The organism is Mobilicoccus caccae (assembly GCF_030161635.1).
GTDB lineage: Bacteria > Actinomycetota > Actinomycetes > Actinomycetales > Dermatophilaceae > Mobilicoccus > Mobilicoccus caccae.
Genome location: NZ_BSUO01000001.1, coordinates 4,160,181 through 4,215,437 on the forward strand (window position 1 = coordinate 4,160,181; position 55,257 = coordinate 4,215,437).

Annotated in this window: 58 protein-coding genes and 3 pseudogenes (2 of these 61 running past the window's edge); 35 read left to right on the forward strand and 26 right to left on the reverse strand. The window is 69.1% G+C overall.

Annotation, left to right across the window (positions count from 1 at the left end):
* The 9 genes from QQK49_RS20460 to rbsD all read left to right on the forward strand — a co-directional run.
* A protein-coding gene (locus QQK49_RS20460) for an MMPL family transporter (RefSeq protein ID WP_284305600.1) crosses the window boundary here: on the forward strand, positions 1-1,525 show its final stretch. Its footprint begins 1,988 nt before the window's first position; only the last 1,525 of its 3,513 coding nucleotides appear in the window; its start codon lies off the left edge, out of view; it ends in the stop codon at positions 1,523-1,525.
* Between the two features lie 142 nt (positions 1,526-1,667).
* Positions 1,668-2,462 carry an MBL fold metallo-hydrolase gene (locus QQK49_RS20465; RefSeq protein WP_284305601.1) on the forward strand — a complete coding sequence of 265 codons (795 nt, stop codon included), beginning with the start codon at positions 1,668-1,670 and terminating at the stop codon, positions 2,460-2,462.
* Between the two features lie 41 nt (positions 2,463-2,503).
* Complete coding sequence (locus QQK49_RS20470) at positions 2,504-3,988, forward strand: FAD-dependent oxidoreductase (RefSeq protein ID WP_284305602.1); 1,485 nt, start codon at positions 2,504-2,506, stop codon at positions 3,986-3,988.
* Between the two features lie 101 nt (positions 3,989-4,089).
* The gene (locus tag QQK49_RS20475) at positions 4,090-5,139 is read left to right on the forward strand and encodes a LacI family DNA-binding transcriptional regulator (protein ID WP_284305603.1); all 1,050 of its coding nucleotides are present in this window, start codon (positions 4,090-4,092) and stop codon (positions 5,137-5,139) included.
* A complete protein-coding gene (locus QQK49_RS20480; protein ID WP_284305604.1) occupies positions 5,132-6,634 on the forward strand; it encodes a sugar ABC transporter ATP-binding protein in 1,503 nt (500 codons plus the stop codon). Before QQK49_RS20475 ends, QQK49_RS20480 begins: the two co-directional genes overlap by 8 nt.
* Positions 6,635-6,665: 31 nt before the next feature.
* A complete protein-coding gene (locus tag QQK49_RS20485) occupies positions 6,666-7,610 on the forward strand; it encodes an ABC transporter permease (protein WP_284305962.1) in 945 nt (314 codons plus the stop codon).
* 176 nt (positions 7,611-7,786) lie between these two features.
* Positions 7,787-8,608: a substrate-binding domain-containing protein gene (locus tag QQK49_RS20490; RefSeq protein WP_284305605.1), complete on the forward strand. Its 822-nt coding sequence runs from the start codon at positions 7,787-7,789 to the stop codon at positions 8,606-8,608.
* Complete coding sequence (locus QQK49_RS20495) at positions 8,605-9,531, forward strand: ribokinase (RefSeq protein WP_284305606.1); 927 nt, start codon at positions 8,605-8,607, stop codon at positions 9,529-9,531. Before QQK49_RS20490 ends, QQK49_RS20495 begins: the two co-directional genes overlap by 4 nt.
* Positions 9,528-9,920: a D-ribose pyranase gene (rbsD, locus tag QQK49_RS20500; protein ID WP_284305607.1), complete on the forward strand. Its 393-nt coding sequence runs from the start codon at positions 9,528-9,530 to the stop codon at positions 9,918-9,920. Before QQK49_RS20495 ends, rbsD begins: the two co-directional genes overlap by 4 nt.
* A 46-nt stretch (positions 9,921-9,966) precedes the next feature.
* On the opposite strand, the gene QQK49_RS20505 is transcribed toward rbsD, so the two are convergent.
* Positions 9,967-10,407 (reverse strand): DoxX family protein, encoded by a 441-nt coding sequence (locus QQK49_RS20505; protein WP_284305608.1) that lies wholly within the window; start codon positions 10,405-10,407, stop codon positions 9,967-9,969.
* Positions 10,408-10,516: 109 nt separating this feature from the next.
* On the opposite strand from QQK49_RS20505, the gene ligD reads away from it, so the two are divergent.
* Positions 10,517-11,485: a non-homologous end-joining DNA ligase gene (gene ligD / locus QQK49_RS20510; RefSeq protein WP_284305609.1), complete on the forward strand. Its 969-nt coding sequence runs from the start codon at positions 10,517-10,519 to the stop codon at positions 11,483-11,485.
* Positions 11,486-11,751: 266 nt separating this feature from the next.
* Here ligD and QQK49_RS20515 read toward each other — a convergent pair whose 3' ends face one another.
* A complete protein-coding gene (locus tag QQK49_RS20515; protein WP_284305963.1) occupies positions 11,752-12,060 on the reverse strand; it encodes a DUF3072 domain-containing protein in 309 nt (102 codons plus the stop codon).
* Between the two features lie 104 nt (positions 12,061-12,164).
* On the reverse strand, positions 12,165-12,923 hold the full coding sequence (locus QQK49_RS20520) for a hypothetical protein (protein WP_284305610.1): 759 nt from the start codon (positions 12,921-12,923) through the stop codon (positions 12,165-12,167).
* Between the two features lie 262 nt (positions 12,924-13,185).
* On the opposite strand from QQK49_RS20520, the pseudogene QQK49_RS20525 reads away from it, so the two are divergent.
* From QQK49_RS20525 to QQK49_RS20535, 3 genes and pseudogenes are all read left to right on the forward strand, one after another.
* Positions 13,186-14,110 (forward strand): annotated as a pseudogene (locus QQK49_RS20525) (ABC transporter ATP-binding protein).
* Positions 14,110-15,012 (forward strand): ABC transporter permease, encoded by a 903-nt coding sequence (locus tag QQK49_RS20530; protein WP_284305611.1) that lies wholly within the window; start codon positions 14,110-14,112, stop codon positions 15,010-15,012. Before QQK49_RS20525 ends, QQK49_RS20530 begins: the two are co-directional and overlap by 1 nt.
* Complete coding sequence (locus tag QQK49_RS20535) at positions 15,012-15,764, forward strand: ABC transporter permease (RefSeq protein WP_284305612.1); 753 nt, start codon at positions 15,012-15,014, stop codon at positions 15,762-15,764. Before QQK49_RS20530 ends, QQK49_RS20535 begins: the two co-directional genes overlap by 1 nt.
* Before the next feature lie 11 nt (positions 15,765-15,775).
* Here the strand turns inward: QQK49_RS20535 and QQK49_RS20540 are convergent, their stop codons facing one another.
* The 3 genes from QQK49_RS20540 to QQK49_RS20550 form a co-directional block, all read right to left on the reverse strand.
* Positions 15,776-16,270 (reverse strand): SRPBCC family protein, encoded by a 495-nt coding sequence (locus QQK49_RS20540; RefSeq protein WP_284305613.1) that lies wholly within the window; start codon positions 16,268-16,270, stop codon positions 15,776-15,778.
* A 72-nt stretch (positions 16,271-16,342) separates the two neighbouring features.
* Complete coding sequence (locus QQK49_RS20545) at positions 16,343-16,666, reverse strand: type II toxin-antitoxin system PemK/MazF family toxin (RefSeq protein ID WP_284305614.1); 324 nt, start codon at positions 16,664-16,666, stop codon at positions 16,343-16,345.
* Entirely contained in the window at positions 16,663-16,956 is a 294-nt protein-coding gene (locus QQK49_RS20550) for an antitoxin MazE5 (protein ID WP_284305615.1), read from the reverse strand. The genes QQK49_RS20545 and QQK49_RS20550 overlap by 4 nt, the downstream gene beginning before the upstream one ends.
* 98 nt (positions 16,957-17,054) lie before the next feature.
* Here QQK49_RS20550 and QQK49_RS20555 point away from each other — a divergent pair, with 98 nt between their 5' ends.
* Both QQK49_RS20555 and QQK49_RS20560 read left to right on the forward strand, forming a co-directional pair.
* Complete coding sequence (locus QQK49_RS20555) at positions 17,055-17,618, forward strand: NUDIX hydrolase (RefSeq protein WP_284305616.1); 564 nt, start codon at positions 17,055-17,057, stop codon at positions 17,616-17,618.
* 4 nt (positions 17,619-17,622) lie between these two features.
* On the forward strand, positions 17,623-18,147 hold the full coding sequence (locus tag QQK49_RS20560) for a GNAT family N-acetyltransferase (RefSeq protein ID WP_284305617.1): 525 nt from the start codon (positions 17,623-17,625) through the stop codon (positions 18,145-18,147).
* Between the two features lie 144 nt (positions 18,148-18,291).
* Here QQK49_RS20560 and QQK49_RS20565 read toward each other — a convergent pair whose 3' ends face one another.
* A complete protein-coding gene (locus QQK49_RS20565; protein WP_284305618.1) occupies positions 18,292-19,062 on the reverse strand; it encodes a hypothetical protein in 771 nt (256 codons plus the stop codon).
* Positions 19,063-19,108: 46 nt separating this feature from the next.
* Positions 19,109-19,981 (reverse strand): ABC transporter ATP-binding protein, encoded by an 873-nt coding sequence (locus QQK49_RS20570; RefSeq protein ID WP_284305619.1) that lies wholly within the window; start codon positions 19,979-19,981, stop codon positions 19,109-19,111.
* 143 nt (positions 19,982-20,124) lie between these two features.
* Here QQK49_RS20570 and QQK49_RS20575 point away from each other — a divergent pair, with 143 nt between their 5' ends.
* Genes QQK49_RS20575 through QQK49_RS20585 form a run of 3 tightly spaced genes read left to right on the forward strand, consistent with a single transcriptional unit; the run spans position 20,125 to position 21,985 of the window.
* Positions 20,125-20,580, forward strand: coding sequence for a hypothetical protein (locus QQK49_RS20575; protein WP_284305620.1), 456 nt, complete (start codon positions 20,125-20,127; stop codon positions 20,578-20,580).
* Positions 20,562-21,341: a sensor histidine kinase gene (locus tag QQK49_RS20580; RefSeq protein ID WP_284305621.1), complete on the forward strand. Its 780-nt coding sequence runs from the start codon at positions 20,562-20,564 to the stop codon at positions 21,339-21,341. Before QQK49_RS20575 ends, QQK49_RS20580 begins: the two co-directional genes overlap by 19 nt.
* The gene (locus tag QQK49_RS20585) at positions 21,338-21,985 is read left to right on the forward strand and encodes a response regulator transcription factor (protein WP_284305622.1); all 648 of its coding nucleotides are present in this window, start codon (positions 21,338-21,340) and stop codon (positions 21,983-21,985) included. Before QQK49_RS20580 ends, QQK49_RS20585 begins: the two co-directional genes overlap by 4 nt.
* A gap of 114 nt (positions 21,986-22,099) precedes the next feature.
* Here the strand turns inward: QQK49_RS20585 and QQK49_RS20590 are convergent, their stop codons facing one another.
* Positions 22,100-22,627, reverse strand: a complete 528-nt coding sequence (locus QQK49_RS20590; protein ID WP_284305623.1) for a hypothetical protein — start codon at positions 22,625-22,627, stop codon at positions 22,100-22,102.
* Between the two features lie 153 nt (positions 22,628-22,780).
* The gene (locus QQK49_RS20595) at positions 22,781-23,158 is read right to left on the reverse strand and encodes a macro domain-containing protein (RefSeq protein ID WP_284305624.1); all 378 of its coding nucleotides are present in this window, start codon (positions 23,156-23,158) and stop codon (positions 22,781-22,783) included.
* Positions 23,159-23,320: 162 nt separating this feature from the next.
* On the opposite strand from QQK49_RS20595, the gene QQK49_RS20600 reads away from it, so the two are divergent.
* Positions 23,321-24,574 (forward strand): AlbA family DNA-binding domain-containing protein, encoded by a 1,254-nt coding sequence (locus QQK49_RS20600; RefSeq protein ID WP_284305625.1) that lies wholly within the window; start codon positions 23,321-23,323, stop codon positions 24,572-24,574.
* Positions 24,575-24,695: 121 nt separating this feature from the next.
* Here the strand turns inward: QQK49_RS20600 and QQK49_RS20605 are convergent, their stop codons facing one another.
* Positions 24,696-25,016: a PIN domain-containing protein gene (locus QQK49_RS20605; RefSeq protein WP_284305626.1), complete on the reverse strand. Its 321-nt coding sequence runs from the start codon at positions 25,014-25,016 to the stop codon at positions 24,696-24,698.
* A 320-nt stretch (positions 25,017-25,336) separates the two neighbouring features.
* Here QQK49_RS20605 and QQK49_RS20610 point away from each other — a divergent pair.
* Positions 25,337-26,574, forward strand: a protein-coding gene (locus tag QQK49_RS20610) for an IS3 family transposase (RefSeq protein ID WP_284303549.1) whose coding sequence is annotated in 2 segments (ribosomal slippage) — positions 25,337-25,652 and positions 25,652-26,574 — 1,239 coding nt in all. Because the reading frame shifts where the segments join, the coding sequence is not laid out codon by codon here.
* Here the strand turns inward: QQK49_RS20610 and mobF are convergent.
* Positions 26,552-28,978, reverse strand: a complete 2,427-nt coding sequence (gene mobF, locus QQK49_RS20615; protein WP_284305964.1) for a MobF family relaxase — start codon at positions 28,976-28,978, stop codon at positions 26,552-26,554. The two genes, QQK49_RS20610 and mobF, sit on opposite strands and share 23 nt — an antisense overlap.
* 401 nt (positions 28,979-29,379) lie before the next feature.
* Here mobF and QQK49_RS20620 point away from each other — a divergent pair, with 401 nt between their 5' ends.
* From QQK49_RS20620 to QQK49_RS20635, 4 genes are all read left to right on the forward strand, one after another.
* Positions 29,380-30,120 (forward strand): GntR family transcriptional regulator, encoded by a 741-nt coding sequence (locus QQK49_RS20620; protein ID WP_284305627.1) that lies wholly within the window; start codon positions 29,380-29,382, stop codon positions 30,118-30,120.
* Positions 30,117-30,962, forward strand: coding sequence for a sulfite exporter TauE/SafE family protein (locus tag QQK49_RS20625; RefSeq protein WP_284305628.1), 846 nt, complete (start codon positions 30,117-30,119; stop codon positions 30,960-30,962). The genes QQK49_RS20620 and QQK49_RS20625 overlap by 4 nt, the downstream gene beginning before the upstream one ends.
* Entirely contained in the window at positions 30,959-31,273 is a 315-nt protein-coding gene (locus QQK49_RS20630; RefSeq protein WP_284305629.1) for a hypothetical protein, read from the forward strand. The genes QQK49_RS20625 and QQK49_RS20630 overlap by 4 nt, the downstream gene beginning before the upstream one ends.
* A 137-nt stretch (positions 31,274-31,410) precedes the next feature.
* Positions 31,411-31,719 carry a SemiSWEET family sugar transporter gene (locus tag QQK49_RS20635; protein WP_284305630.1) on the forward strand — a complete coding sequence of 103 codons (309 nt, stop codon included), beginning with the start codon at positions 31,411-31,413 and terminating at the stop codon, positions 31,717-31,719.
* Between the two features lie 72 nt (positions 31,720-31,791).
* Here the strand turns inward: QQK49_RS20635 and QQK49_RS20640 are convergent, their stop codons facing one another.
* A complete protein-coding gene (locus QQK49_RS20640; RefSeq protein WP_284305631.1) occupies positions 31,792-32,853 on the reverse strand; it encodes a YeiH family protein in 1,062 nt (353 codons plus the stop codon).
* An 87-nt stretch (positions 32,854-32,940) separates the two neighbouring features.
* Here QQK49_RS20640 and QQK49_RS20645 point away from each other — a divergent pair, with 87 nt between their 5' ends.
* Positions 32,941-33,858, forward strand: a complete 918-nt coding sequence (locus QQK49_RS20645) for a LysR family transcriptional regulator (RefSeq protein WP_284305632.1) — start codon at positions 32,941-32,943, stop codon at positions 33,856-33,858.
* 71 nt (positions 33,859-33,929) lie between these two features.
* On the opposite strand, the gene QQK49_RS20650 is transcribed toward QQK49_RS20645, so the two are convergent.
* The gene (locus tag QQK49_RS20650) at positions 33,930-35,165 is read right to left on the reverse strand and encodes an MFS transporter (RefSeq protein ID WP_284305633.1); all 1,236 of its coding nucleotides are present in this window, start codon (positions 35,163-35,165) and stop codon (positions 33,930-33,932) included.
* A gap of 43 nt (positions 35,166-35,208) precedes the next feature.
* On the opposite strand from QQK49_RS20650, the gene QQK49_RS20655 reads away from it, so the two are divergent.
* A protein-coding gene (locus tag QQK49_RS20655; protein ID WP_284305634.1) for an IS3 family transposase occupies positions 35,209-36,446 on the forward strand; the annotation gives its coding sequence in 2 pieces (ribosomal slippage) (positions 35,209-35,524 and positions 35,524-36,446; 1,239 coding nt in all).
* Between the two features lie 197 nt (positions 36,447-36,643).
* Here the strand turns inward: QQK49_RS20655 and QQK49_RS23475 are convergent.
* Together QQK49_RS23475 and QQK49_RS20670 are read right to left on the reverse strand one after the other, a co-directional pair.
* Positions 36,644-39,855, reverse strand: a pseudogene (locus tag QQK49_RS23475) (type I restriction endonuclease subunit R).
* On the reverse strand, positions 39,856-41,004 hold the full coding sequence (locus QQK49_RS20670; RefSeq protein WP_284305636.1) for a restriction endonuclease subunit S: 1,149 nt from the start codon (positions 41,002-41,004) through the stop codon (positions 39,856-39,858).
* A 201-nt stretch (positions 41,005-41,205) separates the two neighbouring features.
* Here QQK49_RS20670 and QQK49_RS20675 point away from each other — a divergent pair, with 201 nt between their 5' ends.
* Together QQK49_RS20675 and QQK49_RS20680 are read left to right on the forward strand one after the other, a co-directional pair.
* Positions 41,206-41,349 (forward strand): hypothetical protein, encoded by a 144-nt coding sequence (locus QQK49_RS20675; protein ID WP_284305637.1) that lies wholly within the window; start codon positions 41,206-41,208, stop codon positions 41,347-41,349.
* Positions 41,350-41,381: 32 nt separating this feature from the next.
* A complete protein-coding gene (locus QQK49_RS20680; RefSeq protein WP_284305638.1) occupies positions 41,382-41,957 on the forward strand; it encodes a DUF8453 domain-containing protein in 576 nt (191 codons plus the stop codon).
* Positions 41,958-42,067: 110 nt separating this feature from the next.
* Here the strand turns inward: QQK49_RS20680 and QQK49_RS20685 are convergent, their stop codons facing one another.
* The 7 genes and pseudogenes from QQK49_RS20685 to QQK49_RS20710 form a co-directional block, all read right to left on the reverse strand.
* Positions 42,068-42,250, reverse strand: a complete 183-nt coding sequence (locus QQK49_RS20685) for a hypothetical protein (RefSeq protein ID WP_284305639.1) — start codon at positions 42,248-42,250, stop codon at positions 42,068-42,070.
* Positions 42,251-42,413: 163 nt separating this feature from the next.
* Positions 42,414-43,409, reverse strand: coding sequence for a methyltransferase domain-containing protein (locus QQK49_RS23030; protein WP_348536240.1), 996 nt, complete (start codon positions 43,407-43,409; stop codon positions 42,414-42,416).
* The gene (locus QQK49_RS23035; protein ID WP_348536241.1) at positions 43,382-43,588 is read right to left on the reverse strand and encodes a hypothetical protein; all 207 of its coding nucleotides are present in this window, start codon (positions 43,586-43,588) and stop codon (positions 43,382-43,384) included. Before QQK49_RS23035 ends, QQK49_RS23030 begins: the two co-directional genes overlap by 28 nt.
* Positions 43,589-43,829: 241 nt before the next feature.
* Positions 43,830-44,969, reverse strand: a complete 1,140-nt coding sequence (nagA, locus tag QQK49_RS20695) for an N-acetylglucosamine-6-phosphate deacetylase (protein ID WP_284305640.1) — start codon at positions 44,967-44,969, stop codon at positions 43,830-43,832.
* Positions 44,970-44,997: 28 nt separating this feature from the next.
* Positions 44,998-45,783: a glucosamine-6-phosphate deaminase gene (gene nagB, locus QQK49_RS20700; RefSeq protein WP_284305641.1), complete on the reverse strand. Its 786-nt coding sequence runs from the start codon at positions 45,781-45,783 to the stop codon at positions 44,998-45,000.
* Positions 45,784-45,814: 31 nt separating this feature from the next.
* The gene (locus QQK49_RS20705; protein ID WP_284305642.1) at positions 45,815-46,657 is read right to left on the reverse strand and encodes a PTS sugar transporter subunit IIAB; all 843 of its coding nucleotides are present in this window, start codon (positions 46,655-46,657) and stop codon (positions 45,815-45,817) included.
* 239 nt (positions 46,658-46,896) lie between these two features.
* Positions 46,897-47,814: pseudogene (locus tag QQK49_RS20710) on the reverse strand (PTS transporter subunit EIIC); the annotation flags it as partial.
* Between the two features lie 265 nt (positions 47,815-48,079).
* Here QQK49_RS20710 and QQK49_RS20715 point away from each other — a divergent pair.
* The 6 genes from QQK49_RS20715 to QQK49_RS20740 all read left to right on the forward strand — a co-directional run bounded on the left by QQK49_RS20715 (position 48,080) and on the right by QQK49_RS20740 (position 52,437).
* Positions 48,080-48,805, forward strand: a complete 726-nt coding sequence (locus tag QQK49_RS20715; protein WP_284305643.1) for a GntR family transcriptional regulator — start codon at positions 48,080-48,082, stop codon at positions 48,803-48,805.
* Between the two features lie 67 nt (positions 48,806-48,872).
* Positions 48,873-49,223 carry a GntR family transcriptional regulator gene (locus QQK49_RS20720; protein WP_284305644.1) on the forward strand — a complete coding sequence of 117 codons (351 nt, stop codon included), beginning with the start codon at positions 48,873-48,875 and terminating at the stop codon, positions 49,221-49,223.
* Positions 49,220-49,798: a hypothetical protein gene (locus QQK49_RS20725; RefSeq protein ID WP_284305645.1), complete on the forward strand. Its 579-nt coding sequence runs from the start codon at positions 49,220-49,222 to the stop codon at positions 49,796-49,798. The genes QQK49_RS20720 and QQK49_RS20725 overlap by 4 nt, the downstream gene beginning before the upstream one ends.
* On the forward strand, positions 49,795-50,574 hold the full coding sequence (locus tag QQK49_RS20730) for a YhfC family glutamic-type intramembrane protease (protein WP_284305646.1): 780 nt from the start codon (positions 49,795-49,797) through the stop codon (positions 50,572-50,574). The genes QQK49_RS20725 and QQK49_RS20730 overlap by 4 nt, the downstream gene beginning before the upstream one ends.
* A gap of 147 nt (positions 50,575-50,721) precedes the next feature.
* On the forward strand, positions 50,722-51,813 hold the full coding sequence (locus QQK49_RS20735; protein WP_284305647.1) for a DUF4097 family beta strand repeat-containing protein: 1,092 nt from the start codon (positions 50,722-50,724) through the stop codon (positions 51,811-51,813).
* A 135-nt stretch (positions 51,814-51,948) separates the two neighbouring features.
* Entirely contained in the window at positions 51,949-52,437 is a 489-nt protein-coding gene (locus QQK49_RS20740) for an NUDIX hydrolase (protein ID WP_284305648.1), read from the forward strand.
* A 116-nt stretch (positions 52,438-52,553) separates the two neighbouring features.
* Here the strand turns inward: QQK49_RS20740 and QQK49_RS20745 are convergent, their stop codons facing one another.
* Genes QQK49_RS20745 through map form a run of 3 tightly spaced genes read right to left on the reverse strand, consistent with a single transcriptional unit; the run spans position 52,554 to position 54,149 of the window.
* Positions 52,554-52,955, reverse strand: a complete 402-nt coding sequence (locus QQK49_RS20745; RefSeq protein WP_284305649.1) for a hypothetical protein — start codon at positions 52,953-52,955, stop codon at positions 52,554-52,556.
* Positions 52,956-52,988: 33 nt separating this feature from the next.
* Positions 52,989-53,363 (reverse strand): hypothetical protein, encoded by a 375-nt coding sequence (locus QQK49_RS20750; RefSeq protein ID WP_284305650.1) that lies wholly within the window; start codon positions 53,361-53,363, stop codon positions 52,989-52,991.
* Between the two features lie 6 nt (positions 53,364-53,369).
* A complete protein-coding gene (gene map / locus QQK49_RS20755) occupies positions 53,370-54,149 on the reverse strand; it encodes a type I methionyl aminopeptidase (RefSeq protein WP_284305651.1) in 780 nt (259 codons plus the stop codon).
* Between the two features lie 291 nt (positions 54,150-54,440).
* Between map and QQK49_RS20760 the strand changes: the two genes are divergently transcribed.
* Positions 54,441-55,257 carry the 5' portion of an MATE family efflux transporter gene (locus QQK49_RS20760; protein WP_284305652.1) on the forward strand. Its footprint extends 461 nt past the window's final position, so 817 of the gene's 1,278 nt are visible here — the first part of the coding sequence; the start codon lies at positions 54,441-54,443; the stop codon falls past the right edge of the window.

A 55,257-nucleotide genomic window follows, 5' to 3' on the forward strand; every position in this document is an offset into this window, starting at 1 on the left:
CCGGGAGTCGATCGGTCGCGCCACCGGCACCGCGGGGAGCGCCGTGCTCTTCGCGGGGATGACGGTCGTCGTCGCGCTGGCCGCGCTCGTGCTGACGGGGATCCCGTTCCTCGGCGTCATGGGTCTGGCCGCCGCCGGCACCGTGACGGCGGCCGTGCTCGTGGCGCTCACCCTCACCCCGGCGCTGCTGGCGCTCATCGGTCCCAAGGTGCTCTCCCGGCGCAGTCGTCAGGCGTTGGCGCGGCAGCAGGAATTGGAGGAGTCCGAGGCGGAGGCCTCCGACGCCGCCGAGGAGCACACCGCGGCGGGAGCCGAACGCGTGGCCGCCGACCACGGTCACGGGTGGGGTGGGCTCGTCACGCGCCGTCCGGTGTTCGCCATCCTCGCCGCGGTCGCGCTGCTCGCGACGATGGCGATCCCCGCCATGAGTCTGCGGCTGGGGCTGCCCGACGCGTCGCAGGACGCGCACGACTCGACCTCCTACCGCGCCTACACCAAGGTCGCCGAGGGGTTCGGCGACGGCCAGAACGCGGCGATCCTCGCGGTGGCCAAGGTCGACGAGGACGAGGCGCGTCGGTTGTCGGACGACCAGGTCACCGACCTGCAGCTCACGGTCGCCGAGCATCTCAAGAACCACGAGAACGTCGAGTACGTCGTGCCGGCGGCGGTCAGTGACGACCACCGCACGCTCGTCTACCAGATCGTGCCGGGCAGCGGACCGAACGACGACGCGACCCAGACGCTCATCCACGGGCTGCGGGCCGACCGCGCGCAGATCGTGGAGGGGACCGCGGTCGACTCGGTCGGGTTCGCCGGCCAGACCGTCGCCAACATCGACATGTCGGAGCTGCTGAGCAACGCCCTGCCCACGTATCTGGCGGTGGTCGTCGGGATCTCGATCCTGTTGCTGCTGCTCGTGTTCCGGTCGCTGCTGGTGCCGCTGCTGGCCACCGGCGGGTTCCTGCTGTCGGTCGCGGCGTCGTTCGGCGCGGTCGTCGCGGTGTACCAGTGGGGGTGGCTGGGCGATCTGTTCGGGGTGTCGCGTCCCGGCGTGATCCTCAGCTTCCTGCCGACGCTCGTCATCGGCATCCTGTTCGGCCTCGCGATGGACTACCAGATGTTCCTCGTGTCGGGCATGCGGGAGGCGTGGGCCCACGGTCACACGGCGCGCACGGCCGTCCGGACCGGGTTCTCACACGGCGCGCGGGTCGTGACGGCGGCTGCGCTGATCATGACGGCGGTGTTCGCGAGCTTCATCTACTCGCCGCTGGTGATGATCAAGCCGATCGGGTTCGCCCTGGCCGCCGGTGTGCTGCTGGACGCGTTCGTCGTGCGCATGACGATCATGCCCGCGGTGATGCATCTGCTCGGCGAGCGCGCCTGGTACCTGCCCCGATGGCTCAACCGGATCCTGCCCGACCTCGACGTCGAGGGCAGCAAACTCCTGAGGATGCGCGAGGAGGAGGCCAGGCGGGCGGCCACGGAGGTCAGCGTCTCCGGCGACCCGGTGGCGGTGGGGCGCTGATCGAGCCTCCCTCGATCAGAGCGATCGCTCATGGCCCGTCGACGCACTGCTTCGGCGGGCCGTGGTGTGCTCGGTCTCACAACCGAGGTTCGGGCGCGGGGGAGGGGGTAAGGGTCAGGCCTACCGGACACCGGAGGTTCCCATGTCCACCCCCACGCTGGAGTTCCTCGGCACCGCCACGACGATCCTGCGGCTCGGGCCCTTCACGCTGTTGACCGACCCCAACTTCCTGCACCGCGGGCAGCGGGCCTATCTCGGCAAGGGGCTGGTCTCCAAGCGGCTGACCGACCCGTCCCGGCAGGTCGAGGACCTGCCCGACCTCGACGCGGTGCTGCTCTCCCATCTTCACGGCGACCACTTCGACCGCGTCGCCCGCCGCGGACTGGACCGGTCGTTGCCCGTGCTCACCACCCCGCATGCGGCCAAGCGCCTGCAGGGCTGGGGTTTCGAGGGCGCCGACGGGCTCGACACGTGGCGCTCGCGCACCCTGGAACGTGATGGTCTCGGCCTGAGGGTCACCGCGATGCCCGGCCGGCACGGCCCGGGGATCGCCGACCGGCTCCTGCCTCCGGTCATGGGCAGCGTCCTCGAACTCGACACCGGCACAGGTCGACCGCTGCGCATCTACATCAGCGGCGACACCCTGTACCGGCCGTGGCTGCGGGAGGTCAGGGAGCGCTGCGGGCCGATCGACGCGGCAGTCGTCCACCTCGGCGGCACCCGGGTCCTCGGCCTCCTGGTGACGATGGACGACCGGCAGGGCGCCGACCTCGTGGAGTTGCTCGAACCGGCCGTCACCGTCCCCATCCACTACGACGACTATCCCGTGTTCCGTTCTCCGCTGGCCGACTTCGTCGCCACCTGGAAGCGCCGCGGCCTGCCCGGCGAGCTGCGTCTCGTGCAGCGCGGGCAGACCATCTCCCTCGATCCCCGCTGACCTCGACCACCCCGATCATCCGCATCACCGAAGGAGTCCCGATGCTCTCGCTCTGGCACGACGGCCGTACCCCGATCAGCTCCGACACCCTGGACCAGGACACCTACGACGTGGTCGTCGTGGGTGCCGGCCTCACCGGTCTGGTCACCGGTCTGCTGCTGGCGCGGGCCGGCAAGGACGTCGCGATCCTCGAGGCCGAGCAGGTCGGTGCCCTGGCCACGGGCAACACCACCGCCAAGCTGTCGCTGCTGCAGGGCACCAAGCTGTCGACGCTGCGCAAGAAGCAGTCCGAGAAGGTCCTGCGCTCCTACGTGGAGGGCAACCGTGAGGGTCAGGCGTGGCTGCGGCGCTTCTGTGCCGAGAACGACGTGGCCGTCGAGGCTCGCGACGCCGTCACGTACGCCCCCAAGCGGGGCCAGGCCGAGAAGCAGGCGCGCGCCGAGTTCGATGCCGCCCGCGAGATGGGGCTGCCGGTGCGCTGGGAGTCCGACCTGCCGCTGCCCGTGCCGCACGTCGGTGGTGTCGTGCTGCCCGATCAGGCGCAGTTCGACCCGATGGACGTGCTGGCGGCGCTCGCCACACAGTTCCGTTCGGCGGGAGGAACGCTCGTCACCGGGGCCCGCGTCGTGGTGGCGGGCAAGGTGGGCAAGCCCTCGCTACGCCTGGAGGACGGGCGACGGGTGCGCGCCCAGGATGTCATCCTCGCCACGGGCGCGCCGATCCTCGACCGCGGTCTGTACTTCGCCAAGCTCGAGCCGATGCGCTCCTATGCGATCGCGTTCGATCACCCTGACGCGCCCGAGGTCATGGCCCTCTCGTCGGGGTCCTCGACCCGCTCGCTGCGGGACGCGCCGGGTGGGGCGAACGGGCGTCGACTCCTGGTGGGCGGCGAGGGTCACCCCGTGGGCCGGACCTCTTCGGAGCGAGGGCACCTCGACACCTTGCGGGAGTGGACGCAGCGCTACTACCCCGGCGCGGTCGAGACCCACGTGTGGGCGGCGCAGGACTACCGCTCGCACGACGGCATCCCCTACGTCGGGTCGCTCCCGCTGGGCGGCGGCAATTTCCACGTCGCGACGGGCTACGACAAGTGGGGGATGACGAACGCGGTCATGGCTGCCCGCGTCATCTCGAGCTCGATCCTGGGCGACGAACCGGAATGGGCGAAGCCGATGGGTCGCCGGATCTCGGGACCGAAGGCGGTGGCCGGGCTCGCCGGCATCAACGCCAAGGTCGGTGTGGCCGCGACGCTCGGCGTGGTGGGGGCGGCGGTGTCCCGGGACGACGAGAGGATCCCGGGCGAGGGTGAGGGCTACGTCACCCGCGACGGCGTCGCGCCGATCGCCCGGTCCACCGTGGACGGCACGACGTGCGAGATCAGCGCCCTGTGCTCCCACCTCGGCGGGGTCGTCAAGTGGAACGACGCCGAACGCTCCTGGGACTGCCCGCTGCACGGCTCGCGGTTCACCCACGACGGCCGGGTCATCGAGGGACCGGCCACCAAACCGCTGGGTCGCCGCGACTGAGGGGTCGCGAGAGCAGGCCTTGACTCACCTCGTGCAAAGGCGCATCATCCGTGTAATCGATTGCATGGAATCGATTGCACGAACGCACGAGAAGGTGTGTGATGGCCGTGACCCTGCGAGACGTGGCGCGCCTGGCCGGTGTGTCCTCCGCGACGGCCTCCCGGGCGCTCGACCCCTCGGCCTCGGCCGCCACCGAGACCCGTGATCGGGTCATGGCCGCCGCCGCCGAGCTCGGCTACATCGGCAACACGGTCGCCCGCTCCCTCCGCACGAGTCGCACCGACACGATCGGCCTGCTCGTCCCCGACGTCCGAAACCCCTTCTTCACCGATCTCGCCTACGCCATCGACAAGGCCGCCACCGAGGTGGGCCTCACGGTCATGATGGGCAGCGCCGACGAGGACGGGGACGCCCAGGACCGCTATCTCGTGGCCCTGGAGAGGCACCGCGTCGACGGTCTGCTGGTGGTCCCCCAGGGAGGACCTCGACCGATGCTCCAGCGGATCGTCCGCGCGTTCCCGACCGTGGCCATCGATCGCGACGCCGACCTCGGCGTTCCCGTGGTCAGCTCCGACTCCGGCGGTGGGATGCGGGCCCTGATCGATCACGTGATCTCCCTCGGGCACCGACGCGTCGCCGTCGTTGCCGGACCGCAGTCCACCTCCACCGGACGCGAGCGGCTGAGCGCGGCGCGCGAGCAGTTGCGTGAGCACGGTCTGTGCCTGGCCCCCGGGGACGTCGTCGAGGGGGACTTCCAGCTCGGCAGCGGCCTGCGCGCGGCGCGGACCCTCCTCGCCGCCACGCCGCCACCCGACGTCATCATCGCCGCCGACGCCCTCATGGCCCTCGGCGTCCTGACCGTGCTGCGGGAACGAGGGCTGCGTCTCGGCACGGACGTCGGCGTCGCCGCGTTCGACGACAACCCCTGGTTCGCGGTGCTGGACACCCCGGTCACCGTGGTCGCCCAGGACACCGCGCGGCTCGGTCGACAGGCCGTCGAGGCGCTCCTGGCCCGCATCGCCGGGCGCGAGGTCGAGCCGTCGCCCGTGCCGACGACCCTCGTCGTCCGATCGTCACTCGGCGAGGCCGCCCGCCATGGCGACCCCCACTTCACTCCGGCTGCCCGTACCAAGGAGGACATTCATGGATGACGCCCTGCTCCGCCTCGAGGGGGTGAGCAAGTCCTTCGCCGGAGTGCATGCCGTTCGCGACGTCGACCTCGCCGTGCGGCGTGGTGAGGTCCACGTGCTGCTCGGAGAGAACGGCGCCGGTAAGTCGACGCTGATCAAGATGGTCGCCGGGGTCCACGAACCCGACTCGGGTCGGATCGTCATCGAGGGCCGCGAGGTCAGGATCCCCGACACGCGCACGTCGGAGTCACTCGGCGTCGCGACAATCCACCAGGAGCTCAATCTGGTTCCAGGTCTGTCGGTCGCGGAGAATCTCACCCTCGGTCGAACCCCCAGCCGCTTCGGACTCGTCGATCGAGGTGCCGCGCGCCGGTACGCGCGGGATGCGATCGCCCGCATCGGCCTCGACATCGACGTCGACCGCCCCGTCAGCACCCTGGGGGTCGCGCGGCAGCAGATGGTCGAGATCGCCAAGGCCCTGGCCATGGACGCCCGCCTGCTCATCCTCGACGAGCCGACCGCCGCCCTCACCCGCTCGGAGACCGACGTTCTCTTCGACGTGGTGCGCGAACTGCGCCGCCAGGGTGTGGCGATGATCTTCATCAGCCACCACCTGGACGAGATCGAGGAGATCGGCGACCGCATCACGGTGCTGCGTGACGGCACCGCCGTCGACACCGTGGCGGCCGGCGCCGGTGAGGCAGAACTGGTGCGGCTCATGGTCGGTCGCGAGATCGACGACCTGTATCCCCGCCGCCGCGCCGAGGTCGGCTCCCCACTGCTGGAGGTCGAGGCCCTCACCCAGCCAGGAGCGTTCGAGGACATCTCGATCACCGTGCGTGCCGGGGAGGTCGTCGGTGTCGCGGGACTAATGGGCGCCGGGCGAACGGAGGTGCTGCGAGCCGTCGCGGGTGCCGATTCCTATTCGAGCGGATCGGTGACCATGCAGGGGCACCGGTTACCCAAGCGTGACGTGGCCGCCGCCGTGTCCGCAGGAGTCGGCCTGGTGCCCGAGGATCGCAAGTCATCCGGACTGGTGCTCGGCGGCTCGGTCGAGGAGAACCTCGGATACGCCACTCTGCGCCCGACCGGCAAGGCCGGGCTCGCCGACCTGCGCGGTCAGCGCCGCCGGAGCGCCGAGGTTGCCGACCGACTACGCATCCGCATGGCCTCCCTCGATCAGCAGGTGCGCGGGCTGTCCGGCGGAAACCAGCAGAAGGTCGTGTTCGGACGCTGGTTCATGGCCGGTTCCACGGTGCTGCTCCTCGACGAGCCGACCCGCGGCGTCGACGTCGGCGCCAAGGTTGAGATCTACGAGCTCGTCAACACCGTCACCGAGAACGGGGGCGGGGTCCTGCTCGTGTCGAGCGACCTGCCCGAAGTCATCAGCATGAGCGACCGCGTGCTCGTCATGGCGCACGGTCGCGTCGTCGGAGAACTGTCGGCCGAAGAGGCCACCCAAGACGCGGTCATGTCCCTGGCCGTCAAGGAGGTCGAGTCGTCCCGTGCCCGCTGAATCCGCAACCCCGTCCAAGGGCGCCACCACGGTGGCGCCGGAAGGCAAACGCTCGATCGCCACGTGGCTCGCCGACAACGGTGCGCTCGTCGGGCTCGCGCTGGTGTGCCTCGTCATGTTCATCGCGACGCCGGCGTTCCTCACCGTCCCCAACTTGCTGAACGTCGGCGTGCAGGCGGCCGTGGTCGCCGTGCTGGCGTTCGGGATGACCTTCGTCATCATCACCGCGGGCATCGACCTGTCGGTCGGGTCGGTGGCCGCGCTGTCCGCCATCTGCGCGGGCTGGGTCGTGGCGACGGCCGGTCTGCCCGGCCCGGTGGCCCTGCTCGCCGCCCCGCTGGCGGGACTGGTGGCCGGACTCGTTTCCGGGGTGGCCGTCGCCTACGGCAAGCTGCCCGCGTTCATCGCGACCCTGGCCATGCTGTCCATCGCCCGCGGCCTCGCACTCGTCGTTTCCGGCGGTCGTCCCATCGACATGCCGGACGCCGTCGCCGCCCTGGGTGGAGACCTGTTCGGTGTGCCCGTGCCGATCCTCGTGCTGCTGGTCGCCTGGGCGGTCACGGCCTTCGTACTCAACCGCACGGTGTTCGGCCGATCGCTCTACGCGATCGGCGGCAACGAGGAGGCCGCCCGCCTGGCCGGGCTCCCGGTCAAGCGGACCCTCACCGCGGTCTACGCGCTGTCGGGTCTGTTCGCCGGGATCGCCGGCACCGTCCTGGCGGGACGCCTCGCCTCGGCACAACCGCAGGCCGCCGCCGGGTACGAACTCGACGCCATCGCCGCGGTGGTCATCGGCGGCGCGAGTCTCGCAGGTGGATACGGCAAGGCGACGGGCACGCTGATCGGCGCGCTCATCCTCGCCGTCATCCGCAATGGGCTCAACCTGCTCAACGTCACGGCCTTCTGGCAGCAGGTCGTCATCGGTCTCGTCATCGCTGCCGCCGTCGGGGTCGACGTCCTTCGCTCCCGCCGTTGACCGTCACACCAACTCGTCCATCAGGAGGAACCCATGAACAGGCCCGTTCGCACCATGGCCACCGTCGTCTCGATCTCGGCGCTCTCCTCGGTCTCGCCGCCTGCAACCGCGGCCCCGCCGAGTCGCCCCGGCCCGGGTCTACCGGCGCCGCTGCCGGCGGTGGTAAGACGATCACCTTGGCCGTCTCGACGCTCAATAACCCGTTCTTCGTCGACCTGCGTGACGGTGCGCAGGCCGCGGCCGACGCCGCCGGAGTCACGCTGAACGTCGTCGACGCGCAGAACGACGCCGCCACCCAGGCCAACCAGATCGCCGACGCCGTCACCAAGCAGAGTTCGGCCATCATCATCAACCCGGTGGACTCCGCCGCCGCGGGCTCGGCGGTCAAGCCGGCCGTCAACGGCAAGATCCCAGTGGTGGCCGTCGACCGCGCCGTCGAGGGCGCCGATGTCGCCTCGCTCGTCAGCAGCGACAATGTCGAGGGCGGAACCCTCGCGGCCACGGAGCTGGGCAAGGCGATGGGCGGCTCCGGAGACGTCATCGTGCTGCAGGGCGTGCCCGGCACATCGGCCAGCCGCGACCGCGGTCAGGGCTTCACCCAGGGCATCGGCGGTGCAGGCCTGAAGGTGCTGGCGCAGCAGCCGGCCAACTTCGACCGGACTCAGGGCCTCAACGTCACCACCAACCTCCTGCAGGCCAACGCTGGTGCCACTGGCATCTTCGCCGAGAACGACGAGATGGCCCTCGGTGCGGTGCAGGCCCTCGGCGCCAAGGCCGGACAGCAGGTCAAGGTGTTCGGGTTCGACGGGACCGAGGACGCCCTCAAGGCGGTTCAGGAGGGGAAGATGGTCGGCACGATCGCACAGCAGCCGGCCGAGCTCGGGAAGGTCGCGGCGGAGACGGCGCTCAAAGTCGCCGATGGGCAGACCGTCGAGAACGACATCCCCGTCCCTGTCAAGGCGGTCACGAAGGACAACGTGGCCGACTTCCTCAAGTGAGCCGCGTCGTCGTCGTCGGCTCCATCAACGTCGACCTCTTCGCGCGAGTAGAGCGTCACCCCCGGCCCGGCGAGACGGTGCTGGGGAGTGACGGCTCGACCCGCCCAGGCGGCAAGGGCGCGAACCAGGCAGTCGCCGCAGCGCTCGCCGGTGCGTCGACGGCCATGGTCGGGTGCGTCGGGGACGACGCCCACGCCGAGGTCGGGCTGTCCTTGCTGCGTCGCGCCGGTGTCGATCTGACTCGGGTTCGCGCGGTGCCGGGTGTTCCCTCGGGCGTCGCCCTCATCACCGTCTCGGCGGTGGGGGAGAACTCGATCATCGTCATCCCCGGGGCCAACCACGAGGTCACCCGCGACGACATCGCCGGGCTCGAACTCGGTCCCGGCGACGTGGTCGTCGTGCAGGGGGAGATCCCCGTCGAGGTCGTCGACGAGACGGCATGCCTGGTCGAGCGGGCGGGTGCGCGGTTGATGGTGAATCTCGCTCCTGTGGTGCCGCTCGCGGCCACGACCCTGCGGATCGCCGACCCGCTCGTCGTCAACGAGCACGAGGCGATCGCCGCTGCGGGGATCCTCGGCGTGGAGGTCGGCGAGGACACGGACGCCGATCACATGGATGTCGCGTCGGCCACCGATTTGGCGTCAGGGCTGGTCTCGTCGGGCGTCGGGTCGGTGGTCGTGACCCTCGGCGCCGACGGCGCGGTCGTCGCATCCGGTGAGGGCGAACCGCTCACCTGCGCAGGCGAGTCGGTGAGCGTCGTCGACACGACCGGCGCCGGTGACTGCTTCGTCGGAACGGTTGCCGCGGGTCTCGCACGGGGAGACGGGCTGGCCGAGGCGGCGCGGGCCGGCAACGCTGCGGCGGCACGCGCGGTGCAGGGCCACGGCGCGCAGGAGTCATACGACTGGGAGGAACGCCGGTGAAACGGACCGGAATCGCTCACGCCGAGCTGTCGCGGCAGATCGCGCTGCTCGGCCACACCGATCGGATCGTCGTCGCCGACATGGGACTACCCCTGCCACGGTCCCTGCCGGTGGTGGACCTGGCTCTCGTGCCTGGGACGGTCGGCTTCACGCCCGTCCTCGACGCGCTGCTGGACGAGATCGTCGTGCAGGGGCACGTGATGGCGATCGAGTCGCTCGGCGGAACAGCGGGCGCGTGGCTGGATGCCCGTGACACCCGGCTGGGTGAGCGGCAGCTGCTCTCCCACGAGGAGTTCAAGGCTGAACTCCCCCACGCGACGTTCGCCGTCCGTACTGGCGAGGCCACCCCGTACGCCAACGTGATTCTGGAGTGCGGTGTGCCGTTCTGAGCAACGCCGGGCCACCACCGTCTGCCCGAGATCGCCCGTCCTGGCGTCATGAGCGTCGATCGGCGTCGTCTGACTGCCGCCAGGCCCGCCAGGCGCCGGTGCACCACAACGCCCAGATCACCAACAGCGGTTGAAAGATCAGGCGGACGGCGCGGGCGGTGTCGGTGTCCAGACCGAACGCGTCGCGCTGCTCGACCCACTGGGCGATGTTGCCGGGAAAGACCGCGACGAAGAACGCGGCGACGACCCATCCGGTGGCGGGACGCCACCGTCGCGGGCCGAGGAGAGCGATCGCCAGGGCCAGCTCGATCACCCCGGAGACGACCACGACCAGATCGGGCGACGCCGGAAACCACGAGGGGACCTGCCCGCGGAACTCCGTGCGGGCGAACGACAGGTGCGCCGTCCCGGCGAACGCGAGGAACGCGGCCAGGACGAACCGCGCGACGTGGGCGGCGACCGAGGTGGTGACGGGGCGCAGGCTCATCCCGACACTCTGACGGACGGTGCACGGCCGGGTGCGACCGGCCCCGTTCTCGGCTGCCCGGGCCGCGGGTGGAGGGCGGCAGCGCCCCGGCGGCACTACGGTGACGAGCATGGCGAAGACCGAGGCGGTCGAGATCGAGGTCGGCGAGCGGGACGTGCGGTTGAGCAGCCCCGACCGCGTCTACTTTCCGGAGGCGGGGCTGACCAAGCGCGATGTCGTCGACTACTACCTGGCCGTCGGTGACGGGATCGTCCGGGCGTTGCGGGAGCGGCCGTGCATGCTGCACCGGTTTCCCAAGGGCATCGAGGGCGACAAGGTGCACCAGAAGCGCATCCCGGCGGGCGCGCCGCCGTGGATCGAGACCGTCCGCGTGCACTTTCCCCGCTACGACCGCACGGCCGACGAGCTGTGCGTCACCGAACTCGCGCACGTCGCGTGGGCGGTGCAGATGTCGACGATCGAGTTCCACCCGTGGAACAGCCGCCGAGGTCATGTCGAGCAGCCCGACGAGTGGCGCATCGACCTCGACCCCGGCGAGGAGTGCGACTGGGCGCGGGTGCGGCGGGTGGCCCACGTCGCCCACGAGGTGCTCGACGATCTCGGCGCCACCGGCTGGCCCAAGACCTCCGGCGGGCACGGCCTGCACATCTACGTGCGCATCGCCCCCGAGCACGGATTCACCGACGTCCGACGTGCCGCGCTGGCCTTCGCCCGCGAGGTCGAGCGGCGCGCGCAGGACGACGTGACGACCACGTGGTGGCGCAAGGACCGCGATCCGGCCGCCGTGTTCGTCGACTACAACCAGAACGCCCGCGACCACACCATCGCCGCCGCCTACTCGATCCGTGGCAACGCCCGCGCGACGGTGTCGGCGCCCCTGACCTGGGACGAGATCGACGACGCCGAACCGGATGACTTCACCGTGCACACCATGCCGACGCGGTTCGCCAAGCTCGGCGACCTCCATGAAGGCATCGACGACGCCATCTTCGACATCGCCCCGCTGCTCGAGTGGGCCGAGGGCGATGAAGCGGCCGGGCTCGAGCAGGTGGACGAGGACCCGCCCGCATCGGACTGAGGGGGCGGGTGGTCGATCGGGCGGAGTGTGGGCGACTGAAGAACAACACCGACGACATCGGCCCGGTGCGCTGAGAACGGATGAGCCGCTGACCTGCGCGGAAGGCATCGGCGGTGCGCGTCGATGTCGGTCGATGTCGTCCGTGTTGTTCTTCGATCCGCGTGATCGCGCTGAGGATGTGGCAGCCACGGGACCGAGACGAGCTGAGACCGCCCCCATCGCCGAGACCGCCGCCTATAACCGGCGGTCTCGGCGGGAAGGGGTGCTCAGGCCGGGTCGCGGCCCGTCTTGTTCTGAAGCCGGTCGATGTGCTCGGAGGCCTCGGCCTTGGTGAGGTCGGCGGGGAGCTGTTCACCGGCCTCACGGGCCAGCGTGTCGAGGTAGCTGCGCTGCGCCCCGGTCATCGGTTCGTCGCCGGTGACCCACGTCTCCGGGTCCTTCTCGGTGGTGGAGCTCTGCCCGGGGGAGTCGGCGCCGATCGTCTCGCCCTGCGCGGCACCGGCACCGGACGCCTCCTGCGGGGGGCGGCCACCCTGCGCGCTCGCGTTGGTCACGTCGGGGTCGGGCGGGAGCATCTCCTCGGCCAGGGGCTCATCGGGCATGGGGGCGTTCGAGTCGGTCATGCCGCCCATCCTTGCCGGAGGCACCATGTCTCCGCATCCCGGCGGGCCCGGACGCCTCACGGGAACCGGAAGTGACCGGGATCGGCGGCATCCACCTGCATCCGCAACTGCGTGCCGGGTTCGGGCCGATCGCCCTTGCGGGTGGCTGCGCCGGAACGGCGGACACCGTCCGGCCCGTCGTAGGTGACGTACACGTACCACCACTTCGAGGACCAGCCGCTCTGCCCACTCACCGCCTCACCGACAGTGGCCGTGGCGGGGATCCACGTCGTGCCGTCGGGTGTCGTGTCCTGGCGCGCCACCCACGTGTAGGCGGCGCCCAGGCCCGCCAGGGCTGCGAAGGCGAGCTTGCCCATCGACAGGTCGTGAGCTTCGAAGGGCAGGAGACCGGCCAGCGTCGCCCCGCCGTAGCCCACCAGCGCGACACCGAGCCCGAACCCGGCCAAAGCCGAGAGGAACCGGCGTCCGCGCCCCGGCTGGGGATACACCGCCGCCGAGCGAGCGTCGTTGCCCGGACGGACGGCGATCTCGAGCGAGCCCGAGAGCGGCACCGCCCGGCGTAGCGGCAACTCTGCGCTCCCCTCCTGCGGGCCGGCCGGGGTGATGTAGGAGTAGGCCACCCTCGCGGCGAGGGGTTCGTCCGCCGCGCGCAACTTGGACCGGCGAGCGGACACGTCGACGATCCGAGACGTGGTTCTGGACCACCGGGGGTGGGCGGGGTTCGGGCCGAGCCGCATCATCCGGTACACACCGCGGGCCCCGAAGACCACACCCGTGACGATCAGCAGAATCTCGATCACCGTGTCGAAGTCCACGACACCTCCTCGGTCGACTCGTCCGTGCCGACTCGGGCCCATTCGTCGGCGCGTCCGCATTGTCGCAAATGGCGTCCAGCGAGGTGAGCGGTTCCGTCGAGCGGTGCGGCACATGCCGGCTCGGTGTCGTGATCGATGCGCTGTCGGCCGCACCTGCAGGGCGACCACGACGTCGGCTGCCGGTGCCGCCCGGTCCCTCTGGCGCCGTTCACGTCCGTCGGTCGACGGCGGCTGTCGGTGACCTCCGCTACCGTTCACGACCGTGAGCACTCCACTGGTCGAGGCGCATGGCCTGCGCAAGACGTACGGCGACTTCGAGGCGGTCAAAGGGATCGACGTCGAGGTGCGGCCCGGTGAGGTGTTCGGGTTCCTCGGGCCCAACGGCGCGGGCAAGTCGACGACGATGCGCATGATCGCCACCGTGTCGCCGCCGAGCGGGGCTCCCTGCGGGTGCTCGGCCTCGACCCCACGACCGAGGGGCCGCGCATCCGCGCACGGCTGGGGGTATGCCCGCAGGAGGACACGCTCGACGTCGAGCTGTCGGTGCGCGAGAACCTCACCGTCTACGGCCGGTTCTTCGGCATGAGCCGCGCCGACGTGCGCACCCGTGCCGACGAGTTGCTCGATTTCGTCAAGCTCACCGACAAGGGGGTGCCAAGGTCGACGACCTCTCCGGCGGCATGAAGCGGCGCCTCACCATCGCGCGGTCGCTGGTCAACCGGCCCGACCTGCTCATCCTCGACGAGCCCACCACCGGTCTGGACCCGCAGGCGCGGCACACGTTGTGGGACCAGTTGTATCGACTCAAACACTCGGGCGTCACACAGATCCTCACGACGCACTACATGGACGAGGCCGAACAACTCTGCGACCGGCTCGTCGTCATGCACGACGGGCAGATCTCCGCGCTGGGGAGTCCGGCCGAGCTCATCCGGCAGTACTCGACGCGGGAGGTCGCCGAGTTGCGGTTCGGGGTCGTCGACCACGCCGAGTACGAACCGCAGGTGCGGGGGTGCGCCGAGCGCGTCGAGGTCCTGCCCGACCGACTCCTGCTGTACGCCGACTCCGGCGACGCCGCGGTCTCGGCCGTACACGAGCGGGGGCTCACGCCGGCACAGGTGCTCGTCCGCCGATCGACCCTGGAGGACGTCTTCCTCCGCCTCACCGGCCGGACGTTGGTCGACTGATGGCCACGTCCGCCGGGCCTCCACACCGGCCTCCCCACCGACATTCCCACCGACAGAGCGGCGGCGCGGGTGCCGACGCGACGACCGCCATCACCGGCGAGGCGATCCCGGCCACGCCGTCCCGGCTCGTCGCGGCACTGCGCCAGGCCGACTACCACTGGACGCGGTTGCGGCGCACGTGGAAGGGGTCGATCGTCACGGCGATCGTCAACCCCCTGCTGTACGTGCTCGCGATGGGACTCGTGCTGGGTGACTACATCGACCGGGCCGGCACCGGGCCGCAGGGGGCGCCGTCCTACCTGCACTTCATCGCCGCGGGCCTGCTCGCGGGGCAGGCGATGACGATCGCCATCGGCGATTCCACCTACCCGGTCTACGGCGCGATCAAGTGGGACAAGACCTTCTATTCGATGACGGTCACGCCGCTGCGGGTGGGCGACATCGTCACCGCCCACCTGGCGGCGGTCGTCGTGCGCGTGGGGCTCTCGTGCGCCGTGTTCATGCTGGTGCTGAGCTTATTCGGGGTGTTCGCCACCCTCGGTGGGGCGCTGCTCGCGTTCGGGGTGCAGTTGCTCGTGGGCCTCGCGTTCGCCGCGCCGATCACGGCGTATTCGGTGCAGGCCAAGAGTGATTCGGGATTCGCGATCATCTTTCGGGTCGTCCTCGTGCCGCTCTACCTGTTCTCCGGCGCGTTCTTCCCGACCTCCAATCTCGGGCCGGCGCTGGAGCGGCTCGTCATGATCAGCCCCCTGTGGCACGGCGTCGAGCTCACGCGGGCGCTCATGCTCGGCACGCCGTTGCCGGTGGCCGTGGTACTCGTGCACCTGGCCGTGCTCGCGGGCATGGCGGCCCTGGGCTGGTGGCTCGCGGCGCGACTGCTCGGGCGGAGGTTGCTCTTGTGATGGCCTGGCACCTCGTCGTCCGGCACGCGCGCGTCTACCGGCGCAGTTGGCACGTGTTCCTCACGGGCTTCCTCGAGCCGGTGTTCTACCTGTTCTCCATCGGCATCGGGGTCGGGGCGATGATCCCCGGCTTCGAGGTCGACGGCGTCGTGGTGCCGTACGCGATGTTCGTGGCGCCCGCCATGCTCGCCACGTCGGCCATGAACGGCGCCGTCATGGACTCGACCTTCAACATCTTCTTCCGGCTCAAGTACGCCAAGCTCTACGACGCGATCCTCGCCACTCCCATGACGACGCGAGACATCGCGATCGGTGAGGTGGCCTGGTCGCTGCTGCGCGGGGGGATCTACGCGACCGGGTTCCTCGGCCTCATGGCGCTCATGGGTCTGGCGCCGTCGTGGACGGCGATCCTCGCGCTGCCGGCGTGTCTGCTCATCGGGTTGGCGTTCGCGGGCATCGGCATGTGGCTGACCACGTACATGCGCTCGTGGCAGGACTTCGAGTTCATCACCCTGGCGCTCATGCCGATGACGCTGTTCAGCGGCACGTTCTTTCCGATCCACCAGTTTCCGCCGGTGGTGCGCTGGATCGTCGAGGTCACCCCGCTCTACCGCGGCGTCGTGCTGTGCCGCGAGCTGACCACGGGCATGATCACGACGGCCTCGGGGGTGTCGGTCCTCTACCTGATCGCGCTGGGTCTGACCGGGATGCTGCTGGCCCGCCGCCGCCTCGATCGGCTGCTGCTGACCTGAGGGGCGGGCGCTCAGTCGCGGGGGTAGCCACGCCGGACGGTGCGGTCGAGGATCCCCAGCGTGCCGCGCAGGTGCGTCTCGGACAGGACGGGAAAGATGCCGGCCTCACGCCACTGCGGGTGGATGTCGGACCAGTCGTAGTACGAGGTGACGCGCGTGGCCTCGGTGCCGTCCTCGCGCGTGGCCGGTTCGAGGCGGTAGCCGTACACGTGGCCGAGCGGAGGCTCGATCTGCCCGAGGATCGTCCAGGAGATGTGCCGGTCGCGCTCGAAGTCGCCGATCGTCACGGTGACGTCGTAGCGACCCAACTCCGGAAAGTCGTTGAGCGCCTCGCGGTCCATGTGGACGACGAACTGGTCGCCGGCGGCCGAGACGGGTTGCCCGGTGGCGTCCTGGAGCATTCCGGAGGAGTCGATGGCCACGTGGCCCTGCGGATCACACAGGACGTCGAAGACGGCCGACGCAGGGGCGGTGATCACCCGGTCGACGGCGATGCGTTCGGTCATGCCGCCACCCTATGAGGGCGCTCGCGCAGGTGCCTGCCGTGGTGGTGCGGCTGCGGCCGCCCCTCCGGCGGGTCAGAGGCAGTCCAGCGCGACACCCAGGGCGCTGCACACCTCCTGCAGGCGCGCCGAGCTCAGTCGGCCGACGCGCTCCACGCACCACGCGACCGGGACGCTCTCGAGGGAGTCCAGCGATGCCACGCAGGGGCGGGGCACGGGATCGGTCCCGGGTTCGAGTTCGACCTCGCTGGGGAGGCCTCGTCTGCGCGTCGTGCACGGGGCGACGACGGCCAGACGCCTGGCGACGATGGCCTGGTCCCGCGACAGCACGACCACCGGTCGCCGTCCTGCGCCCGGCACCTCACACCACCAGACCTCGCCACGTGCGGGGATGCTCATCGGCTGTCGGGTCGGCGAAGGTCGCGGGCGTCGTGAGTCGGCCGCCCACGCGTCGTGTCCCGACTCCGCGCCGTCGAGGCGGCCTCGTGCCATTCGGCCAGGTCACCCCACTCGTCGGGCAGGTCGACCGGCTGATCTCGATAGGCCGCGGTGTAGGCGGCGTCGATCTCGGCCCGACGGTGTGTGCGCAGCAGTTCGGTGAGGGCGGCCTCGACGAGGGAGGCATCGGTGCCGCCCCCGTGCGCCTCCCTCGCGGCGGCGAGGAGGGTCTCATCCACGGTGGTGCTCACGCGAACCTTCGCCATGCCACGAACGTAGCATGATCATGATCATGGCATGACTCTGATGGTCGGGAATGTCCTGACGTGCTTGTCCTTAGAGTTCAGGCATGACGACGGCAGAGGACGCATCGGCGGGCGCGGGCGATGAGTGGTGGGACGTGCTCGACGACGCGGGCGCGCCGGTCGGCGAGAGGTTTCGCCGTGGGGATCCGGGCTGGCCGGAGGGGCGGTACCACCTCGTGGTCGGCGTGTGCCCCGTCCGCGCGGACGGTCGCGTGTTGGTGACGCGCCGCGCGGTCTCCAAGGACTGGCCGCTCGACTGGGAGTTTCCGGCGGGCAGTGCACTGGCGGGCGAGGACTCGCCCACGGCCGCAGCACGTGAACTCCAGGAGGAGACCGGACTGTCCGTCGCTCACGACGACCTCGTCCTCCTGCGACGACTGGTCGAGCCGACGGCCTTCTTCGACGTCTTCACCGCCCGCGTCGCGGACCCCGAGGTGCTCGACCTCGAGCCCTCCGAGGTCTGTGACGCGCGCTGGGTGGATCTGGACGAGGTCATGCGGATGCGTGACGCGGGCGACTTCGCCGACCCGTGGCTGCCCAGACTCGAGGTCGTCCTGCCCATGCTGGACGGGGTGGTGGTGCGAACGGCACCGCCGGTGACAGGGTGAGGTCGTGCTGATCCGCCGTGAACGAGCCGAGGACGTCGAGCCGATCCGCCGCGTGCATCGGGAGGCGTTCGATCCGCCCGCTGCGGGGGAGGAGCCGGTCGAGGTCGCCCTGCTGGATGCGTTGCGTGCCGATGGTGACCTCGTCGACCCCTGTTGTCTCGTCGCCGAACTCGACAGAGAGGTCGTGGGGCACGTGGCCGTGAGTCACGCGTCGGTCGAGGGCGCGCCGGAGGCCCGGGTCGTCGGTCTGGGGCCGATCGGGGTGCTGCCCGCTCATCAGGGTGAGGGCGTCGGGGCCGCGCTCATGCACGCGACGCTCGCGGCCGCGGACGCGCTGGGCGTCGAGGGTGTCGTGCTGCTCGGCCACGAGACCTGGTACCCGCGTTTCGGATTCACCCCGGCAGCGCCGGAGGGTCTCGGGCCGTCCGTCCCGACGTGGCCCTCGGTCAACTTCATGCTCCGCCGCCTGCACGCCTGGTCGGGACCACGCGGCACCTTCCACTACGCCCCCGCGTTCGCCCGGCTCTGATCGGGGCCCGCGGAGGTCACGCAGTTTCGACGTACTCGCGCGAGGTTTCACGACCCTGCAGTCCTGTGACCTGGCCTTGAGTGTCACGAGGTTCCCGCGAGTACGTCGAAACTGCGTCACGGTCCCAGCACCGACGCACGTGCCTCACACGTCCTGACGCGCGTTGCGGATGAACCCCACGACCATCGGCAGGACGATCCACAGCATGACGACCGAGGCGAGTTCCGGCGCCTGGGCGGCGGGGCGGTCGGCGAAGCCGCCGAGGAAGGCGGCGTGGGCGTCGACGTACGGCGCGATCGGGGCGGTGGTGCTCCATGCCCTGAGCAACTGCGGAATGAGCTGGGGGACGAGGAAGAACACGGTGAGTGCCAGGGGCGCGTTGAGCAGCGCGGCGCCGAGCGCGGCACCGACCAGGGTCATCCCGCCGATCGCCCAGAGCAGACCGGCGGCCACGTCGAGGATGCCGCGCGGGCTCGGCAGTGTGTCGCCGACCAGCGCCACGACGATCAGCGCGATGACGAGTGTGACGACCGCGGCGGCGAGCGTGAGCAGGGCGATGGCGATCAGTTTGGCCGTGAGGACCCGGGAGCGTGCGGGGTCGAGTGCGTAGGTCCACAGCGCGGTCCGGTGGCGCCATTCCCCCGCGATCGCGAGCATGCCCACGACCGGCAGGAGGAACACCAGCGGCGCGGAGCCCTCCGACGTCAGGCCGCGCAGGTCGAGGTCCTCGGGGGCGAAGACGCCCAGCAGGGGTATGGCGAGAAGGAGCAGGCCGAACATGACGGCCAACAGGGTCGTGGACGAGCGCGTGTCGACCAGCTTGCGCAGCTCGATCCGGGTGCGGGTCACCATCGTGATCCCGCTGTGCTTCGAGGCGGCGGGGGCGGTCGGTGTGGGGTGGGCGGTGGTCGTCATCGGTCTCTCCGTTCGGGCGATGTCTCGGATGGGCAGAGGAGGAGGGTCAGGCGGCGCGGGTGAGCTCGAGGAACCTGGATTCGAGGTCTCCGCCGGAGGGTTCGAGGCGGGTGAGGACGAGCCGGTGCGCCACGGCCAGTTCGCCGATCGTCTGGGCGGGTGCGTCGACGAGCAGCCCGTCCCGCGCGCCGGAGTGCGTGACCCCGGCCTGATCGAGCGCGGCCACCAGCGCGGCGGTGTCCGTCGCCTCGACCGTCTGGCGCTCGGCCTCGCCGCGCAGGGAGTCGGCGTCGCCCTCCATGACGAGTCGTCCCCGGTGCAGGACGACGATGCGATCGGCGATGGCCTGCACCTCGGTCAGCAGGTGGGAGGACAGGAGGACGGTGCCGCCGGCCTCGGCGAAGTCCTCGAGCAGACCGCGCATCCAGTGGATGCCCTGGGGGTCGAGACCGTTGGCCGGCTCGTCGAGGATGAGCACCTGCGGGTCGCCGATCAACGCCGCCGCGATGCCGAGGCGCTGCCGCATGCCCAGTGAGTACTGCCCGACGCGCTTGCGCCCGGCGCCGGTCAGCCCGACGCGGGCGAGCATCGGCTCCACCGTGGAGGCCGGCACGCCCACGGTCATGGCCGCGAGCCGCAGCACCTCGTCGCCGGTCCGTCCCGGGTGCTGCGCGGCGGCGTCGAGCATGACGCCGACGACCCGGCCGGGACGAGGGATGTCGGTGAAGCGGACGCCGTCGATGGTCGACGACCCGGCGTCGGGGCGGGCGAGGCCGCAGACCATGCGCAGGGCGGTGGACTTGCCGGCGCCGTTGGGGCCGAGGAATCCCGTCACGCGGCCCGAGGGGGCGGTGAACGTGAGGTCGTCGACGGCGCGGTGGTGTCCGAAGGTCTTGGTGAGTCCGGTGAGTTCGATCATGAATCCACCGTCGCCGCCTCGCCCTGGTCGGCACATCTGCCATCGAGGTCGAGCTCCAGGTCCGAACGGATGATGTCGGTGACGCGCGGCATTGCCCGTTCGGACGATGACGCGGAGATGGCGCCCCTCGTATCGTCGGAGGCGTGATGCGACGACCGACGGGGGAACAGGCACGGTTCGCGTGGCGCACGGTCGCCTACGTGCTCGTCGTCGCGCTCAGTGTCGTCGGGCCCATCATCGACCTGTCGGTCGCGTTGCGGGTGCTGGCGGTCGTGGTGGGCGTGCTCGCCGCGCTCACCGTGTATTACCGGGTTCGCTACCCGTGGGCGTTCCCCGCCGTCGCGGTGCTCTCGGTTCCGCTGGTCGGGCCGGCCCTGGTGTATCTCGCGGTGATCTCCGTGACGGTGCGGCGCCGCGACCGCGCGGCCTGGGCATTCGTGGCCGTGGCTGTCCTGGCCATCCTCATCCCCTCGTTCGCCAACGGGGGACGGTCGAGATCACCCGCGCCGACGGGACCCTGGCGAACGTCGACGGGTTCCTCGCCAACTGGGCCGCCCACCTCGTCGGCGTACTCGTGTGTGTGCTGCTGGCCTCGGTGATCGGCACGCGCCGCGCGCTGGTGGCGAGCCTGGAGGACCGGGCGCGACGTGCGGAATCGGAGCGCGCCTCGCGTGCCCGGGAGGCGGTGCTGCTCGAGCGGGCGCGGATCGCGCGGGAGATGCACGACGTCCTCGGCCACAAGATCTCGCTGGTCACGATGCAGGCGGGCGCGCTGGAGGTGAACGCCGACGCCGGTCGCGAGGTCGTGGAACGCGAGGCGGGTCGCATCCGGCTCACCGCCCGGGAGGCGTTGGAGGATCTGCGCGCGGTGATCGGCGCGCTCGAGGAGGAGGACGCGTCGCGTGAGCCGGGTCCGGGGATCGGCGAGGTGCCCGCTCTGGTGGCGCGCTACCGCGAGGCGGGGGCGTCGATCGAGGTCGAGGACACCGTGACGACGCGGGAGGACGCGCGCAGCATCGACGCGGTGGCCGGGCGGGCGATCCACCGCGTGCTCACCGAGGCGCTGACGAACGCGCATCGCCATGCGCCCGGCAGCCCGGTCGGCGTCCGGCTCACCGGCACTCCGGGGCGGGGCGTGGATCTGGTCGTCGAGAACGCCGCGGGTTCGCCCGCGGAGCGTGCGTCCGGCGGGACGGGGCTGCCGGGCCTGGCGGAACGGGTGAGGATCGCCGGTGGCACGTTCGAGGCCGGGGTCCGTGATGGGATGTTCCGGGTGCGGGCGCGATTCCCGTGGCCGCAGGAGCGCGACAGGTCGGCCGCCGGTGCGGTGGAGACGTCGCTGGAGGAGTCGATCGGATGATCCGGGTACTGCTCGTCGACGACGACGCGCTGGTCAGGGCGGGGTTGTCGATGATCCTCGGCGCGGCCGAGGACATCGAGATCGTCGGGGAGGCCGGTGACGGCGAGGCGGGGGTCGCGGCCGTGCGCACGTCGCGACCGGACGTCGTGCTCATGGACATCCGCATGCCCGGCGTCGACGGACTCGCCGCGACCGAGCGGATCGCCGCCCTTCCCGACCCGCCGCAGGTGCTCGTCCTCACGACGTTCGCCGCCGACGAGTACGTGTTCGGTGCGTTGCAAGCGGGGGCGATCGGCTTTCTGCTCAAGGACACTCCGCCCCGCGAACTGGCCGACGCCGTCCGTACGGTCGCGGCGGGCAAGGCGATGCTCACCCCGGAACACACCCGCGCCCTCATCGACCGGTACGCCGGGGGAGGCGCGCGCCGCGAGGAGGCCCGTGCCCGGCTGGAGGTCCTTAGCGACCGTGAGCGGGAGGTCGCGGCCGCCGTCGCCCGAGGCCTGTCCAACGCCGAGATCGCCGGTGACCTCTACCTGTCGGAGGCGACGGTCAAGGCCCACCTGGCTCACGTGTTCACCAAGCTCGACCTCAACCGGGTACAGGTCGCGATCCTGGCCCACGACGCGGGGCTGACGGGAGGGTGAGCACAACACCTCGGTGTGCGCCGACCTCCGTAAGGTGAGCGTCGTTCAGGAGATCGTGAAGGGGTTCAACGGTCTGCACCGGTGGCGCAGCTTCACCCGGGCGTACCTCTGGCGTCAGACGTGCTCGGGCTGACGCAGCCACCCGCGATGTTCAAGGGCCTCCCACGCGGTGGCGACGTGGTCGGTGGAGAAGAGCGTCGCCTTGCGCTTCGTCCTTTTACGGATGGTGCGGCTGGCCTCATCAGGGGTCCGCGCACCGTCGCGGGTGACCGCCCAGTGCACCGACGCCAGTAGCTCGAGGTCATACGTGCCCTCGAAACCACTGATGAGCCCAAGCACCTGCGTGGTGCGGGCGGCGGTGTCCGGTACTTCACTCATGACGGTCGGTAGTCGCTCCTGGGCGTGCTCGGAAACTTCCAACGACTCGGCGTCGAGCGGTGATGCCGAGCCGTCGCCAAAGCCTGTGATGAAGTGGCCTTCCATGTCTCGGAGCGTCTTGCGGAGGCTGTCGGTGTACGGACCGTAGTGGGCCTTGACGAAGAAGAGCCGCAGAGGTTCGCCGGCCTCTTGGAGCAAGTAGGCGAGCTTCTGGGTCCCGATGAGCCCCGGCCACTCCCAGGCGACAGCGTGGTAGCCGGCCATCAGTTGAAGGAGCGCCGCACGTACAGGCGTGAGGGTAGGTGCGGCGGTACGGTTCACATTTCGTGCGCCGGGGGCGCGCCCGCAGGCCCGTATACCCGCACGTCGACGTCATCGCCGAGAGCTGCGAACGCGGCGTGGATTCGGGGTGCGACGTCAGTCCAGTCCAGCCCCCGTTGCCACAGCCGAGAGGGGGATGGCGATTGAGCGGATGCCGCGCTCCCGGACGACGCGGACGAGGTCGGTCAGCCCCGCCTCGATGTCGCTCATGCGGGAGGGCGCCCGCCAGTGCTGCTTGGTCGGGAAGTTGATGACGAAGCGTGGCCCAGTGAGGCTGCCGGTCTCCCACACGTGCATCCGACCCGTCACCAGTCGGCCGGCCTTGGCCTCGCGCGCGTAGTCAGTGAACATCCGGGGGTAAGCGCGTTTGAACTGCAACGCAATGCCTTTTCCCATGACGCCCACCGTGTTGACGGTGTTGACCAGCGCGTCGGCGTCGTCGGCGAGCAAGTTGCCGTGTCGTTCGCGGACCATCGACTCTCCCGTTGCCGTCATCCCCTAGAAGTACCAGCCGGGTCTGACAGCGTCGCGGCGTTCACCTTCCCACTGGCGCGCATCCACTGGAAGGCACCGCGTCAAGCTCGCACGGCGGCGTCTTCCTGGCCACGTTCCTGCTTGTGCTGCATCATGATTGGCGTGGACATCCTCACGCCTCTCCACCGCGCTCTCGGCCGAGAAGCTGCGCCGCTAGACCTCAGCATCCTGCGGGAGGCGATCGACTCGAGCATTGCCGAAGCGGCCGACCTGGACTGGAAGAAGGAGTTACCCCACGCCAAGAGCGATGACGCCGGGGACGAGTTCGCCAAGGACGTGGCGGCGATGGCCAACTCGGGTGGTGGGTGGATCGTCTACGGGGTGGGTGAGGACGGGCACTCACGTGCCTCAGACATCTGTCCAGTCCGCTGGGATTCGAGCGAATCGAAGCGACTGCGCGCACTCGCGTATGGGCGGGTGTACCCGCCTGCGGTGGGCGTGGACTTCGAGGTGGTGGAAGTCGAAGGTGGGGCCGTGGTCGCCATGCGTGTCCCCGACTCTGCTGAGGCCCCGCACTTCGCTCGCTACCGGCAGAACGCTCTGCGGGCGCCACAGCGGAACGGTCCCGAGACGGTTTTCATGAGTGAGCGCGAGATCGAGCGGGCCTACGCAGCGAGGTTCGCCCGCCGGCGAGCGTGGCATGACGACATGCAAGACCTTTTTGGGGCGACCGCCCGGGCCTCAGCCCGATCACGGTTGATCTGTGGGGTTTTAGTCGCTCGCCCAGCAGAGCCGTCGCCACGCGGGGTGCGAATCGACAAGAGTCTCGCCCAGACAATCTTCTCGGCCATCAGCGGACGAAAGATCTGCGCCCCCCAGCTGACAACGATCCACCACGGCAACGAACCTGTCAGACCCGGGTTGCGTAGCTGGGTGCTTCGGTTGGCGTCACCGCAAGGGGCGCGTGCAGTGGTCCACGCCGATGGGTCGGCGAGCCTCAGTGTCGACCTGGGTGGCTGGAGCGAGGAGAGTGAAACGAGCCACGTGTGGCCGGTTGGGCAGCCGTTCCACACCATCGCACGTGCCGTCGAGTGGTTCGTCGACGATGGGGTCGCACTGGCGTCGGCTACCGTCGAGACACTCGGCGTCAACTCACCCGTACGTGTGATGGCCTCCATCGTCGGCCCTGGTGAGGAAGCCCTGGTCATCCGAGACGAGCACGCGTTGTTCCGGGACGAGTGGCGGTTGGCTGACGAGTCCCAGAGCCGCCCGGTCACCGAGTTCGAGGCGGTCGCGGCCTCCATGACAGCGCAGGCCGACCAGGCGGAGCGGTACGACGTGGCGAGGGAGTTGGCGCTGGATCTACTGAACCAGGCCGGCATCGAGGGCCTGAAGTCCATCCGGGCGCCGAGGTAGCGTGCCGCGTCGAAGCGCGTCTGCCCCGCGTCACAAAAAGACCCGGCCCACGAGGGACCGGGTGAGTTATGGCTTGATCGTACTCCGTGACGACTCGCCGTGGCAACGTCCCCGGTCAACCTCACCACCGCTCGGGCTTCGTGATCCCCCCGACGATCGTGGGAAGCTGATGCCTGAAGTCTGTCGGTCGGAGGGTACGCCACCAGTGGCAGCCCGCCCCGTCGGTTGGCTGCCCGCGCAGGTCTCCCGCGGTGTTCCCGCCCGCGGGGTTCACCATGCCGACGGGTACACGTTCCCGGACGCGATTGATCGGCAGCTTGAGGTCGGAGTCGTTGGAGACCACGACCACTGCGTCGACGGCCCCGTCCAGCACATCTGTGAGGAGATGGGTGGCGACGTTGACATCGGATCCCTTCTCCTCCTGGTGGAGGGTCGAGACCATGAAGACCGCGTCCTGCGTCGCGTGCCCAAGCGGCGCCTGAATCATGACGGGCCATTGGGGCGTGACGAGTCGCGGCGCCCCCGCTTCGTGTCCGCACGCACGGCCAGAGGCCGTGCTCGCACACCCGTCACATACCGACCGAACTCGATGTGATCCACGCTGCCCGCCATCAGCAGGGCCTGCAGGTAGGCGTACTGCTCGGCATGACCGGTGGGGTTGAACCCCTGATCGATCTGAGCGGTGCAATAGACGGGGCTTGACCCCTGATCTTGGACACGCTGAATCCAGCATCGTGCTGGGGAAGCGAGATGATCCCGTCTATGGCCAGGAAGAACTACACCGACGAGTTCCGTCGGCAGGCCGTTGATCTGTACGAGTCCACACCCGGTGCCACGTTGAGAGGCATCGCCGACGACCTTGGGATCTCCCGAGGCACCTTGTCGGACTGGGTCAAGACGTTCGGCACGGGTTCGACGACCACCGCGATCACCAGCAGCAAGCCGCCGACCGGAAGGCCGGAGACACAGGCCGAGAAGGTTGCCCGGCTCGAAGCCCGGGTCGCCGAGCTCGAGGCGGACAAGACCAAGATCGAGACCGAGAAGTCGATACTTCGTCAGGCGGCAAAGTATTTCGCTGGGGAGACGAACTGGTGAGCCGCTTCCAGTTCGTTGCCGACCACCGAGACACCTTCAAGGTGAAGCGGCTGTGTGAGGTCATCGAGATCAACAGGTCCTCGTTCTACGCCTGGGAGAACGCTGCGCCGGCGCGAGCCGAACGCGCTGCCGCAGACGATGAGCTCGCGGACCGGATCCGTGCGGTCCAGGACCCTGCCCAGGGCGGTGACAAGGCCTACGGTGCGCCGCGGGTGACCGCAGAGCTCAACGACGGCGTCGATGTCGAGGATCGGGTCAACCACAAGCGCGTCGCACGCGTGATGGCTGAGAACGGCCTGGCCGGGATCCGGCTCCGGCGGAAGGTCCGCACCACGATCCCCGAACCCTCAGACCAGAAGGTGCCCGACCTGCTGAAGCGGCACTTCACCGCCGCGAGCGTGAACACCAAGTACGTCGGAGACATCACTTACCTGCCGCTTGCCGACGGGTCGAACCTTTACCTGGCGACCGTGATCGACTGCTGCTCCCGAAAGCTCGCCGGCTGGGCGGTCGCGAACCACATGCGCACCAGCCTCGTCGAGGATGCGCTCAAGGCCGCCCTCGCCGACCGAGGCAGCCTGCGCGGGGCGATCTTCCACGCCGACCACGGCTCGGTCTACACCTCCAAGGACTACGCCAAGCTCTGCGGGCAGCTCGGCGTGATCCGGTCCCTCGGTGCCGTCGGCACGAGCGCCGACAACGCCCTCGCGGAGTCGTTCAACGCCACCCTCAAACGAGAGACCCTGGCCGGCGCCGCGACCTACTCCGACGAAGCATCATGCCGCCGCGAGGTCTTCCGATGGGCGGTCCGCTACAACACCCGCCGGCGCCACTCCTACCTCGGCCAGGTGTCCCCGAACACCTACGAGAACAACCTCGCGACTACCATCCCGGAAGCCGCGTAATCCAACACACCCCGTGTCCAAAGATCGGGGGCAAGGCCCCACCGACGCCTGCTGTCGTGCCATCGTGTAGACGCAGACCGTCAGCCTCGACGTGTCCGGCTTCGATCAAGTCGGCGCGGGCGCGTTCGTTGAGCTGGGCGACCATTTCGCCGGTTCCTGCGAGCATCAGCGTGCGCAGACCCTCGCCGCGGTCGGCGCGCCATGCCTCGTAGATCGCATCGAGCATGGTCTCGGCGTCGCCGTCGATCAGCCTTCCGCGTCCCTGGTACTCGTCGAGCGAATCAGTGTTTCCGTGCCGTAAGCCGAGGCTGGCGGTCTTCTCCCACTCGTTGGCGAAGCGGCGCACATCAGTGAGCTCGGGAACCTGATCGCGGCGGCGGACGAGCATCCCGAACACCCCGCCCGTCTCGACAGCGCTCAGCTGCCCCCAATCGCCGATGAGCACAACCTTGGCTCCGACCTCGGCGGCGTGCTCGGCGATCCGATCGAGCGCGAGGGTTCCTGCGAGGGAGGACTCGTCCACGAGCACGAGCTGCCCGGCTTCGAGGTTCCAACGCCCGTGGTGGTGTTCGTAGAGGAACTTCGCGGTGTTCTCTGCCCGGACACCGAGCGAGTCGCCGAGCACTTCGGCGGCAGCCGCCGACGGCGCGAGACCGATTACCGAGTCACGCCCATGCGCGGCTGTCCATGCGCGATGGAGCGCGCGGAGCGCGGTGGTCTTGCCAGACCCAGCAGGGCCAACGAGTAGATCGAGGGTCAGCCCGGAGCGGGCGATGCCGGTGATGGCGACGGCCTGGTCAGGTTCGAGCCGGACGCCCCTGATCTTGCGAGAGGTGTGCCGCGCGACAAGCCGCGCCGTCAGTGCTGGCCCGCCAGTGCGCTGACTGTGCGCGAGCAGGCGCTGCTCGGCGTCGAGGATGTCTTGGCTGGAGTACGCGATCTGATTGACCGGCTGGAACCTGTTGCTCTCGCCGTCGACGTAGTGGGCGGGCACGACGCGTTCGTAATCCGGGGTGAGCCGGAGCGATTCGGCTTCGGCGTGCGCGACGATCTGATCGAGCACCCGGACACGGTCGTCCGTGGTTGCGAACCGGACGCCCATGAGCTGCCGCATCGTCTCGGCGTGCAGGTTCCATCGCCCCCAGGTTGCACGCCTGTTCGCTACCTCCATCAGAACCACTGAGGCGAGATCCTCGATCTGCTCCAGCCCGAGATCGTCTGCACTCAGTCGGGCTTCGGTCGAAGCCCGGTCGAGCAGATGCTGCGCCCAAGTGGGGGCGTCCTGCCCGAGCACGACTTCGGCACGCGCACGCCAGTCGGCGGTGAGGTCGGCCAGTGAGTGAAGTTGTTTCTCGGGCCTGGTCTCCAAGGTCGCCTGCTGGCGGAGCTTCGCAATCGTCGCTGCTGAGGGTTGCCACCCGTGCTCGGTGACGTACTGCTCGATCAGCCGGTTCTTGACTTGCTCGATGCCCTCCGCGCCGTCGCTGCCTCCGGTGGTGCGTCGGGAGAACTCCGCGATCAATGCCGCCGGTACGCCCTCGATCTCCCAGCCGGTGTTGCGGTCTTTGCCCCGGTCGACGGGCACCCACGTCACGCCGAGTAGCCGCGCGGTGTGGTCGGTGACAAAGGCGTTGTACGACTCCGAGAGAGCGACAGCCGCCTTGTGCAGTCGGCGAGAGTCGAGCGTGCGCCAGCGGCCGTCCTCGCCCTGCACCTTGTTCGACACCACGACGTGCGTATGTAGCTGCGGGTCGGCGGCTCGGGAGTCGTAGTGGTCGAACGCGGTGGCGATCACGCCCACGATCGGCATCTGCGCGATACCGCCCGCGCCGACGCGGGTTGCGGCGACACGATCTTCCAGCAACGCGATCGTGTCTTGCATCGCAGCGTGATGCGCCTGCGCAATCAGCGCTTGCGTACCCGCGTCTGCCACGCCCCAGATCGCGCTGACCGACTTGGGCAGTGAGAACGTCAAGTCGAACCCTGCAACGGCGGTGCGCGGTTTCTTCGTAACCTCTTCTTCACGGATGCGCTGCACGGCCTCTTCCCGTGCCTCGCCTCGCAAGCCGGGGTCTAGTCGTGCAATGCGGGCCGCAATCCGCTCGCGTGGGGGCTGCAACGAGGGGAACCTCTTGCCGAGCTTCTCGCCGGTGACCGGATGGATACCGTCACCAAGTAGTCGGGACAGGTGTTCCTCGGTCACCGTGTCGCCCTCGGTTAACGCTGGTGTTCCCCCGTCGTCGAGGCTCATCAGCCCGGTGCCGATCCACGTCCCGGGCGGGTTCCCGGTCTCGGTGTAGTACCGGGTTAGCGGGCTGCTCATCTCGCGGTCGCCGTCACCGACGACGACCGATTTCAACAGGTATTCGTACCCCTTGCCGGACGACATGACCCGGATGGTCATCACCACGATGGCCCCTCCCCGAGACCGTCACGGGAGGGGCGGTCTCGGGGGTCAGGTGCGCGCGCAGCGCGCGGCTCGCACTCTTAGTGCCAGACGTGTGGGGGAAATAAGGCAGCTTCCCGGCCAGCGCTGAAAATGAGCCGACGGCATCAGCTGCGGCCGGCTCGACGATGCAGCGGCAGCCGTCCGTCCTCGTCAGTGCGCAGGCTCGCGCTGGAGCGGTCGATGGTAAATGGAGAACGGGGTGCCGGCCTCGACGTAGTAACGCGTCAGGGGTGTTGAGAGGGAGCGGTCACCGTCGGCGGCAACGACGCTGCGAAGTAGGTACTTTGGCGAGCAGCGAAGGATGCGCACAATAACAACAGCGGGATGTTATAACAACATGATGTATGCTATCAGGTATGGCTTCAGATGCCCCGTTGTATGCGCAGGTGGAGGAAGCGCTTGTCGCACGCTTCGGGGTGGACCTGCATCCTGGCGACCGACTGCCGACCGAAGACGACCTGATCGAGGAGTTCGGGGTTAGCCGGATCACAGTGCGGCGAGCGATTCAGAACCTTGTTACACGTCACCTTGTGGTCACGAAACGTGGCCGAGGAAGCTTCGTTGCCACGCCGAGTTTCAGCCAGCCGCTCACCGCGCTGACCGGGTTCGTTGAGGACATGAATGCACTCGGATTGCGCTCTCACGCACGAGTGCTGTTGATCGAGGAGGTCACCGCACCTGCTGAGGTACGTGCAGCACTGGAGGTGCCACTCGGGGCAAAGGTCACTCACATCGAACGCGTACGTCTTGCCGCCGGCCACCCAGTGTCATTCGATGAGACCTATTTGCCAACAGAGCTGGGGCGACTGGTTGCTCAGGATGATCTGGAGAACGAACCGATCTTCACCCTGCTGGAATCGCGCCACAATACGCCCTTGATCGAAGCGGCGTATGCACTCCAAGCCAGCACGGCTGAAGCTGCGGTCGCGGACGCGTTAGAAATTGCGGAGGGAAGTGCCATCTTCCGGATCGAGCGGACGTCATTCACGACCGGGCAGAAGCCGGTGGACTACGAAGTCCTGCATTACCGCGGCGACGCGATCACCTTCACCACCCGCCTGCCCCGGCCTGGAGCTGGCTCGGGAGGAGACCAATGACGGTCGTGCTCTTCACGGTGCTGTTCTTCGGTGCCCTCGCAGCGGGAGCACTTGGTAGCGCGCTCGGGATGGCCGGGGGCATCTTCGTTGTCCCGCTGCTGACCTTGGTGGCTCATGTTCCTTTCCCTACCGCGGTCGCGGTGAGCCTGGTCTCGGTCATCGCCTGCTCGTGCGCCAGCGCGCCGCGCTTCCTGTCTGCGGGGTTGACGAACCTGCGTCTAGCAGTCGTTTTGGAAGTGGCCACCACCTTTGGCGCCCTGATCGGAGTGCTCATGATTGGAGGGGTTCCGGACTCGATCCTTTACGGGATCTTCGCCGCGGTTCTATTTGTCTCCGCGATTCAGATGATCGTAGGTCGCCGTGGGCGCGTCCCACAACCTGCACTTCACGGTTCTCGATACCAAAGCCTGGGTGGGGCATTCACTGACCACGATGGCAGCACCGTGGGCTATCAGGTATCTCGACTACCGTTGGGGGCGACGTTCATGTTTGGTGCTGGAGCGCTCTCGGCGTTGCTGGGGATCGGTAGCGGGGTGCTGAAGATCCCTGCGATGGATGCAGCCTTGAAGTTACCAATCAAGGTTTCCTCCGCTACCGCGAATCTGATGATCGGGGTGACTGCATGCGGGGCTGCCGCCGCATATCTCTTCTCGGGCACCCTGGACCTCACACTGTCTGCTCCCATCGTTCTCGGCTCCCTTGCTGGATCAATCCTGGGGGCGAAGATCCTCGTGAGAGCCGCTGGCCCCTCACTGCGTCTCGTGTTCATCATCGTGCTCCTGGCGTTGGCGGTGCCCATGATCGCCAACGCATTCGGCCTGAACTGGGGAGTCTCCTCATGACGCAAAACTTGCCGACAACCATGAACGATGACCAACCACTGGCCAGGCGCATCGCTACATTGATGCGTGTCGGGACGGTCGTAGCCGCCTTCCTGCTCACCGGCGGTGCCGTGCTTCTCTCCACCCAGATGGTCGGTGCCGCGACGGTCCTCCTCGCCGGTGGATGCGGTCTCTTGATCCTCCTGCCAGTGATCAGGCTGGCGATGATGGCTATCCACTTCGCACGGCTGACCGACAAACGCTTCGTTCTTATCACCATCGCCGTCGTCACGTTCGTATTCATGGGAGGTGTAGTCGGAGTTGTCCTATAACTCTCGTCGAGGCAGTCTCGAAACACCCATATAATCGACGCCGCGCGTCCGCTTGGTACACTGAGCGCATCCTCGTGTCGCCCCCGTGCTGTTCGGACGAGGACCAGAGCCCGGGTCACCAGTAGGGGGCCCACATTGTGCTCAGCGACGTTGTTGGCTTTGCGGCGGCGGCATGGGGAGTCGTGATGGCCATCGCCCCCGCCTTACAGATTCACCGGATGCTGCGGACCCGATCGGCCGACGATGTATCGCTCGGGTACTTCGCCCTGCTCATCCCCGGCTTCCTGCTCTGGGTCCTGTACGGACTGTCCCGACACGATTGGCCGCTGGTGATTCCGAACACCGTCGCCACGGCCGTGGCGCTCGTGACCATCGCCGTCGCCGCGTCACTCAAGCGCAATAGCGCGCGAAGTGCTGAGGCCCGACGAAGCGGCAGGACACGCTAGACGAGGTGGCCAGGTATGTGCGAGCGCCGGCGATCCTGACCGCGGCAACGACGTCCTCACCACGGACGAACTTCAGCCGGCGAGGGTGACTCCGACGTAGGCAATGGTGGCGACGAGGATGGTGGAGAGCGCGGCCAGGGCGAAGGGCTTGAAGCCGACCTTGACGAGGTTGCGAATCTTGACGCCGCAACCGAGTCCGAACATCGCAGCAGCCAGCAGCCCGGTCTGCAGCAGCCCGCCGGTCGTGAGCACGACGCCCGGCAGAGGGGCGAAGGAACGCAGAAGCACCATGGCGATGAACCCGATGATGAACAGCGGGATGATGGGCGGCAGTTTCGAACTCGACCTTTGTTGACCGGGTTCGCCTGCCGTGCGGCTGAGACGGCGCTGCCGGATGCTGAGGGTGGCTACGACCGGGGCGAGCAGCAGCACTCGGGCGAGTTTGACGATGACCGCGGCCGTGAGCGCTTCGCCGCCGATGATGCCGCCGGCCGCTACGACCTGCGCGATCTCATGGATGGAACCCCCGGCCCACATCCCGGCTGTCTCGGAGGCCAGGCCAAGGAGGTTCGTGATCAGTGGGACGAGGGGAATCATCAGCGTTCCGAAGATCACCACGAGGGCGACCGCAGTGATGGTGTCTTCCTCGGCCTCGTCGTTGGGGTCGGTGACCCCTGCCGCGGCCGCCACAGCTGCCGCGCCGCAGATGGAGAAACCGCAGGCGATGAGCAGTGAGAGCCCGGATGGAACTCGTAGCAGCCTCCCCAGGACAACGGTGCCGAGCAGTCCGCCGGCGACAATGCACACGACGACGACCAGCATCGGGGCTCCGAGGTCGAGGATGTCGGTCAGCACTAGCTGGAGTCCGAGGAAGACGATGCCAGCGCGCAGGAGCTTCTTCGCGGAGAAGTCGATACCGTCCGAGGTTGCCGCTGGCAGCCGGACGACGTTGGCCAGGAGTACGCCGAGCGCGATCGCGATAATGAGCGGGCTGACTCCCGGCAGCAGCAGGCTGACCCCGTAGGATGCTCCGGCCGCGACGAGGCAGAGGACAAGACCGGGCAGGAGCGCGCCGACCCGGGTAAGCAGAGTGTGTTCCGGTTGGGCGGTCGCCACGTACTGGTCATGAGTCATGCGTCCATCATTTCCTCGTACCGCTCGTGTGAGTAGAGGCAGATGTGGTCCGGGCGACAAGTTAGGCTTGTGGCACGGAGGTAAGGGATGCACACCGAGCCGGACCTGGAGGCACTGCGAGCCTTGGCGCTCGTCGCGAAGGAAAGCAGCATGTCGGCGGCAAGCGCACAGTTGGGCGTGAGTCAGCAGGCGGTATCTCTGCGCATCCGGAAACTGGAAACAGATCTGCGCGTGCGACTGCTGGTGCGTTCCGCACGGGGTTCCCGATTGACCCCGGCGGGCGAGCTGATTGTCGGCTGGGGAACAACGCTGCTGACGGCGGCCGACGAGTTCTCGGATGCTGTCGATTCGCTCCGCACGGATCGCGGGAAGATGATGCGCATCGCCGCGAGCCTCACGATCGCAGAACACCTCCTGCCGGAATGGATCGCCCGGTGGCGCATCTCTCTCGGCGATGAGGGCCCGGTCGTTCAGCTCACAGCCGCCAACAGCAGCACAGTCGTCAAGGCCATACGGGAGGGAACAGCAGACCTCGGGTTCATCGAGACCCCCACCGTTCCCGCCGGCCTTAGGTCGGTCACCGTCGCTCACGACACCATCGAAGTCCTTGTGCAGCACGGTCACCGATGGGCGAAGACGGGCCGAGTGTCCGTTCGTGAACTAGCGGGCACCGGCTTGGTGCTCCGCGAGACCGGAAGTGGCACCCGACAGGCGCTCGAGGACGCCCTCGCCGATGCGGGCTTTCCCCTCGCAGCCGAGCCCGCGGCTGTGCTGACGACCACGCTCGGCGTTCGCAGCGCAATCATGGCCGGCGTCGCCCCCGGCGCTCTGAGCTCCCTGGCTGTGTCCGAGGACACCCGCGCCGGCCGACTCGTGCGAGTGCGGATCAACAACCTAAAGATCACCCGCCCGCTCACCGCCATCTGGCCCGGGACGACTCCGCCGCGTCACGTACGGGACTTCCTGGACGTCACCTCCCGCAACCGGGCGCAGGGCGAGACCTGAATCAGTAGATCTGAGCCTCAGATCAGGCCTACAAGACCGAACTATTATTGCGTCCCGGCGGCGTGCTCTCGTCACGGTGTGAACGTGTCGTCAGTGCCGGGTCTTCCCGCTGACATGACGTGGACGGCTACTGCGAGCAATCCTGCAGCGAACGCGACCGTGGCTCCGAGGGCGGCGGCGCGGAAGCCCGCGATTCCGCCGAGCCCTGTGGCGAGAGCTCCGAGGAGAGCGACACCGACGACGCTGCCGGTTTGTCTGGCGGCATTGATGATGCTCCCCGCGATCCCGCTGAACTGCTCGGGTGCAGCGGAGACGGCTGCCGTGGTTGCGGCGGGCATGGCGATGGCCATCCCGAGTCCGGCGAGGAACGTCAGGATCGCGACGACCGGGTAGGGCGTGTTCATGTCGAAGATCATGAGGCTCGCGAATCCGGCGGTGCCGACCGCCAGCCCGGTGAGCATCGCTGCCTGCGGGGTGTGGCGGGCGGTGATCCTGCCGCCAAGGGGTGCGCCGATGATCGCGCCGAGCGCTTGGGGTGCGAGCACCAGTCCGGCTGCGAACGGGGCAAGCGCGCGGGTGTCTTGGACGTAGAGGGCGAGCGCGAAGAGCTGGCCGAAGAAGCTGAAGTTCAGCACGAACCCGACCACGGTCGCCAGGGAGAAGCCCGGCGCGGTGAACACCGGCAGCGGGAGCATCGGTGGCGCGGCGCGGCGCTCGTGCCCGACGAACCCGACCCCTGCGATGACGGAGACGGTGAACGCGATACCCGATCGCGCGGTCAGCCCGTGTTCACCGGTGTCGATGACGGCGTAGGTCAACGCAGCGAGGGTCAGGATCGCCATCGCCTGCCCACCAGCGTCCATCCGGCTCTGCCGACCAGTGCGGGCGGGGAGCACGCGGAGCGCGCCGATGCCAATGAGAAGGATGACGGGGAGGTTGACCCAGAACACGGCCCGCCACCCGATCCCGGTGAGCAGCACGCCGCCGAGCAGCGGGCCGACCGCGGCAGCAACACCGCCCGCGCCACCCCAGAGGCCGACCGCTCGTGCCCGTGCTTCGCGCTCGGGGAAAAGGCCGGCCAGGAGCGCGAGTGTCGCCGGTACGATCGCGGCGGCTCCGACACCCTGCACGGCACGAAAAGCGACCAGCACGCCGGCGTTCGGTGCGAGCGCGCAAGCGACCGACGCGAGCGCGAAGACCATCAATCCGGCGAGATAGACCCGCCGTGCCCCGTAGCGGTCGCAGGCAGTCCCAGCGGGCAGCAGGAGCGCGGCGAACACGGGGGCTTGACCCCTGATCTTGGACACGCTGAATCCAGCATCGTGCTGGGGAAGCGAGATGATCCCGTCTATGGCCAGGAAGAACTACACCGACGAGTTCCGTCGGCAGGCCGTTGATCTGTACGAGTCCACACCCGGTGCCACGTTGAGAGGCATCGCCGACGACCTTGGGATCTCCCGAGGCACCTTGTCGGACTGGGTCAAGACGTTCGGCACGGGTTCGACGACCACCGCGATCACCAGCAGCAAGCCGCCGACCGGAAGGCCGGAGACACAGGCCGAGAAGGTTGCCCGGCTCGAAGCCCGGGTCGCCGAGCTCGAGGCGGACAAGACCAAGATCGAGACCGAGAAGTCGATACTTCGTCAGGCGGCAAAGTATTTCGCTGGGGAGACGAACTGGTGAGCCGCTTCCAGTTCGTTGCCGACCACCGAGACACCTTCAAGGTGAAGCGGCTGTGTGAGGTCATCGAGATCAACAGGTCCTCGTTCTACGCCTGGGAGAACGCTGCGCCGGCGCGAGCCGAACGCGCTGCCGCAGACGATGAGCTCGCGGACCGGATCCGTGCGGTCCAGGACCCTGCCCAGGGCGGTGACAAGGCCTACGGTGCGCCGCGGGTGACCGCAGAGCTCAACGACGGCGTCGATGTCGAGGATCGGGTCAACCACAAGCGCGTCGCACGCGTGATGGCTGAGAACGGCCTGGCCGGGATCCGGCTCCGGCGGAAGGTCCGCACCACGATCCCCGAACCCTCAGACCAGAAGGTGCCCGACCTGCTGAAGCGGCACTTCACCGCCGCGAGCGTGAACACCAAGTACGTCGGAGACATCACTTACCTGCCGCTTGCCGACGGGTCGAACCTTTACCTGGCGACCGTGATCGACTGCTGCTCCCGAAAGCTCGCCGGCTGGGCGGTCGCGAACCACATGCGCACCAGCCTCGTCGAGGATGCGCTCAAGGCCGCCCTAGCCGACCGAGGCAGCCTGCGCGGGGCGATCTTCCACGCCGACCACGGCTCGGTCTACACCTCCAAGGACTACGCCAAGCTCTGCGGGCAGCTCGGCGTGATCCGGTCCCTCGGTGCCGTCGGCACGAGCGCCGACAACGCCCTCGCGGAGTCGTTCAACGCCACCCTCAAACGAGAGACCCTGGCCGGCGCCGCGACCTACTCCGACGAAGCATCATGCCGCCGCGAGGTCTTCCGATGGGCGGTCCGCTACAACACCCGCCGGCGCCACTCCTCCCTCGGCCAGGTGTCCCCGAACACCTACGAGAACAACCTCGCGACTACCATCCCGGAAGCCGCGTAATCCAACACACCCCGTGTCCAAAGATCGGGGGCAAGGCCCGACGACTCGCTGGATCGACGCGTCAGGCCACTCCTGACGAGCACCGACGAGATCCGCCACCAATCCGCGGATGTCGAGCCAGCGCCACCCAGGGACCTTGCCGAGCTGTTTGCGCCCGCCGTAGTAGAGGTTGAAGCCGTCGACATAGACCCCGACCTTCATCGTTCGTCTCCCTCCACGTATTTCGGTGCGAGCGCTTCCATCTGCTCGATGACGAGCCGGATGGCCTCGGGCTGCTGGTCGGGCGGGTACTTGTACTTGACGAGCAGGCGCTTGATGGACACCCGCAGCTTGGCACGGACGTCCTCGCGCACGGTCCAGTCGGTGCGCACGTCGCGGCGCATGATGCCGATGAGCTCGCGGGCGATCTGGGCGAGGGTGTCCTCGCCCTGCAGGAGAACCGCGGCCTCGTTCTGGCTGACCGCGTCGTACAGCGCCAGCTCGTCGCGCGCCAGGGGCGGGTCGAACTTCTCCCCGCGGTCGGCGTCGGCGGCGACGTCGCGGGCGAACCGGATCAGCTCCTCGATCACCTCGGCCGCGGTGAGCTGCGAGTTGACGTACCGGTTCATCAGCTCGGCCAGGCGCTCCGAGAACTGCCGCTCACGGCTGAGGTTGCCGCCGGTCACGGCGTTGACGTCCTCGGTGAGTGCCGCACGCAGAGCCTCGATCGCCACGTTGGGCGCAGGAGTCGTGCGCAGCGACTCGATCGCGCCGGGCGTCAACCGGCCGAGGTCGGGCCGTTCGATGCCGATCTTCGCGTAGATGTCGACGACCTCGCCGGGACTCGTCACATCGACGATGAGCGAGCGCAGCAGGCGCGCGATGTCCTCCGGCACGGGCTTCCCGGACGCGCGCCGCTCCTCGGCCTCGAGCTTGGCGATGTAGACGCGCACCTCCTGGTGGAACCGGAAGTCCGGTCGCCGCAGCTCCAGCACGTCCGAGCCGCCGGCGATCGCCCACGCCCGCGACACCTGACGGGCCAGGCGTCGATACCGGGCGTACGCCGACTCCCCTCCTCGCCCTCGGCGTCCTCGACTCCCTGGCGGGCGGCGGGTGAGAGCAGCGCGTTCGCGGCGGCGAGCACGGTGTTGAGGTACGCCGACGGCGAGGCGTCCCCGCGGAGCCGGGCGTGCCAGTCCAGCGGCAGCGTCGCGTCGAGCTCGGTGAGCAGGTCGAGGGCGAGCTGCACCGTCTCGTCGGTCTGCCGGCCCTGGGGCTTGGCGCGGCGGTCGGTGTCGCTGTACTCGGCGAGCGCGGCCTCGAGGTTCTCCACGAGCGGCGCGTACCCGACGAGCAGACCGTTGTCCTTGCCGCGGTAGGTCCTGTTGACGCGGGCCAGGGTCTGCATGAGCAGCGCGCCCTTGAGCGGCCGGTCGACGTAGAGAGTGTGCAGGCTCGGGGCGTCGAAGCCGGTGAGCAGCATGTCCTTGACGATGACGATCTCGAGTTCGTCGTCGGCGGTCTTGATGCGCTTCTGGATGGCCTGCTGTTCGTGCCCGCGGCGCACGTGGCGGCTGATCGGGTCGGGGTCGGTCGTCGTGCCGGAGTAGACGACCTTGACCTTGCCGCGCTCGATCGCGTCGGAGTGCCACGTGTCGTCGCCGGCCTCGCGGCGCTGGGTGACGATCTCCTCATACAGGCGGGCGGCGATCTCGCGGGTGGCGCAGACGACCATCGCCTTGCCGCCGACCTCGATCTGCGGCAGCATCGCCGCCTTGCGCTGCTCCCAGTGGGCGAGCAGGTCGGCGGCGAGCCGGCGGATGCGGTCGGGGTGGCCGTACAGCTCGTTGATGACGGCGACGGACCGCTCGATCTTCTCCCGCTCGATCGTGTCGAGTCCCTCGGTCGCCTCGTCGGCGGCGGCGTCGATGACGTCCTCGGTGACGTCGGCCAGGCGGGCGAGCGGGATGAGTCGCGGCTCGAAGAAGACGGACACGGTCGCGCCGTCCTCGACGGCCCGGGTGAGGTCGTAGACGTCGACGTAGTCGCCGAACACGTGGCGGGTGTCGCGCTCGGCGAAGCTGACCGGGGTGCCGGTGAACGCGATGAACGAGGCGCCGGGCAGGGCGTGGCGCAGGTGGGCGGCGTACCCGTCGAGGTCGTCGTAGTGGCTGCGGTGGGCCTCGTCGACGACGACGAGCACGTTGCGTCGATCCGTGAGCACGGGGTGGCTGGCGCCCGCGTCGCGCTCGGCCTTGCTGAGCCCGAACTTCTGCAGGGTCGTGAAGTAGATGCCGCCGGAGGCGCGCCCGTCGAGCTCGGCCCGCAACTGAGCGCGGGTCGCGATCTGCACCGGTGTCTCGGGGAGGAGCTTGCTGTCGGCGAACGAGTGGTAGAGCTGGCCGTCGAGTTCGCGCCGGTCGGTGATGACGACGATCGTCGGGTTGGCCAGGGCGGGCGTGCGGTGCACGGCGGCGGCGTACAGCTCCATCTCCATCGACTTGCCGGAGCCCTGCGTGTGCCAGACGACGCCGGCGCGCCCGTCGCTGCGGACGGCCTCGACGGTGGAGCCGACGGCCTTGGTCACCGCGAAGTACTGGTGCGGCTTGGCGATGCGCTTGGCGAGCACGCCGTCCCGTTCGCTGAACGCCGTGTAGCCGCGCAGGAGCTGGATGAACCGTTCCTGGTTGAACAGCCCGAACAGCAGGATCTCCAGCGGGCTCGCGTAGGTGTCGTCCTCGTGCGGGTCACCGGCGCGGATGACCGCGCCCTCGTCGTCGACGTTCCACGGGCTGAAGTGGTCGAACCCGGTGAACGGGGTGCCGTAGCGGGCGGTGGCGCCGTCGCTGGCGACGGTGAGGAGCACCGTGCGGAACGCCATCGGGAACTCGCGCAGGTACAGCGCGAGCTGGGCGTGCGCACCGGAGGAGTCGGCCCGCTCATCGCCGGAGCGCTTGAGCTCGACGACCGCGACGGGCAGCCCGTTGCAGTAGAGGACGACATCGAACCGGCGGTGGTGCTCCCGGTCGCGCAGGGTGACCTGGTTGACGACGAGCCAGTCGTTCTCGGCGGGCTCGGTGGAGATGAGCCGGATCGTCGGCGTCCGCTCGATGCCGTTCGAGTCGAGGTAGGTGACGCCCGTGTAGCCCTTCGTCATGACCTCGTGGAGGCGGTAGTTCTCCGCAAGCGCGTCGTTCGAGCGGGGACGGAGGATCTCGGCCTGCGCCTGCTGCAGGTACGTCTGCGGCACGTCGGGGTTGAGGCGCGCCAACGCCGCCGCGATCCGCGGCTGGATGACGGGGTCACTCCACGACTCCCGCTCCCCGCTCCCCGGCGCGATCTCCTCGCCACGCAGGAGCGGCCAGCCCAGCTCCCCGAGGGCGTTGAGGGCCAAGTCCTCCCACTGCGCCTCCGACCCGAACCTGGCCACTCAGACCACCCCTTCCACGGTCTTCTCGGCGTCCTTGACGCGGAGGCGTCCCGACATGAGTTCGGGGAGCAGCGCATCGCGGAGACCCGCGAGAGCCCGGGATTCAACTGCGGCTGCGTCTTGGCGGGCATTGAACGACCTCGTCCGCTTGACGAAGTCCCCATTCGTGGCCACGTCGATACGGGGCATGGGATAAGAGGCGATCGCACCCCGACGCAGGTGCAGAACGGTGGTACCAGACGTATGAGCGAGACAGTGCTGGCGAAACTGCTCATCACGCAGAACGGCGAGGAGCAACTCGGAGGGAAGCGCGTCCATAGGCCGAACAACTGCCAGGTCGAGGGAAGCCACGGCGTCGCCCGTGCCCAGCCCGCCCTTTGGGAGGCGAACGGCGCGGCCAACTACGTCCGCAGCCTGAGTGAGGTCCGTCTGGGCCACGACGATGTCACCTGCCGTGACGCGCTGTTCCGATTTAGAGACACCTCGAAATCCCTTCAGTCCACGCTCCGCATATCGTCCTTCGCGCGTGACTGACTTCAACGTGACCAGATTGTCGGCAGCGCCCTCCTCGAGCTCGGCGCTGCGGTAGGACAGGCCATTCACGATGTCGGCCAAGTCGCCAACCGTATCCCCAGCCCCTGGCTCGGCCCGCAGTATCAACTCCCGACCCAATGCATCAGTGAGAAGTTGCAGCGTGTCGACAAGGCGTTCGTTGGCGGCGATCTTGTCGTCGAGCGCGCCCAGCACCTCCGCAATCGCCCGCTGTTCAGCCAGCGCAGGGATACGTACAGGCACCTGAGCGATATAGTTGCGGTTCAACATTGGCTGCACGCTGCCAGAATCGAATCCGCGTAGGTCCAACGCTTGAAACAGGCGGAATAGAAAGGCAGGGTCATTACCCTTGAAGTCTGCAGCGTAAAGAGTTGTATTCAGAGGCCAGTAGTCACGGTCACTCCACGTTGGCACCCCCAGGTTCGTCGCTCGGCCGACGGCAAAGCCCGGGCCCTCGACCATGGACACGTTGTGGGAACCTACGGATTGACCTGCCGATAAAATGGGCACATCTCCCGGCTGTCGTTCCGCGTGGGGCAGGTCGAATCCCCTGCGCAACTCCACGACTTCGCTCAGAGCCTTTGCTTCCCAGGTCATGCGACCTGGTGCCGCGCGACCTGCACGCCGTCCCGCAGACGACGCGAGGCCACGAGGCGGTCTAGAGGGGGTGTTGCTGTACCTCTACCGACTCCTCGGCCTCACTGGCCTGATCGTGCAGCTGAGCTTCCTCATGGCCAAGGCCTGGGGTGCCGCCTTGCTAGCCGGTGACCCGTCGACGTCCACCGGCCGTGCCGGTGCGTGGCTGGGGAGAAGCTGACCGGCGCCATTCCCTTCGGGTGGGGCGCGGCAACCTTCAACCTGGTCTTCGCGGCGATGTGCGTCGCTGTCATCCACCCCTTCACGCTGGCATGGATTCTCACCTTGCCCTCCACCATCACCTGAAAGGACACTAAAATATGACTCCCGACCCATGGATGGCTATGGGCATCTCAGGCGCAGCAGCCTTCTTCACCGGAATTGCGGCAATCTTCACCGGGCTCAGTGCGTGGCAGACAGGGCGAACCGCGAAAGCTGCGGTCGATCAGGTCGAGCTGCAGCGACAGATTCAAATCGATGCCGCCCAGCCGTACGTCTGGGCCGACATCGGCGAGCACCCCACCAAGCAGGGCGTGATCGCTCTACGGATCAAGTGCGAGGGTCCCACGGCTGCTCGCAACGTCAGGCTCACGTGCGATCGATCCCTGCCCAGCGATGAGCAACTCGCCACGTGGGCGGAGAAGGCCCAACACGCCATGGAGGAAGGAACCAGCTATCTCGCGCCCGGCCGGGACCTCATCTGGTCCCTTGGAGTGGGCCACCGCGTCCTCCGGGAGGGGGCCGACTTCCGCTACCGCTGCAGCCTGTCGTACGACGGCCCGTATGGACCCGTCGGGCCGATCGACTTCGTCATCGACCTCGGCGACTGGCGCACATCGAATCCGAACCCACCCGGCTCGCTGAACGAGATCAGGCTGGCGATCCGTGATCTTGCCAAGGCGGTAGAGAAGTGAGATCGATGTGGTCGTTCCTGAGTCCTACCCCCGAGGGCCGGGCATCTGGGATGCTGTGGAGCGTCGATCGCGATGTCCGACGCCACAAGGTTGCGCTCTGAGCCTCGTGATCAGCAGTCCTGACACCCGGGGAGCAGCAGAGCCTCGGCGAGGTCGATCTCCAGGTATTCGCAGGCGAGCCGCATTTGGGGGCGCGTCAACTCGCCGTCTCCCATCAGGATCGCCAGGGCGTGCGCCGGCGTCGTCCCGATGACGTCGGCGAAGACGAGCGGCGAGACTGCCTGGTTCGCCATCTCGGCAGCGAGGACGCCGAGTATCCGTTGGGAAAGGTCCACGGGAACCCATCGGCACCGAACCTGCGAGTATGAATGGTCTGACTTTATCCCTGATCGGCAGTCCGCTTGCGCGAGGCGGAAATCGGGCTGAACCACCCCTCCGGCCCACGCGGCGCGTGGATCAGCGCTCCTGGAGCTCGATCCTGTTGCCGACGCCGTCGTGGGTGTGGAAGCGGCGGATGCCGGGGATGGCGTCGTCCCACGTCACCGGGTGGCCGGCGGCGCGGACGCGGCGCGCGATCTCGTCGATGTCGGGGACGAGCAGGCACGGGTGGGCCTTGCGGGCCGGGGAGAAGTCGGCCTCCACGCCGACATGGATCACCGCCTGCCCCGAGGCGAACCAGGCGCCGCCGCGTGCGGCGAGGATCGGTGGTTTCGGGATCTCCGTCATGCCGAGCACGCCTGCGTAGAACCCGCGCTGAACGTCCTCATCGCCGGCCGCGCACGCCACCTGCACGTGGTCGATGCCGACGACGGCCGACACCGACTCCGACACCGACCCGGTCCGTCGTCCGATCGCGAAGACCCGCCGGAACGGCAGGGCGACCCCGAACGGCTCCTCCGGATACGCCTGGCGCAACCGCCGCTCGTACTCGCTGGTGAACTCGACGAACTCCTCCTCGGTCAGGATCTGCCGCACCGGGCGCAGGCCGGTCGAGCGGACCCACGACAACACCGGATGCTCGTCGTGCTCCCCCGATAGGAGGTGCATATACGTGGTTTCCCACGCATCGGCCTCGAATCCTGCGCCCACCAGGACCCGGACGTAGTCGGTCGGATCCGCCGATGCGCGGGCCCGGTTCAGGGCCGGCACCAACTCCGCCGCCCGGGGATGCGTGGACGCAACCTCACGCATCAGCGCATGCGCAGGCGCCTGCATGTTGCCCGGCACCTGCAGCGCGATCACCCCACCCGGGCCGAGTGCCTCGAGCCACCTCGGCAGGAGGTCGAGGTGCGACGGAACCCACTGCAGCACAGCGTTGGTCACCACCAGGTCGATCGGGCCGTCACGCGTCGCGTCCCAGTTCTCCGCGGAGAGCCGCCGCCACTCCACGAGGTCGGCGCCATCGGCCGCGCGCGCCGTCTCGATCATCTGCGGCGAGGGGTCGATGCCCACCACCCGCGCGGCCGGCCACCGCCGGCGAGCTCGATCGTCATCTCCCCGCTGCCACACCCCAGATCGACCACCGTGCGCGGACGGATGGCGCCGACCCGCGCCATCAGGTCGTCGAACGGCCGTCGTCGCTCCTGCGCGAACCGCCCGTAGGCGACCGGATCCCACTCGTGCGTGACCATCGGAACCTCCAGGTATCTCGACATCGAGATAAATCGATGATCCGAGAGTAGCTCGAACACGCGGAACGTCGCGGTGATCAGTGAAGTGTGCGCACACGGGCGGACCGCGTCCCACGTGCTCGAGCGGTCGAGGGCCGCAAGGCCGCGCGCGTCTCCGTCTGGCGACCCGTACTCCGTCGTGCCCGCCATCGCCGAGACCGCCGCCTATAACGGGCGGTCTCGGCGGATGGGGTGGTCGGGGTCAGGGAAGGTCGAGCCAGCGGCCCGTCGTCATGACCCGGTCGACCTGGAGATCTGCGTCGAGGACGACGAGGTCGGCTCGACCACCGGGGGTGAGCGCGGCGTCCTCGGCGCCCACGGTCCTGGCCGGGTTGACCGACGTCTGCCGCGCAGCGTGCAGCAGGGCGGCGTCGCCGGTGTGTCCGCCGTGGGTCACCGCGAACCGGAAGAGCTGGTCCATCGTCGCGGTGCTCCCGGCGATGGTCTCGGTGCCGGCGACGCGGGCGGTGCCCTCGACGACCTCGACCGCGAGCGACCCCAACAGGTAACGGCCGTCGCACATCCCGGCCGCCGACATCGCATCCGTCACGAGGGCGACGCGCTCGGCGCCGACGCGGCGTGCGTACTCGCGGTAGATCGCCGGATGCAGGTGCGTGCCGTCGGTGATCATCTCGATCGTGACCCCCGGGTCCTCCACCAGCGCCACGATCGGACCCGGCTCGCGGTGGTGGATCGGGCGCATCGCGTTGAACAGGTGGGTGGCCACGGTCGCGCCGGCGTCGATCGCCGCGCGCGTCTCGTCGTACGTGGCGTCGGTGTGGCCGACCGCGGCGACCGCCCCGGCCTCGGCGATCTGCCGGACGGCGCGCAGCGAGCCGGGGAGTTCGGGGGCCAGGGTGACCATGCGGATCGCCCCGTCCGCCGCCGCGAACACCCGCACCAGCTCGTCGGGCTCGGGGTTGCGCAGCGTCGAACGGTCATGTGCGCCGAGGCGATTCGGCGACATCCACGGGCCCTCCAGGTGCACCCCGAGGATCCGCCCGTCCTGCACGTGCTCGGCGAGCACCGACACCTGACGCAGCAGATCGCCGGGGTGCGCCGACACCAGCGACGCCATGATCCGCGTCGTCCCGTGCCGACGGTGGAACGCGACCGCCTCCTGCGTCGCCTCGGCGGTGGCGTCGGAGAACGCCCCGCCGCCACCGCCGTGGGTGTGCATGTCGACGAAACCCGGGACGACCGTGACAGCCCCGAGGGCGTGGTCGACAGGCCGGTCGGGCACCCCGGCGCCGACGGCGGCCACGCGCCCGCCGGTGACCTCGATCCATCCCGGCCGCATCACCTCGGTGCCGGTGACGACGGCGTCGGCGGTGATCAGCATGCTCCGAACTCCTTGCGCCGCACCCGGATCAGACTCCCTGCCAGGAGGGTTTGGCCTCCCACGTCTGCCGGTAGTAATTCGCCAGCTGCAGACGTCCGGCCGCCGCCGGATCGAGCAGGACCGTCACGTGCGGATGGTGCTGCAGGATCGTCGCCGGCCACATGGCGCTGACGGCACCCTCGGCCATGTGATGCACGGCCTCCGCCTTGCCCGACCCGGTGGCCACGAGCATGACGTGCCGCGCCGCCATGATCGTGGCCAACCCCTGGGTCAGGCAGTGCGTGGGCACCGCGTCGACGTCGTCACCGAAGAACCGGGCGTTGTCGATGCGGGTCTGCCTGGTCAGCGTCTTGATCCGCGTGCGCGAGGCCAGCGACGACCCCGGCTCGTTGAACGCGATGTGACCGTCGGTGCCGATGCCGAGGATCTGCAGATCCACACCGCCGGCCTCGGCGATCGCCGCCTCGTACTCCTCGCAGGCCGCCGGGATGTCCTCCGCCGACCCGTCCGGACCCCGTACCGCGTCGGGAGCGAAGTCCACCCGGTCCACGAAGTCACGGTCGATGACGTTGCGGTACCGCTCGGGATGGTCCTTCGGCAGACCGACGTACTCGTCGAGGGTGAACGCGCGGGCCTGCGCGAAGCTGACCCCACCCTGCTCGTGCCGGCGAACCAGCTCGTCGTACACGGACAGCGGGGACGAACCCGTCGCCAGTCCGAGCACGGCCTGCGGTCGCCGGCCGAGCAGATCGGTGAATGCGTCGGCCCCGACACGGCCGATCTCCGCCGCGTCCTCGAGGATGACGATCTCCATCGGTGCTCCTTTCGAGCCGGTTCGTGCCGGGTCAGCGGTGGGAGGTGAACAGCTCGTCGAGACGCTCCACCTCGCGGTGCGCGTCGCCGCGGATGCCGTCGGCCTTCGCCTCGAGCACGACGACCGGGACGATCGGGTTGCGCCCGGTGCCGGCGACGGTCGGGACGTCGTACCTGATGACGAGATCGCCGGTGCGCACGCGAGCACCCTGCTCGACCTGGGTCGTGAAGCCCTGACCGCGCAACTGCACGGTGTCGAGTCCGAGGTGGACCAGGACGCCGACGCCGTCGTCGGTCTGGATGGCGTAGGCGTGCGGCCACAGCTGCACCACCGTGCCGTCGACGGGCGCGACCGCCTCGACCACGCTGCGCGGCGGGTCGATGGCCAGGCCGTGGCCGACCATGCCCTTGGCGAACGTCTCGTCGGGCACCTCGGACAACGGCAGTACACGCCCGCTGATCGGGGCGAGGACGGTGGTGACGCCCGACGTGGACGCCTTCGTGGCGGTGGCGGTGGCGGTCGTGCCGGGGGCGGAGCTGGTCGGGATGTCCTCGCCGGCCAGAGCCCGCTTCATGTCGCCCTTCAGGGCGTCGGCCTGGGGGCCGAACACGGCCTGGACGTTGTTGCCGACCTCCATGACACCCGCTGCGCCGAGCGCACGCAGGCGGTCCTTGTCGACCTGACCCTTGTCGGCGACCTGCACGCGCAGGCGGGTGATGCACGCGTCGACGTCGACGAGGTTCGACCGCCCACCGAAGGCGGCGATGAGCTGCGCGGCCTTGCCGGCGCGGTCACTCGCGGCGGGCTCGTCGTGGCCGGCGTCGGAGTGGCCCCCTCGAGGTCGGCGTCGCGGCCCGGGATGCGCAGGTTCCACTTGACGATCACGAACCGGAACAGCACGTAGTAGAGGACGAAGAACACGACACCCATCGCGACCAGCAGCGGGATGTTCTTCGCCGCTGGGGCGGTGCCGTACAGCACGAGGTCGAACAATCCTGCGGAGAACGAGAATCCGAGGTGGATGTCGAGGGCGTAGGCGATGGCCAACGACGCGCCGGTGAGCACCGCGTGCAGCACGTACAGCGGGAACGCGATGAACAGGAAGGCGAACTCCAGCGGCTCGGTGATGCCGGTGAGGAACGCGGTGAATCCGGCAGCGCCGAAGATACCGGCCGCGATCTTCTTCTGGTCGGGGCGGGCGACGTGCATCATCGCGAGCGCCGCGCCGGGCAGACCGAACATGAGGATCGGGTAGAAGCCGGAGGTGAGGATGCCTGCGGTCGGGTCGCCGGCGGCGAAGCGGGTGAGCTCGCCGTGCACGACCGCCCCACCGCCGTCGTAGCTGCCGTACATGAACCAGATGACGCTGTTGACGAGGTGGTGCAGGCCGAAAGGGATGAGGAGTCGGTTGACGACGCCGTAGACGAACGCGCCGAAGACACCGGTCGTGGCGATGAATCCGCCGACCGCCTCCAGGCCGATGGCGAAGTACGTGTAGAGGTAGCTCATCGCGAAGCCGATGAAGAGGCTCGTGAACGAGACGACGATCGGCACGAACCGGCGGCCGCCGAAGAATCCGAGGTAGGTCGGCAATTGGATGTCGCAGTAGCGGTCGAACAGCTTGGCCGTGATGTATCCGACGATGATTCCGGCGAAGACGCCGTAGTTGATCGTGGCCGGCTCGCCCTTGGCGTTCGTCATCCCTTCGAGGACGACCGGCGACATGGCCGTGAACACCGCCTGGATGACGAGGTAGCCCGCCACGGCCGACAGGCCGATCGTCGCATCGGCCTGGCGGGCCATGCCGATCGCGATGCCGACGGCGAAGAGGAATCCGAGGTTGACGAACAGGCTGTCACCGGCGGCCGTCATCGCGTCGAAGAACGGACCGATGACCGGGGTGCTGATCCACCCGAGCAGGTCGTCCTGGCCGATGCGCAGCAGGAGGCCGGCCGCGGGGAGCAGGGCGATCGGCAGCATGAGGCTGGTGCCGAAACGGATCAGACCCGTGAGGTTGGGTCCCTTCCGCATCGATGTCGACGATTCACTGGTAGTGGCCACGCCGGGTCCTCCTTGGGCCTTGCAACTGATGAGGGTCGGGATCAGTATTGGACTAGACCAATGTTTCGTCAATGGTGACGAGCGTGTCGGGCCTTTGGTCCCGGGTGCGGAGACCGGGTGTGGGCCGGCGTCGCGCCGCGGCGAGGTCCTGCGTGCGGGCCGCCGAGGTGTGTGCAGTCCTCTGTGACTGATTGTTAACGTGTCCTCCGCCCCTGACCAGGTGAAAGGCAAGGCCGTGAGGGTTCCCAAGTACTACCGCGTCAAGGGCGAGATCCTTGCCCTGACGGCGGGATCCGAACCCGGATCGCCCATCCCCACCGAGCGTGAACTCGCCGAACGGTTCGCCACCTCGCGGACGACCGTGCGCCAGGCCATCGCCGAGCTCGTCGTCGACGGGCGGCTGGAACGCAGGCAGGGGCGCGGCACGTTCGTCGCGCAGCCCAAACTCATGCAGGTCCGTCCGCTGACGTCGTTCTCCCAAGACCTGCAGTCCGAGGGCTGGCGGCCGGGCAGCGTCATCATCGAGGTCTCCGGGCGGGAGGCGACGGGGGAGGTCCCCGAGAAGCTGGGCGTCGCGCCGGGTGCGCCGGTCCACCGGGTCGAGCGCCTGCGCACGGTCGACGGCCGGCCCATCGCCCACGAGACCGCGCACATCCCCGGCCCGCTGCCCGACCTGGAGGCCGAACTCGTCGCCCGCGGGTCGCTGTACCGCACCATGAGCGACGCCTACGGCATGGAGATCGCGACCGTGGAGGACGTCATCGAGACCGTGCTCGCCGACCCCGTCGAGGCGAATCTGCTCGACGTCGACACCGGCCTGCCGATCCTGCTCATCCACCGCACGGCCTGGGACGCAGGCGGTCGGGTGTTGGAGTGGACGAGATCGGCGTTCCGTGGCGACCGGTTCCGTTTCGTGGCCAGACATCGCGTCCACGGCCAGGGCGACCGCGGGGATGCGTGACCTGGCGCACGAACGCTCACACTCGTGCGGCTTGATCTATTCCTACTAGAACAACTAGAGTTGTCGTGTGCTCATCACGATCGATCCCGACTCCCCGGTGACCCTGCACGACCAGCTCGTCGCCGGGCTCCGGGGCGCGCTCGCCCGCGGTGAGGTCCGTCGCGGCGAGCGTCTGCCCGCGGCACGGGATCTCGGCGCCGCACTCGGCGTCAACGTGCACACCGTGCTCAAGGCCTACGGGCGGTTGCGCGACGAGGGGCTCATCCAGATGCGGCGCGGGCGAGGCGCGGTCGTCGTCGGCGCTCCCGAGACCGCCGACGTCCACCGCGCCGTCATCGCCCTTCTCGACGCCGGCGCCCGTGCCGGGCTGTCGCTCGACGACCTCCATCACGCCCTCGACCAAGGAGCCGAACGATGAACACCGCCACCCGATTCGCCCTCGGTGCCGCCGGCGGTGCCGTCGCCGCCCTCGTCCTCCCCCGCGGTGAGGACTCGCGCGTCCCCGCGGCTCCCCTCGACCTCGAACCGGGACGGCGCGCCGTCGTCGTCACCGGCTCCTCGATGGCGCCGTGGGCGCTCGCCACCCTCGGCGCGGCCACGGGTGTGACGGCGAGCCGCGCGTTCGCCTCCCGCTCGCCGGGAGACACGGCGGGCGCGCTCGTGGTGGCCGCGACGACTGCCGCCCTCCGTCGGGTCGGTGTCCTCGTCGACCCCTCCGGAGTCACCGTGACCTGCGGGATTCCCGGTCTGCGCCGCACGATCCCCCTGAGCGCGATCGCCTCCGCCCGACCCGTCACCGTGACGGCCGCGGATTTCGGTGGCTACGGTCTGCGCCTGTCGCTCGAGCGCGGCGTCGGCCTCGTGCTGCGTCCCGGCCCCGCGCTGGCGCTCGATCTGGGTCGGTGGACGCTCACGATCACGGCCGACGACCCCGACACCGCCGCTGCGCTGATCTCCCGCGAACTCGACGTCCGGGGCGGCATGCGCCGATGAGCCCGGTCGCCCTCCTGGCCGGTCAGGTCACCCTCGTCACGGTCGGCGTGGTGGTCGCGTGGGTCGTCGCCGGCCGCCGCCTGCCGGCCCCGTGGTCGGCCATCGGGTGGGGCGCGCTGACGTTCCCGCTCTCGCAGGTCGCGCGGTTCGCCCTGGTCATGCCGGTGACGTTCCTGCTCACGCAGGTCATGGGCCCGAACCTGGGCGTGGTCAACACGATCCTGCTCGTCGTCACCTCGGGACTCTTCGAGGAGACGGCGCGATGGATCGTGCTGCGCCACTGGGCCAAACGGGTCCGCTCCTGGGAGGGCGGTGTCGCCTTCGGACTCGGCCACGGCGGGATCGAGGCCATCCTCCTGTTCGGGATCGCGGCGCTCAACGGCATCGTGCTGCTGCTCACCGCCGACACCGTGCGGGCGAGCGTGCGTGGGGCCGCGCCCGATCAGCTTCCCGCGGTCGACGCGCAGATCTCCGCGCTGCAGGCGCTGACCGTCGGATCGGCCGCCGCCGGAGTCTACGAGCGGATCCTCGCGATCGTCGTGCACGTCGGGCTCACGCTCATCGTCCTGCGGGGTGTGCGCACCGGGGCGTGGCAGTGGTGGCTGACGGCCGTGATCCTGCACTGCGCGATCAACGGCATCGTCGTGGCCGCCGCCCAGCTCGGCGGCACTCTCGCCGCGGAGTCCCTGCTCACCGTCCTCGCACTCGGCCTGCTCTGGGCCGCGCTGCGGGGGCCGGTCTCGCGCAGAACGCTGACCGGCGAGCAACGAGGCTGAACCGCCGCCGGCGGCAACGACCCGGAACAGCCCGCCGCGGTGGCCGCGACGGCGGAGACGCTCGGTGCTCCGACCCTCGCCGCGGGTGTCGGCTAGCCTGGCGGCGTATCGCGTGCGGGCACGGACACGACGTCGGGGGTTTCGAGGATGCGGGACATCACGCCGGATGAGCCGGGCCAGGAGAACCGCCCGATGCCGGATGTGCAGGACGTCGTGCGCGGCCGGGTCCCGGACGCGAAGCCGCAGGCCGGACCCGTCGAACCCGCCCCGTCGTCACCACCTCCCGCGCGACGCCGTCGCCGGCGGATCGGTCTGCTCATCGGTGGTGCCGCAGCCCTGGCCGCACTGAGTTCCGGTGCGCTCTCGGCGTTCGCCGGACACACCGAGCCCGTGCCCGTCGAGCATCAGGCCACGCGCATCGAGATCGTCACGGACTCCGAGGGCGTCGATCTGCTGTCGACCACTGGGAATCGGGCGACGATCGCCTCCCCGACGCTCTTCGGCGACAACCGGGGCGAGGTGCGGCAGTCGTTCTACGGGGACACGCTCCGGCTGCAGCTCGAGTGCCGACAGTGGGGTTGCCGCCGCGACTTCCAGGTCGCCGTGCCGGCCGGGGTGACCGTCTCGACCCGTCTGACGTCGGGCTCGCTGGACGCCCGCGACGTGGGCGGCTCGCTGGACGTCCGGTCGACCTCCGGCTCGGTCGATCTGCAGGGTGTCAGGGGCGACGTCACCGTCGAGTCCACCTCGGGCAGCATCGACGTGGCGAACGTGAGCGGCAAGACGCGGCTGCGGAGTTCGTCCGGCTCGCTCGAGGTCACCGGAGCCGGCGGCGAGGTCTCCGCGCAGTCGGACTCGGGCAGCATCGACGTCGAGGGGGTGCGCGGTGAGACCAGGCTGCGCAGCTCCTCCGGCTCGATGGACGTGAGCGGTGTCGACGGCGACGTCACCGCGGAGTCCACATCGGGCGGCATCGAGGTCGAGGACTTCCGCGGCGGACGCCTCTCCCTGAAGTCGACGTCGGGGTCGATCGACGCGCAGGCGACCTCCGAGCTGCAGCGGCTGCGGGCCGAGTCCAGTTCGGGCAGCATCGACCTGCGGGTGCCCGGCGGCAAGACCTACTCGGTCATGGGTGAATCCGGCTCGGGGTCACTCGATGTCGACGTGCAGCAGGACGTCCGCGGCGTTCCCCTCTTCGTGCGCACCGGCTCCGGGTCGGTCGACATCGAGGAAGGCTGACCCGCGCCGAAGCCCCGCACCGCCCGCGAACCGCCACGCACGTTCACCGCGGCGTCAGGCCGTCGGTCGCCCGCAGCCGCAGGAGGATCCACACGAAGTAGGGCGCGACGACGACGGCGGTGCCACGCTGAGCCCATGCCGAAGTACAGCGCCGGAGTCCTGCCCTACCGCCACGACGGTGAGGACCTGCTCGTCTTCCTCGCCCACCCGGGCGGTCCGTACTGGGCGAGCAAGGACGAGGGCGTCTGGTCGGTGGTCAAGGGCGAGTACGACCCCGCGACCGAAGAGCCGATGATCGCCGCGGCGCGTGAGTTCGCCGAGGAGATCGGCGTCGCCCCGCCGCCGCAGCCGTGGCTCGACCTGGGCGAGGCGCGGCACTCCTCCGCCAAGATCGTCCGTGCCTACGCCGTCGAGTCGTCGTCGAGTCTGGCGTTCCTCGAGAGCAACACCTGCGAGGTCGAATGGCCACCCAGATCGGGCAAGCACCTGACGATCCCCGAGGTCGACCGAGCCGAATGGATGCCGCTGCACGACGCGCGCAGACGCATCCTGAAGGGCCAACGCCCCCTCCTCGACCGGCTCACCGCGCTCACCGGCGAGACGCACCCACCCGACTCCACCTGAGACAGTAGGAGAGGTCTGAAACAGTCGCGCAGGCCCTACTGTTTCGTCCCCACCTACTGTCTCAGGTGTGGACGGTGAGGTGCTCGGGGCGAGTGCCGCCTCTGACGACTGATCGCTCAGGACGTCGCGTGGGCGCTCGACCTCTTCAACCACCGCAGCACGAGGATCGGGAGGACCGCGGGCAGCAGCAGGTAGCCGACTCCGTAGTACGACCACACCGACGCCTGCGGGAACCATTGCGGCACCACCAGACTCAGGGTGCCGACGAGGACCACCCCGATGAGCTCGACGATGCACAGCACCCGCATGGCCTCACGCGAGCCGCGGTGCCCCCACCGCAACAACAGGGCGAAGCCCACGACGTACACCGCCGCCGCCACCGCCGAGAGGGTGTAGGAGATCGGGGCCTCGGAGAACTTGGTGAGCAACTCCACCCCGGCGCGCGAGGTGGCGCCGACGGCGAAGACGCCGTAGATCAGCGTGAAGAACCGTCCCGGCCCCGCCGCGGGCGTCGACACCCCCGCGCGTCGTCCGCCGGCGCGGCCGCCCGCTCAGACATTGAGGTACCCGAAGGGGATCCCCAGAGTCTGGAGCTGCCGGACGACCATGATCGCCGCGATCAGGGTGGCGACCGCGACGATGAGCAGACCCCAGCGGTCGAACTTCTTGTAGGTGAGCGCGAATCCGGCCGGGATGATGAGCGGGGTCGTCAGCAGGTAGCTGATGTGGGTGATGAGGCCGGGGCTCGGATGTCCCTGGATCAACCACACGACGTCGGCGACGACGGCCACGAGCGTCGCGGCCTCACCGATGCCCAGCGCCGCGAGCGTCACCGGGCGCGGCAGGCGGCCGACCACCGCCCCCAGGAGCAACACGACACCCATGGCGGTCGTCACCCACATCGCGGCGACGATGACGTCGAGCACCCGTCATCAGCCCCGCGCGGTGAAGACGACCGGATCGCCGTCGGTGATCGCCACCGTGTGCTCCGAGTGCGCACCGCGGGAGCCGTCGACGCTGCGCAGCGTCCACCCGTCGGGGTCGGTGACGAGCTCGTCGGTGCCGGCCATGAACCACGGCTCGATGGCGATGACCAGGCCGGGACGCAGCTTGAGACCGCGGCGGGCCGCGCCGTCGTTGGGCACGTGGGGGTCGCCGTGCATGGTGCGGCCGACGCCGTGGCCACCGAACTGCGTGTTGACGCGCAACCCCGCCGCCCGGGCGACCCGGCCGATGGCGTGGGAGATGTCGCCGATGCGCTTGCCGGGTCGGGCGACGGCGATCGCCTCGGCGAGGGCGACCTCGGTCGTCTCGATGAGGTCGAGGTCGGCCTCGCGACGCTCCGGGGTGGAGTCGCCGACGATCATGCTGATCGCCGAGTCCGACACCCACCCGTCGACGGCGACGGCGAAGTCGAGGCTGAGCAGGTCGCCGTCGGCGAGGGCGTAGTCGTGGGGGAGGCCGTGGAGCACGGCGTCGTTGACCGACGTGCAGATGACGTGACCGAACGGCGACGCCCCGAAGGAGGGGTGGTAGTCGATGTAGCAGCTCTCCGCGCCACGGCGGCGGATGTGCTCGTGCGCCCACTCGTCGATCTCGAGCAGGTTGGTGCCCACCCGCACGCGTTCGGACAGATCCGTCAGGACCTCGGCCACGAAGGCGCCGGCCGGACGCATCTGTTCGATCTCGCGCGGCGTCCGCAGCTCGATCACCCGATTCACCTCTCCCTGTGCCGGCGTCGACCGGCCTCATGATGTCCCGCCATGTTAGGTGGCCTGACGTCGGTGACGCACACCGGCGTCAGGCGGTGACCGAACGCACCGGTACGCAATGTGCGCCGCTCTGACCAGGCACGTCGTGGAATGTGGACGATCGACCCGATCTTCGTTCGACGTCCAACCCTGACGCGGCGTAAGATCGCGGCCGACGTCTGTGGGGAGACGCCGCGCCGAGACGAGCCGGTCTGCGATGGGGAGAGGGGAACGACCTCGATGGTCAATGCCATGAGTCTTGCCCGTCGTGCCGGGTGGAACGTCATCGATCAGGTCATGTCCGCGCTGTCGAACATGCTGCTCATGGTGTTCGTGGCGCAGGCACTGAACGACGCCAGCGGATTCGGCGCCTTCTCCATGGCGTTCGTCGTGTACGGGGTCGCGGTCGCGGTGGCCAAGGCGATGGTCGGCCAACCGCTGCAGATGCGGCACAGCGCCGACTCGCCGGACGCGTTCCGCTCCGCCGTCCGCACCTCGCAGGGCACGGCCGCGTGGATCGGTGTCGTCGGCGGGCTGATCTGTGTCGCGGTCGCCGCGTACGTCGGTGGCCCGGTCGGAGCCGCGTTCTTCGCGCTCGCCCCGTGTCTGCCGGCCCTGGTCCTCCAGGACTCCTGCCGCATGGCGTTCTTCGCCGCCGGCCGCGCCGAGCACGCCGCGCTCATCGACTTCATCCGCATGGTCCTGCAGTTCGGACTGCTCTTCGGGGCCATCGCGCTCGGCTGGACCTCGGTCGGCGTCCTCACCCTGACCTGGGGCATCGCCGGGCTCGTGTCGGCCGCCGTCGGGCTCTACCTCCTGCGGGCGGCGCCGGGTCTGCTGTCCTCGGGCGCGTGGATCCGCGAGCAGAAGGACATCACCGGCTACCTCATCGCCGAGTACATCCTGGGACTGGGCGCCGCGCAGTTCGGCATCCTCATGATCGCCCCGCTCGCCTCCGCGGCGGACGTGGGCGCGATCCGGGCGGTGCAGACCCTGCTCGGTCCACTCAACGTGCTCGGCACGGCGGCGCTCGCGTTCGCGGTCCCCGAGTTGTCCCGGCGAGCGCAGA

What these genes read in the sequence shown, in the direction of transcription:
- QQK49_RS20465 (WP_284305601.1), top strand. Translation starts at nt 1,668, where the DNA reads ATGTCCACCCCCACGCTGGAGTTCCTCGGCACCGCCACGACGATCCTG.
- QQK49_RS20470 (WP_284305602.1), top strand. Translation starts at nt 2,504, where the DNA reads ATGCTCTCGCTCTGGCACGACGGCCGTACCCCGATCAGCTCCGACACC.
- QQK49_RS20475 (WP_284305603.1), top strand. Translation starts at nt 4,090, where the DNA reads ATGGCCGTGACCCTGCGAGACGTGGCGCGCCTGGCCGGTGTGTCCTCC.
- QQK49_RS20480 (WP_284305604.1), top strand. Translation starts at nt 5,132, where the DNA reads ATGGATGACGCCCTGCTCCGCCTCGAGGGGGTGAGCAAGTCCTTCGCC.
- QQK49_RS20505 (WP_284305608.1), bottom strand. Translation starts at nt 10,407, where the DNA reads ATGAGCCTGCGCCCCGTCACCACCTCGGTCGCCGCCCACGTCGCGCGG.
- ligD (WP_284305609.1), top strand. Translation starts at nt 10,517, where the DNA reads ATGGCGAAGACCGAGGCGGTCGAGATCGAGGTCGGCGAGCGGGACGTG.
- QQK49_RS20515 (WP_284305963.1), bottom strand. Translation starts at nt 12,060, where the DNA reads ATGCTCCCGCCCGACCCCGACGTGACCAACGCGAGCGCGCAGGGTGGC.
- QQK49_RS20530 (WP_284305611.1), top strand. Translation starts at nt 14,110, where the DNA reads ATGGCCACGTCCGCCGGGCCTCCACACCGGCCTCCCCACCGACATTCC.
- QQK49_RS20535 (WP_284305612.1), top strand. Translation starts at nt 15,012, where the DNA reads ATGGCCTGGCACCTCGTCGTCCGGCACGCGCGCGTCTACCGGCGCAGT.
- QQK49_RS20540 (WP_284305613.1), bottom strand. Translation starts at nt 16,270, where the DNA reads ATGACCGAACGCATCGCCGTCGACCGGGTGATCACCGCCCCTGCGTCG.
- QQK49_RS20545 (WP_284305614.1), bottom strand. Translation starts at nt 16,666, where the DNA reads ATGAGCATCCCCGCACGTGGCGAGGTCTGGTGGTGTGAGGTGCCGGGC.
- QQK49_RS20555 (WP_284305616.1), top strand. Translation starts at nt 17,055, where the DNA reads ATGACGACGGCAGAGGACGCATCGGCGGGCGCGGGCGATGAGTGGTGG.
- QQK49_RS20565 (WP_284305618.1), bottom strand. Translation starts at nt 19,062, where the DNA reads ATGACGACCACCGCCCACCCCACACCGACCGCCCCCGCCGCCTCGAAG.
- QQK49_RS20570 (WP_284305619.1), bottom strand. Translation starts at nt 19,981, where the DNA reads ATGATCGAACTCACCGGACTCACCAAGACCTTCGGACACCACCGCGCC.
- QQK49_RS20585 (WP_284305622.1), top strand. Translation starts at nt 21,338, where the DNA reads ATGATCCGGGTACTGCTCGTCGACGACGACGCGCTGGTCAGGGCGGGG.
- QQK49_RS20590 (WP_284305623.1), bottom strand. Translation starts at nt 22,627, where the DNA reads ATGGCCGGCTACCACGCTGTCGCCTGGGAGTGGCCGGGGCTCATCGGG.
- QQK49_RS20595 (WP_284305624.1), bottom strand. Translation starts at nt 23,158, where the DNA reads ATGGTCCGCGAACGACACGGCAACTTGCTCGCCGACGACGCCGACGCG.
- QQK49_RS20605 (WP_284305626.1), bottom strand. Translation starts at nt 25,016, where the DNA reads ATGGTCTCGACCCTCCACCAGGAGGAGAAGGGATCCGATGTCAACGTC.
- mobF (WP_284305964.1), bottom strand. Translation starts at nt 28,978, where the DNA reads ATGACCATCCGGGTCATGTCGTCCGGCAAGGGGTACGAATACCTGTTG.
- QQK49_RS20620 (WP_284305627.1), top strand. Translation starts at nt 29,380, where the DNA reads ATGGCTTCAGATGCCCCGTTGTATGCGCAGGTGGAGGAAGCGCTTGTC.
- QQK49_RS20625 (WP_284305628.1), top strand. Translation starts at nt 30,117, where the DNA reads ATGACGGTCGTGCTCTTCACGGTGCTGTTCTTCGGTGCCCTCGCAGCG.
- QQK49_RS20630 (WP_284305629.1), top strand. Translation starts at nt 30,959, where the DNA reads ATGACGCAAAACTTGCCGACAACCATGAACGATGACCAACCACTGGCC.
- QQK49_RS20640 (WP_284305631.1), bottom strand. Translation starts at nt 32,853, where the DNA reads ATGACTCATGACCAGTACGTGGCGACCGCCCAACCGGAACACACTCTG.
- QQK49_RS20645 (WP_284305632.1), top strand. Translation starts at nt 32,941, where the DNA reads ATGCACACCGAGCCGGACCTGGAGGCACTGCGAGCCTTGGCGCTCGTC.
- QQK49_RS20670 (WP_284305636.1), bottom strand. Translation starts at nt 41,004, where the DNA reads ATGACCTGGGAAGCAAAGGCTCTGAGCGAAGTCGTGGAGTTGCGCAGG.
- QQK49_RS20680 (WP_284305638.1), top strand. Translation starts at nt 41,382, where the DNA reads ATGGCTATGGGCATCTCAGGCGCAGCAGCCTTCTTCACCGGAATTGCG.
- QQK49_RS20685 (WP_284305639.1), bottom strand. Translation starts at nt 42,250, where the DNA reads ATGGCGAACCAGGCAGTCTCGCCGCTCGTCTTCGCCGACGTCATCGGG.
- QQK49_RS23035 (WP_348536241.1), bottom strand. Translation starts at nt 43,588, where the DNA reads ATGGTCACGCACGAGTGGGATCCGGTCGCCTACGGGCGGTTCGCGCAG.
- nagA (WP_284305640.1), bottom strand. Translation starts at nt 44,969, where the DNA reads ATGCTGATCACCGCCGACGCCGTCGTCACCGGCACCGAGGTGATGCGG.
- nagB (WP_284305641.1), bottom strand. Translation starts at nt 45,783, where the DNA reads ATGGAGATCGTCATCCTCGAGGACGCGGCGGAGATCGGCCGTGTCGGG.
- QQK49_RS20725 (WP_284305645.1), top strand. Translation starts at nt 49,220, where the DNA reads ATGAACACCGCCACCCGATTCGCCCTCGGTGCCGCCGGCGGTGCCGTC.
- QQK49_RS20730 (WP_284305646.1), top strand. Translation starts at nt 49,795, where the DNA reads ATGAGCCCGGTCGCCCTCCTGGCCGGTCAGGTCACCCTCGTCACGGTC.
- QQK49_RS20735 (WP_284305647.1), top strand. Translation starts at nt 50,722, where the DNA reads ATGCGGGACATCACGCCGGATGAGCCGGGCCAGGAGAACCGCCCGATG.
- QQK49_RS20740 (WP_284305648.1), top strand. Translation starts at nt 51,949, where the DNA reads ATGCCGAAGTACAGCGCCGGAGTCCTGCCCTACCGCCACGACGGTGAG.